The organism is Shigella dysenteriae (assembly GCF_022354085.1).
In the GTDB taxonomy this organism is placed as follows: Bacteria; Pseudomonadota; Gammaproteobacteria; order Enterobacterales; family Enterobacteriaceae; genus Escherichia; species Escherichia coli.
The window spans coordinates 5,006,699-5,064,369 of sequence record NZ_CP055055.1 but is presented as its reverse complement, the minus strand read 5'-3'; the positions used below and the strand labels follow the sequence as shown (position 1 = coordinate 5,064,369).

Annotated in this window: 50 protein-coding genes and 2 pseudogenes (2 of these 52 running past the window's edge); 27 read left to right on the top strand and 25 right to left on the bottom strand. The window is 50.4% G+C overall.

The genetic code is table 11. The features are described 5' to 3' along the window. Nucleotides 1–310, bottom strand: partial view of an HTH-type transcriptional activator RhaR gene (gene rhaR / locus HUZ68_RS24135; RefSeq protein WP_001302243.1) — the 5' end (the start) only. The gene continues 539 nt to the left of window position 1, outside the view; only the first 310 of its 849 coding nucleotides appear in the window; the start codon lies at nucleotides 308–310; its stop codon lies beyond the left edge, outside the window. A 73-nt stretch (nucleotides 311–383) separates the two neighbouring features. Then, on the bottom strand, nucleotides 384–1,220 hold the full coding sequence (gene rhaS / locus HUZ68_RS24130; RefSeq protein WP_239593992.1) for an HTH-type transcriptional activator RhaS: 837 nt from the start codon (nucleotides 1,218–1,220) through the stop codon (nucleotides 384–386). Nucleotides 1,221–1,507: 287 nt separating this feature from the next. Between rhaS and rhaB the strand changes: the two genes are divergently transcribed. The 4 genes from rhaB to rhaM all read left to right on the top strand — a co-directional run bounded on the left by rhaB (nucleotide 1,508) and on the right by rhaM (nucleotide 6,367). Further along, nucleotides 1,508–2,977: a rhamnulokinase gene (gene rhaB, locus HUZ68_RS24125; protein ID WP_239593991.1), complete on the top strand. Its 1,470-nt coding sequence runs from the start codon at nucleotides 1,508–1,510 to the stop codon at nucleotides 2,975–2,977. Further along, nucleotides 2,974–4,233: an L-rhamnose isomerase gene (gene rhaA, locus HUZ68_RS24120; protein ID WP_097480187.1), complete on the top strand. Its 1,260-nt coding sequence runs from the start codon at nucleotides 2,974–2,976 to the stop codon at nucleotides 4,231–4,233. The genes rhaB and rhaA overlap by 4 nt, the downstream gene beginning before the upstream one ends. Nucleotides 4,234–5,218: 985 nt before the next feature. Then, nucleotides 5,219–6,043, top strand: a complete 825-nt coding sequence (gene rhaD, locus HUZ68_RS24115; protein ID WP_058100969.1) for a rhamnulose-1-phosphate aldolase — start codon at nucleotides 5,219–5,221, stop codon at nucleotides 6,041–6,043. 9 nt (nucleotides 6,044–6,052) lie between these two features. Continuing rightward, complete coding sequence (gene rhaM / locus HUZ68_RS24110) at nucleotides 6,053–6,367, top strand: L-rhamnose mutarotase (RefSeq protein WP_000619493.1); 315 nt, start codon at nucleotides 6,053–6,055, stop codon at nucleotides 6,365–6,367. 40 nt (nucleotides 6,368–6,407) lie between these two features. Here rhaM and HUZ68_RS24105 read toward each other — a convergent pair whose 3' ends face one another. Continuing rightward, nucleotides 6,408–7,802, bottom strand: a complete 1,395-nt coding sequence (locus HUZ68_RS24105; RefSeq protein ID WP_239593990.1) for a carbohydrate porin — start codon at nucleotides 7,800–7,802, stop codon at nucleotides 6,408–6,410. 477 nt (nucleotides 7,803–8,279) lie between these two features. Between HUZ68_RS24105 and HUZ68_RS24100 the strand changes: the two genes are divergently transcribed. Genes HUZ68_RS24100 through HUZ68_RS24085 form a run of 4 tightly spaced genes read left to right on the top strand, consistent with a single transcriptional unit; the run spans nucleotide 8,280 to nucleotide 12,996 of the window. After that, nucleotides 8,280–8,726 carry a PTS fructose transporter subunit IIA gene (locus HUZ68_RS24100; protein WP_001612103.1) on the top strand — a complete coding sequence of 149 codons (447 nt, stop codon included), beginning with the start codon at nucleotides 8,280–8,282 and terminating at the stop codon, nucleotides 8,724–8,726. A gap of 10 nt (nucleotides 8,727–8,736) precedes the next feature. Next, nucleotides 8,737–10,188 carry a PTS fructose-like transporter subunit IIBC gene (locus HUZ68_RS24095; RefSeq protein ID WP_000446023.1) on the top strand — a complete coding sequence of 484 codons (1,452 nt, stop codon included), beginning with the start codon at nucleotides 8,737–8,739 and terminating at the stop codon, nucleotides 10,186–10,188. Next, complete coding sequence (locus tag HUZ68_RS24090; RefSeq protein WP_001019466.1) at nucleotides 10,178–11,248, top strand: aminopeptidase; 1,071 nt, start codon at nucleotides 10,178–10,180, stop codon at nucleotides 11,246–11,248. Before HUZ68_RS24095 ends, HUZ68_RS24090 begins: the two co-directional genes overlap by 11 nt. Next, nucleotides 11,248–12,996, top strand: coding sequence for a putative frv operon regulatory protein (locus HUZ68_RS24085; RefSeq protein ID WP_085008011.1), 1,749 nt, complete (start codon nucleotides 11,248–11,250; stop codon nucleotides 12,994–12,996). The genes HUZ68_RS24090 and HUZ68_RS24085 overlap by 1 nt, the downstream gene beginning before the upstream one ends. A gap of 49 nt (nucleotides 12,997–13,045) precedes the next feature. On the opposite strand, the gene HUZ68_RS24080 is transcribed toward HUZ68_RS24085, so the two are convergent. Both HUZ68_RS24080 and fdhD read right to left on the bottom strand, forming a co-directional pair. Then, entirely contained in the window at nucleotides 13,046–14,086 is a 1,041-nt protein-coding gene (locus tag HUZ68_RS24080) for a YiiG family protein (protein WP_001317404.1), read from the bottom strand. Nucleotides 14,087–14,238: 152 nt separating this feature from the next. Further along, the gene (fdhD, locus tag HUZ68_RS24075) at nucleotides 14,239–15,072 is read right to left on the bottom strand and encodes a formate dehydrogenase accessory sulfurtransferase FdhD (RefSeq protein ID WP_000753589.1); all 834 of its coding nucleotides are present in this window, start codon (nucleotides 15,070–15,072) and stop codon (nucleotides 14,239–14,241) included. 193 nt (nucleotides 15,073–15,265) lie between these two features. On the opposite strand from fdhD, the gene fdnG reads away from it, so the two are divergent. From fdnG to fdhE, 4 genes are read left to right on the top strand one after another with little or no spacing between them, the layout of a single operon-like run. Next, nucleotides 15,266–18,316 carry a formate dehydrogenase-N subunit alpha gene (gene fdnG / locus HUZ68_RS24070; RefSeq protein WP_011310337.1) on the top strand — a complete coding sequence of 1,017 codons (3,051 nt, stop codon included), beginning with the start codon at nucleotides 15,266–15,268 and terminating at the stop codon, nucleotides 18,314–18,316. A 12-nt stretch (nucleotides 18,317–18,328) separates the two neighbouring features. Further along, complete coding sequence (gene fdoH, locus HUZ68_RS24065; RefSeq protein WP_000331377.1) at nucleotides 18,329–19,231, top strand: formate dehydrogenase O subunit beta; 903 nt, start codon at nucleotides 18,329–18,331, stop codon at nucleotides 19,229–19,231. Beyond that, a complete protein-coding gene (gene fdoI / locus HUZ68_RS24060) occupies nucleotides 19,228–19,863 on the top strand; it encodes a formate dehydrogenase cytochrome b556 subunit (RefSeq protein WP_000829013.1) in 636 nt (211 codons plus the stop codon). Before fdoH ends, fdoI begins: the two co-directional genes overlap by 4 nt. Further along, nucleotides 19,860–20,789, top strand: coding sequence for a formate dehydrogenase accessory protein FdhE (gene fdhE, locus HUZ68_RS24055; protein ID WP_000027708.1), 930 nt, complete (start codon nucleotides 19,860–19,862; stop codon nucleotides 20,787–20,789). The genes fdoI and fdhE overlap by 4 nt, the downstream gene beginning before the upstream one ends. Before the next feature lie 329 nt (nucleotides 20,790–21,118). Here fdhE and yiiF read toward each other — a convergent pair whose 3' ends face one another. From yiiF to HUZ68_RS24035, 4 genes are all read right to left on the bottom strand, one after another. Then, nucleotides 21,119–21,361: a protein YiiF gene (yiiF, locus tag HUZ68_RS24050; RefSeq protein WP_001086385.1), complete on the bottom strand. Its 243-nt coding sequence runs from the start codon at nucleotides 21,359–21,361 to the stop codon at nucleotides 21,119–21,121. Nucleotides 21,362–21,577: 216 nt separating this feature from the next. Further along, the gene (locus HUZ68_RS24045; RefSeq protein ID WP_001295676.1) at nucleotides 21,578–21,796 is read right to left on the bottom strand and encodes a ribbon-helix-helix domain-containing protein; all 219 of its coding nucleotides are present in this window, start codon (nucleotides 21,794–21,796) and stop codon (nucleotides 21,578–21,580) included. 583 nt (nucleotides 21,797–22,379) lie between these two features. After that, a complete protein-coding gene (nadS, locus tag HUZ68_RS24040; protein ID WP_000356397.1) occupies nucleotides 22,380–22,670 on the bottom strand; it encodes a NadS family protein in 291 nt (96 codons plus the stop codon). Further along, complete coding sequence (locus tag HUZ68_RS24035; RefSeq protein ID WP_000897305.1) at nucleotides 22,671–22,982, bottom strand: hypothetical protein; 312 nt, start codon at nucleotides 22,980–22,982, stop codon at nucleotides 22,671–22,673. It lies immediately after the preceding gene. A 228-nt stretch (nucleotides 22,983–23,210) separates the two neighbouring features. Between HUZ68_RS24035 and HUZ68_RS24030 the strand changes: the two genes are divergently transcribed. Then, nucleotides 23,211–24,119 (top strand): alpha/beta hydrolase, encoded by a 909-nt coding sequence (locus tag HUZ68_RS24030; RefSeq protein WP_023155176.1) that lies wholly within the window; start codon nucleotides 23,211–23,213, stop codon nucleotides 24,117–24,119. Between the two features lie 1,092 nt (nucleotides 24,120–25,211). Here HUZ68_RS24030 and HUZ68_RS24025 read toward each other — a convergent pair. The 7 genes and pseudogenes from HUZ68_RS24025 to yihV form a co-directional block, all read right to left on the bottom strand. Further along, nucleotides 25,212–26,099, bottom strand: a pseudogene (locus HUZ68_RS24025) (hypothetical protein); the annotation flags it as partial. A 410-nt stretch (nucleotides 26,100–26,509) separates the two neighbouring features. Further along, a complete protein-coding gene (gene fabY, locus HUZ68_RS24020; protein ID WP_033814966.1) occupies nucleotides 26,510–27,451 on the bottom strand; it encodes a fatty acid biosynthesis protein FabY in 942 nt (313 codons plus the stop codon). 44 nt (nucleotides 27,452–27,495) lie between these two features. After that, nucleotides 27,496–27,933: a D-aminoacyl-tRNA deacylase gene (dtd, locus tag HUZ68_RS24015; protein WP_000560983.1), complete on the bottom strand. Its 438-nt coding sequence runs from the start codon at nucleotides 27,931–27,933 to the stop codon at nucleotides 27,496–27,498. Continuing rightward, nucleotides 27,930–28,802 (bottom strand): virulence factor BrkB family protein, encoded by an 873-nt coding sequence (locus HUZ68_RS24010; RefSeq protein WP_000920762.1) that lies wholly within the window; start codon nucleotides 28,800–28,802, stop codon nucleotides 27,930–27,932. Before HUZ68_RS24010 ends, dtd begins: the two co-directional genes overlap by 4 nt. Next, a complete protein-coding gene (gene yihX, locus HUZ68_RS24005; RefSeq protein WP_001295269.1) occupies nucleotides 28,796–29,395 on the bottom strand; it encodes a glucose-1-phosphatase in 600 nt (199 codons plus the stop codon). Before yihX ends, HUZ68_RS24010 begins: the two co-directional genes overlap by 7 nt. 98 nt (nucleotides 29,396–29,493) lie before the next feature. Beyond that, a complete protein-coding gene (locus HUZ68_RS24000; protein ID WP_033814967.1) occupies nucleotides 29,494–30,279 on the bottom strand; it encodes a DeoR/GlpR family DNA-binding transcription regulator in 786 nt (261 codons plus the stop codon). 33 nt (nucleotides 30,280–30,312) lie between these two features. Then, nucleotides 30,313–31,209, bottom strand: coding sequence for a sulfofructose kinase (gene yihV / locus HUZ68_RS23995; protein ID WP_033814968.1), 897 nt, complete (start codon nucleotides 31,207–31,209; stop codon nucleotides 30,313–30,315). A gap of 167 nt (nucleotides 31,210–31,376) precedes the next feature. Between yihV and yihU the strand changes: the two genes are divergently transcribed. From yihU to ompL, 9 genes are all read left to right on the top strand, one after another. Then, entirely contained in the window at nucleotides 31,377–32,273 is an 897-nt protein-coding gene (gene yihU, locus HUZ68_RS23990; protein WP_000718901.1) for a sulfolactaldehyde 3-reductase, read from the top strand. A 23-nt stretch (nucleotides 32,274–32,296) separates the two neighbouring features. After that, nucleotides 32,297–33,175 carry a sulfofructosephosphate aldolase gene (yihT, locus tag HUZ68_RS23985; RefSeq protein WP_001046461.1) on the top strand — a complete coding sequence of 293 codons (879 nt, stop codon included), beginning with the start codon at nucleotides 32,297–32,299 and terminating at the stop codon, nucleotides 33,173–33,175. A 15-nt stretch (nucleotides 33,176–33,190) separates the two neighbouring features. Further along, on the top strand, nucleotides 33,191–34,432 hold the full coding sequence (yihS, locus tag HUZ68_RS23980; protein ID WP_000870913.1) for a sulfoquinovose isomerase: 1,242 nt from the start codon (nucleotides 33,191–33,193) through the stop codon (nucleotides 34,430–34,432). A 66-nt stretch (nucleotides 34,433–34,498) separates the two neighbouring features. After that, entirely contained in the window at nucleotides 34,499–35,401 is a 903-nt protein-coding gene (locus tag HUZ68_RS23975) for an aldose-1-epimerase (RefSeq protein WP_001406348.1), read from the top strand. 60 nt (nucleotides 35,402–35,461) lie between these two features. After that, the gene (locus HUZ68_RS23970; RefSeq protein ID WP_000345435.1) at nucleotides 35,462–36,337 is read left to right on the top strand and encodes a sulfite exporter TauE/SafE family protein; all 876 of its coding nucleotides are present in this window, start codon (nucleotides 35,462–35,464) and stop codon (nucleotides 36,335–36,337) included. Nucleotides 36,338–36,445: 108 nt separating this feature from the next. Then, the gene (yihQ, locus tag HUZ68_RS23965) at nucleotides 36,446–38,482 is read left to right on the top strand and encodes a sulfoquinovosidase (protein ID WP_033814970.1); all 2,037 of its coding nucleotides are present in this window, start codon (nucleotides 36,446–36,448) and stop codon (nucleotides 38,480–38,482) included. A gap of 45 nt (nucleotides 38,483–38,527) precedes the next feature. Further along, nucleotides 38,528–39,913: an MFS transporter gene (locus HUZ68_RS23960; RefSeq protein WP_000018363.1), complete on the top strand. Its 1,386-nt coding sequence runs from the start codon at nucleotides 38,528–38,530 to the stop codon at nucleotides 39,911–39,913. Between the two features lie 39 nt (nucleotides 39,914–39,952). Beyond that, the gene (locus HUZ68_RS23955) at nucleotides 39,953–41,356 is read left to right on the top strand and encodes an MFS transporter (protein ID WP_239593989.1); all 1,404 of its coding nucleotides are present in this window, start codon (nucleotides 39,953–39,955) and stop codon (nucleotides 41,354–41,356) included. Nucleotides 41,357–41,422: 66 nt separating this feature from the next. Beyond that, nucleotides 41,423–42,115 carry a porin OmpL gene (gene ompL, locus HUZ68_RS23950; RefSeq protein ID WP_001301275.1) on the top strand — a complete coding sequence of 231 codons (693 nt, stop codon included), beginning with the start codon at nucleotides 41,423–41,425 and terminating at the stop codon, nucleotides 42,113–42,115. Between the two features lie 90 nt (nucleotides 42,116–42,205). Here ompL and HUZ68_RS23945 read toward each other — a convergent pair whose 3' ends face one another. The 4 genes from HUZ68_RS23945 to typA form a co-directional block, all read right to left on the bottom strand. Beyond that, nucleotides 42,206–43,471, bottom strand: coding sequence for an MFS transporter (locus HUZ68_RS23945; RefSeq protein WP_000956320.1), 1,266 nt, complete (start codon nucleotides 43,469–43,471; stop codon nucleotides 42,206–42,208). Between the two features lie 101 nt (nucleotides 43,472–43,572). Next, nucleotides 43,573–44,553 (bottom strand): sugar phosphate isomerase/epimerase family protein, encoded by a 981-nt coding sequence (locus tag HUZ68_RS23940; RefSeq protein ID WP_000256399.1) that lies wholly within the window; start codon nucleotides 44,551–44,553, stop codon nucleotides 43,573–43,575. A 7-nt stretch (nucleotides 44,554–44,560) separates the two neighbouring features. Beyond that, complete coding sequence (locus tag HUZ68_RS23935) at nucleotides 44,561–45,271, bottom strand: GntR family transcriptional regulator (RefSeq protein WP_000829798.1); 711 nt, start codon at nucleotides 45,269–45,271, stop codon at nucleotides 44,561–44,563. 216 nt (nucleotides 45,272–45,487) lie between these two features. Beyond that, nucleotides 45,488–47,311, bottom strand: coding sequence for a ribosome-dependent GTPase TypA (gene typA, locus HUZ68_RS23930; protein ID WP_000570668.1), 1,824 nt, complete (start codon nucleotides 47,309–47,311; stop codon nucleotides 45,488–45,490). Nucleotides 47,312–47,683: 372 nt separating this feature from the next. Here typA and glnA point away from each other — a divergent pair, with 372 nt between their 5' ends. The 4 genes from glnA (at nucleotide 47,684) to HUZ68_RS23910 (ending at nucleotide 51,959) form a co-directional block, all read left to right on the top strand. Further along, entirely contained in the window at nucleotides 47,684–49,093 is a 1,410-nt protein-coding gene (gene glnA, locus HUZ68_RS23925; protein ID WP_001271717.1) for a glutamate--ammonia ligase, read from the top strand. Between the two features lie 173 nt (nucleotides 49,094–49,266). Then, nucleotides 49,267–50,316 carry a nitrogen regulation protein NR(II) gene (gene glnL, locus HUZ68_RS23920; RefSeq protein ID WP_000190577.1) on the top strand — a complete coding sequence of 350 codons (1,050 nt, stop codon included), beginning with the start codon at nucleotides 49,267–49,269 and terminating at the stop codon, nucleotides 50,314–50,316. A gap of 11 nt (nucleotides 50,317–50,327) precedes the next feature. Continuing rightward, complete coding sequence (gene glnG / locus HUZ68_RS23915) at nucleotides 50,328–51,737, top strand: nitrogen regulation protein NR(I) (protein ID WP_001188777.1); 1,410 nt, start codon at nucleotides 50,328–50,330, stop codon at nucleotides 51,735–51,737. A gap of 111 nt (nucleotides 51,738–51,848) precedes the next feature. Next, nucleotides 51,849–51,959 (top strand): YshB family small membrane protein, encoded by a 111-nt coding sequence (locus HUZ68_RS23910; RefSeq protein ID WP_239593988.1) that lies wholly within the window; start codon nucleotides 51,849–51,851, stop codon nucleotides 51,957–51,959. A gap of 189 nt (nucleotides 51,960–52,148) precedes the next feature. On the opposite strand, the gene hemN is transcribed toward HUZ68_RS23910, so the two are convergent. From hemN to HUZ68_RS23895, 3 genes and pseudogenes are all read right to left on the bottom strand, one after another. Beyond that, entirely contained in the window at nucleotides 52,149–53,522 is a 1,374-nt protein-coding gene (hemN, locus tag HUZ68_RS23905) for an oxygen-independent coproporphyrinogen III oxidase (RefSeq protein WP_000116090.1), read from the bottom strand. A 188-nt stretch (nucleotides 53,523–53,710) separates the two neighbouring features. Continuing rightward, nucleotides 53,711–54,220: a Der GTPase-activating protein YihI gene (yihI, locus tag HUZ68_RS23900; protein WP_001295266.1), complete on the bottom strand. Its 510-nt coding sequence runs from the start codon at nucleotides 54,218–54,220 to the stop codon at nucleotides 53,711–53,713. A gap of 118 nt (nucleotides 54,221–54,338) precedes the next feature. Next, a pseudogene (locus HUZ68_RS23895) lies at nucleotides 54,339–54,505 on the bottom strand (hypothetical protein). A 296-nt stretch (nucleotides 54,506–54,801) separates the two neighbouring features. Here HUZ68_RS23895 and yihA point away from each other — a divergent pair. Further along, a complete protein-coding gene (gene yihA, locus HUZ68_RS23890) occupies nucleotides 54,802–55,434 on the top strand; it encodes a ribosome biogenesis GTP-binding protein YihA/YsxC (RefSeq protein WP_000183349.1) in 633 nt (210 codons plus the stop codon). Nucleotides 55,435–55,602: 168 nt separating this feature from the next. Here the strand turns inward: yihA and spfP are convergent, their stop codons facing one another. Together spfP and polA are read right to left on the bottom strand one after the other, a co-directional pair. After that, nucleotides 55,603–55,650 carry a small protein SpfP gene (gene spfP, locus HUZ68_RS25185; RefSeq protein WP_071892919.1) on the bottom strand — a complete coding sequence of 16 codons (48 nt, stop codon included), beginning with the start codon at nucleotides 55,648–55,650 and terminating at the stop codon, nucleotides 55,603–55,605. A gap of 165 nt (nucleotides 55,651–55,815) precedes the next feature. Next, nucleotides 55,816–57,671, bottom strand: partial view of a DNA polymerase I gene (gene polA / locus HUZ68_RS23885; RefSeq protein WP_000250006.1) — the 3' portion only. 931 nt of this gene lie beyond the right edge of the window; 1,856 of the gene's 2,787 nt are visible here — the last part of the coding sequence; its start codon lies beyond the right edge, outside the window; the stop codon is at nucleotides 55,816–55,818.

Here is a 57,671-nt window from a genome sequence, read left to right as displayed (position 1 = left end):
TCGCCCCCTGCCAGTCAAGATTCAGCTTCAGCCGCTCCGGGCAATAAATAATATTCTGCAAAACCAGATCGTTAACGGAAGCGTAGGAGTGTTTATCGTCAGCATGAATGTAAAAGAGATCGCCACGGGTAATGCGATAAGGGCGATCGTTGAGTACATGCAGACCATTACCGCGCCAGACAATCACCAGCTCACAAAAATCATGTGTATGTTCAGCAAAGACATCTTGCGGATAACGGTCAGCCACAGCGACTGCCTGCTGGTCGCTGGCAAAAAAATCATCTTTGAGAAGTTTTAACTGATGCGCCACCGTGGCTACCTCGGCCAGAGAACGAAGTTGATTATTCGCAATATGGCGTACAAATACGTTGAGAAGATTCGCGTTATTGCAGAAAACCATCCCGTCCCTGACGAATATCACGCGGTGACCAGTTAAACTCTCGGCGAAAAAGCGTCGAAAAGTGGTTACTGTCGCTGAATCCACAGCGATAGGCGATGTCAGTAACGCTGGCCTCGCTGTGGCGTAGCAGATGTCGGGCTTTCATCAGTCGCAGGCGGTTCAGGTATCGCTGAGGCGTCAGTCCCGTTTGCTGCTTAAGCTGCCGATGTAGCGTACGCAGTGAAAGAGAAAATTGATCCGCCACGGCATCCCAATTCACCTCATCGGCAAAATGGTCCTCCAGCCAGGCCAGAAGCAAGTTGAGACGTGATGCGCTGTTTTCCAGGTTCTCCTGCAAACTGCTTTTACGCAGCAAGAGCAGTAATTGCATAAACAAGATCTCGCGACTGGCGGTCGAGGGTAAATCATTTTCCCCTTCCTGCTGTTCCATCTGTGCAACCAGCTGTCGCACCTGCTGCAATACGCTGTGGTTAACGCGCCAGTGGGAAGGATACTGTCCGTCCTGCTCTTGTGGCAGCAACTGATTCAGCCCGGCGAGAAACTGAAATCGATCCGGCGAGCGATACAGCACATTAGTCAGACACAGATTATCGGTATGTTCATACAGATGCCGATCATGGTCGCGCACAAAACAGACCGTGCCACCGGTGATGGTATAGGGCTGCCCATTAAACACATGAATACCCGTGCCATGTTCGACAATCATAATTTCATGAAAATCATGATGATGTTCAGGAAAATCCGCCTGCGGGAGCCGGGGTTCTATCGCCACGGACGCGTTACCAGACGGAAAAAAATCCACACTATGTAATACGGTCATACTGGCCTCCTGATGTCGTCAACACGGCGAAATAGTAATCACGAGGTCAGGTTCTTACCTTAAATTTTCGACGGAAAACCACGTAAAAAACGTCGATTTTTCAAGATACAGCGTGAATTTTCAGGAAATGCGGTGAGCATCACACCACCACAATTTAGCAAATTGTGAACATCATCACGTTCATCTTTCCCTGGTTGCCAATGACCCATTTTCCTGTCAGTAACGAGAAGGTCGCGAATTCAGGCGCTTTTTAGACTGGTCGTAATGAAATTCAGCAGGATCACATTATGACCTTTCGCAATTGTGTCGCCGTCGATCTCGGCGCATCCAGTGGGCGCGTGATGCTGGCGCGTTACGAGCGTGAATGCCGCAGCCTGACGCTGCGCGAAATCCATCGTTTTAACAATGGGCTGCATAGTCAGAACGGCTATGTCACCTGGGATGTGGATAGCCTTGAAAGTGCCATTCGCCTTGGATTAAACAAGGTGTGCGAGGAAGGGATTCGTATCGATAGCATTGGGATTGATACCTGGGGCGTGGACTTTGTGCTGCTCGACCAACAGGGTCAGCATGTGGGCCTGCCCGTTGCTTATCGCGATAGCCGCACCAATGGCCTGATGACGCAGGCACAACAGCAACTCGGCAAACGCGATATTTATCAACGTAGCGGCATCCAGTTTCTGCCCTTCAATACGCTTTATCAGTTGCGTGCGCTGACGGAGCAACAACCTGAACTTATTCCACACATTGCTCACGCTCTGCTAATGCCGGATTACTTCAGTTATCGCCTGACCGGCAAGATGAACTGGGAGTACACCAACGCCACGACCACGCAACTGGTCAATATCAATAGCGACGACTGGGACGAGTCGCTACTGGCGTGGAGCGGTGCCAACAAAGCCTGGTTTGGTCGCCCGACGCATCCGGGTAATGTCATAGGTCACTGGATTTGCCCGCAGGGTAATGAGATTCCAGTGGTCGCCGTTGCCAGCCATGATACCGCCAGCGCGGTTATCGCCTCGCCGTTAAACGGTTCACGCGCCGCTTATCTCTCTTCTGGCACCTGGTCATTGATGGGTTTTGAAAGCCAGACGCCATTTACCAATGACACGGCACTGGCAGCCAACATCACCAATGAAGGCGGGGCGGAAGGTCGCTATCGGGTGCTGAAAAATATTATGGGCTTATGGCTGCTTCAGCGAGTGCTTCAGGAGCGGCAAATCAACGATCTCCCGGCGCTTATCGCCGCGACACAGGCACTTCCGGCTTGCCGCTTCATTATCAATCCCAATGACGATCGCTTTATTAATCCTGAGACGATGTGCAGCGAAATTCAGGCTGCGTGTCGGGAAACGGCGCAACCGATCCCGGAAAGTGATGCTGAACTGGCGCGCTGCATTTTCGACAGTCTGGCGCTGCTGTATGCCGATGTGTTGCATGAGCTGGCGCAGCTACGCGGTGAAGATTTCTCGCAACTGCATATTGTCGGCGGAGGCTGCCAGAACACGCTGCTCAACCAGCTATGTGCCGATGCCTGCGGTATTCGGGTGATCGCCGGGCCTGTTGAAGCCTCGACGCTCGGCAATATCGGCATCCAGTTAATGACGCTGGATGAACTCAACAATGTGGATGATTTCCGTCAGGTCGTCAGCACCACCGCGAATCTGACCACCTTTACCCCTAATCCTGACAGTGAAATTGCCCACTATGTGGCGCAGATTCACTCTACACGACAGACAAAGGAGCTTTGCGCATGACCACTCAACTGGAACAGGCCTGGGAGCTGGCGAAACAGCGTTTCGCGGCGGTGGGGATTGATGTCGAGGAGGCGCTGCGCCAACTTGATCGTTTACCCGTTTCAATGCACTGCTGGCAGGGTGATGATGTTTCCGGTTTTGAAAACCCGGAAGGTTCGCTGACCGGTGGGATTCAGGCTACTGGTAATTATCCGGGCAAAGCGCGTAATGCCAGTGAGCTACGTACCGATCTGGAACAGGCTATGCGGCTGATTCCGGGGCCAAAACGGCTTAATTTACATGCCATCTATCTGGAATCAGACACGCCAGTCTCGCGCGACCAGATCAAACCTGAGCACTTCAAAAACTGGGTTGAATGGGCGAAAGCCAATCAGCTCGGTCTGGATTTTAACCCCTCCTGCTTTTCGCATCCGCTAAGCGCCGATGGCTTTACGCTCTCGCATCCCGACGACAGCATTCGCCAGTTCTGGATTGATCACTGCAAAGCCAGCCGTCGCGTTTCGGCCTATTTTGGCGAGCAACTCGGCACACCATCGGTGATGAACATCTGGATCCCGGATGGTATGAAAGATATCACCGTTGACCGTCTCGCACCGCGTCAGCGTCTGCTGGCAGCACTGGATGAGGTGATCAGCGAGAAGCTAAACCCTGCGCACCATATCGACGCCGTTGAGAGCAAATTGTTTGGCATTGGCGCGGAGAGCTACACGGTTGGCTCCAATGAGTTTTACCTGGGTTATGCCACCAGCCGCCAGACGGCGCTGTGCCTGGACGCCGGGCATTTCCACCCGACTGAAGTGATTTCCGACAAGATTTCCGCCGCCATGCTGTATGTGCCGCAGTTGCTGCTGCACGTCAGCCGTCCGGTTCGCTGGGACAGCGATCACGTAGTGCTGCTGGATGATGAAACCCAGGCGATTGCCAGTGAGATTGTTCGTCACGATCTGTTCGACCGGGTGCATATCGGCCTTGACTTCTTCGATGCCTCTATCAACCGCATTGCCGCGTGGGTCATTGGTACACGCAATATGAAAAAAGCCCTGCTACGTGCGTTACTGGAACCTACCGCTGAACTACGCAAGCTGGAAGCGGCGGGCGATTACACTGCGCGTCTGGCGCTACTGGAAGAGCAGAAATCGTTGCCGTGGCAGGCAGTATGGGAAATGTATTGCCAACGTCATGATACGCCAGCAGGTAGCGAATGGCTGGAGAGCGTGCGGGCATATGAGAAAGCGATTTTGAGCCAGCGTGGGTAAACACTGCCGGATGCGGCGCGAGCGCCTTATCCGGCCTACAGGTCGGCAACAGTTGTAGGCCTGATAAGACGCGACAGCGTCGCATCAGGCATTGATTGCCGGATACGGCACGAGTGCCTTATCCGGCCTACAGGTCGGCAATAGTTGTAGGCCTGATAAGACGCGACAGCGTCGCATCAGGCATTGATTGCCGGATGCGGCACGAGCGCCTTATCCGGCCTACAGGTCGGCAATAGTTGTAGGCCTGATAAGACGCGACAGCGTCGCATCAGGCATTGATTGCCGGATGCGGCACAAGTGCCTTATCCGGCCTACAGGTCGGCAATAGTTGTAGGCCTGATAAGACGCGACAGCGTCGCATCAGGCATTGATTGCCGGATGCGGCACGAGCGCCTTATCCGGCCTACAGGTCGGCAATAGTTGTAGGCCTGATAAGACGCGACAGCGTCGCATCAGGCATTGATTGCCGGATGCGGCACGAGTGCCTTATCCGGCCTACAGGTCGGCAATAGTTGTAGGCCTGATAAGACGCGACAGCGTCGCATCAGGCATTGATTGCCGGATGCGGCACGAGTGCCTTATCCGGCCTACAGGTCGGCAATAGTTGTAGGCCTGATAAGACGCGACAGCGTCGCATCAGGCATTGATTGCCGGATGCGGCACGAGCGCCTTATCCGGCCTACAGGTCGGCAATAGTTGTAGGCCTGATAAGACGCGACAGCGTCGCATCAGGCATTGATTGCCGGATGCGGCACGAGCGCCTTATCCGGCCTACAGGTCGGCAATAGTTGTAGGTCTGATAAGACGCGACAGCGTCGCATCAGGCATTGATTGCCGGATGCGGCACAAGTGCCTTATCCGGCCTACAGGTCGGCAATAGTTGTAGGCCTGATAAGACGCGACAGCGTCGCATCAGGCATTGATTGCCGGATGCGGCACTACAGGTCGTGCATCTGACAACACCGAATTTACAGGAACACAGAACATGCAAAACATTACCCAGTCCTGGTTTGTCCAGGGAATGATCAAAGCCACCACCGATGCCTGGCTGAAAGGCTGGGACGAGCGCAACGGCGGCAACCTGACGCTGCGCCTGGATGACGCCGATATCGCGCTTTATCACGACAACTTCCACCCACAACCGCGCTATATTCCGCTCAGCCAACCCATGCCTTTACTGGCAAATACGCCGTTTATTGTCACCGGCTCCGGCAAATTCTTCCGTAACGTCCAGCTTGATCCTGCGGCTAACTTAGGCGTCGTAAAAGTCGACAGCGACGGCGCGGGTTACCACATTCTCTGGGGGTTAACCAACGAAGCCGTCCCGACATCCGAACTTCCGGCTCACTTCCTTTCCCACTGCGAGCGCATTAAAGCCACCAACGGCAAAGATCGGGTGATCATGCACTGCCACGCCACCAACCTGATCGCCCTCACCTATGTACTTGAAAACGACACCGCGGTCTTCACTCGCCAACTGTGGGAAGGCAGCACCGAGTGTCTGGTGGTATTCCCGGATGGCGTTGGCATTTTGCCGTGGATGGTGCCCGGCACGGACGAAATCGGCCAGGCGACCGCACAAGAGATGCAAAAACATTCGCTGGTGTTGTGGCCCTTCCACGGCGTCTTCGGCAGCGGACCGACGCTGGATGAAACCTTCGGTTTAATCGACACCGCAGAAAAATCAGCACAAGTATTAGTGAAGGTTTATTCGATGGGCGGCATGAAACAGACCATCAGCCGTGAAGAGTTGATAGCGCTCGGCAAGCGTTTCGGCGTTACGCCACTCGCCAGTGCGCTGGCGCTGTAAGGAGCAAACATGATCCGCAAAGCCTTTGTCATGCAGGTAAACCCCGACGCCCACGAAGAGTATCAGCGTCGGCATAATCCCATCTGGCCAGAACTGGAAGCAGTGCTGAAATCTCACGGTGCGCATAACTACGCCATCTATCTCGACAAAGCGCGTAATCTGCTGTTTGCCATGGTAGAGATTGAATCTGAAGAACGCTGGAATGCGGTTGCCAGTACTGATGTTTGCCAACGTTGGTGGAAATACATGACCGATGTTATGCCCGCTAACCCGGATAACAGCCCGGTGAGTAGCGAGCTGCAAGAAGTGTTTTACCTGCCTTAATGAGTTGCGGTGCCGGAAAATATCCAGCACCGCGCCTTCATCAGAAGAAGTATTTAAAGCGAACGCGTGCGCCGTAACGGTCATCAGTATCATCACCGTGTTTTTTATCACCGTCGCTATCCAGAATGGAGTAATACGTCCCGAGGTAAATATTAAAGTTCTCCATATCCATCACATTAGCGAACTGATAAGACGCATGAATGGTGTGAATGGAGTACGTCCCTTCATCATCAATCCAGCAGTCGTTATCACAAACTACACCGCTGAATTCATCAATCTTATTGTGCGCGTAGATATAACCGAGCTCGAAACGTTTCCACAGCGCGTTAATCCCGGCAGTGAAATCTTTCTCATTATTAGCATCTAAATAGGCGGTATTAAGATTAACCACAATGCCATTGTCCGGATCCGTTTTCAGGCCGTTCCAGGTCATGCTCATCCCATAGCCGGTACGATCGGACTGATCGACAAAATTACCCTTGCTATCGGTATAACCATAAGCATTATTTACCACGTTCGCTTCCATCGCTGCGGAAACGGTGAATTCTTCCGTCGGCGACCAGGCAATTACTGGGCGCAGATAAGCAACATTTTTCTGCTGCTCCATATCGCGTCCATGATAATTACCGTCATTATATAAAGATGTTCCATCTTCAAGTAACGTATTTAATTCAAAATACCAGTTATCGAGTTGTTTGCTGACGAGGAAATTACCGCCAGCGTTAGAGCGCCCGCGGCCCTCTTTCATCATATAGATATAACCGCTGCCATCGTCATAAAGATCGTTCGCAGTATTACCGGAATGTTCAACAAAGGTATCCTGATTCAGCGGGAACATATCGTAGGCTTCAAAACGGCCTACTTTGACCTTCCAGTCGTTTTCTTTGCCAAAGAAGAATACCGCATCATCGATATTTACTGAACCGTGCATATCACCCAGCGGTTGTGCGGAGAACCCGGCGAAATAACCGTTGTCCATCTTTCGCATACCGTCAAAACCTAACAGAATACGACCATTGAGATTCCACTGTTCATTAGTGGGATCGCTATTCACATCAGCGTTGGTCATTGCCAGCAGGCCATGATTACTTTCCGCATCCATATTAAATTCTACGTCGCCGTAGATTTTTAAATCGCCATAACCTGAAAGCAAAAGATTAGGTGAGGTGGCATTTTTCTTTGCAGATTCCGCCGTTGCCTGTCCATTTACCGGCGTATTGCCCTGAGCGGCCTTAATTTCGCGGTTCTCAGCGGCTTGTTGTGTCTGCAGCTGTTTAACCTGGCTCTCTGCTTTTGCCGCCCGCATTTCTGCCGCTTCCAGGCGTTCTTCCAGCAATGCCATGCGTTGTTCCAGCGTTAAATGCTGTGTTTTTGCCATACCGGTACTACATGCCAATAATAAACCGATGGCTAAAGATAATATCGATTTTTTCATTATTTACGTTCCCTGAAATAAAGGAGGTCCTACGCTTTCCAAAAGGAATACGTATATAGAGAAATATAAAGTGTGCACTTTCGAATTTTTAATCCAACTTCAGCAGGCCGATGGATAGTATCCCGCCGCATAATATGAGTAAATCCGCTGATTTCCTGGAACGTGAGGAATATAACAATAGTGCCGTTTTTAACTAAATATCGTAAAAAATATTAGATATGATTCAAGCTGACTCATAAGCCACAAATATAAATAACGTTTAGACAAATTATCTGAGACATTTAAACATTCACAAAATCATTAAATAATAACTCTTTATTCACAAGATTTATTTTACCTACTAATATGTGCCTTACGCCGCAAAATTTATCCTTCTCTCTGCTTTATATTGTCACGACTTCACGACATATCCGCGCTCATCACAAACCCGCCCCGCTATTACAATTAACTGAAATATTTTTTCATGGAGTCCGATTAATGGCAGCTCTTACTGCAAGCTGTATTGACCTGAATATTCAGGGCAATGGCGCTTATTCCGTTCTGAAGCAGTTGGCGACAATGGCGTTACAAAACGGTTTTATCACCGACTCACACCAGTTCCTGCAAACCCTGCTGCTGCGCGAAAAAATGCACTCCACCGGTTTTGGTTCTGGTGTCGCCGTGCCGCACGGTAAAAGCGCCTGCGTTAAACAACCGTTCGTGTTATTCGCCCGCAAAGCGCAGGCTATTGACTGGAAAGCCAGCGATGGCGAAGACGTCAATTGCTGGATCTGCCTCGGCGTGCCGCAAAGCGGCGAAGAGGATCAGGTCAAAATCATCGGCACACTGTGTCGCAAAATTATCCACCAGGATTTTATTCATCAACTGCAACAGGGCGACGCCGACCAGGTGCTTGCCTTGTTAAATCAAACCCTCAGCTCATAAGGAAGTGGCGATGGAGTCATCCTTACGTATTGTCGCGATCACCAACTGCCCCGCCGGGATCGCTCACACCTACATGGTGGCGGAAGCCCTGGAACAGAAAGCCCGTTCTCTCGGTCATACCATAAAAGTGGAAACTCAAGGGTCCAGTGGCGTTGAAAACCGCTTATCCAGCGAAGAGATTGCCGCTGCCGATTACGTCATTCTCGCTACCGGGCGTGGCCTGAGCGGTGATGATCGCGCGCGGTTTGCCGGGAAGAAAGTTTATGAGATTGCCATCTCCCAGGCGTTGAAAAATATCGACCAGATTTTCAGCGAATTACCGACAAACTCGCAGCTTTTTGCCGCAGATAGCGGCGTGAAGCTTGGCAAACAGGAAGTGCAAAGCGGCAGCGTGATGAGCCACCTGATGGCGGGCGTCTCTGCGGCGCTGCCGTTTGTCATCGGCGGTGGTATCCTGGTGGCGCTTGCCAACATGCTGGTGCAGTTCGGTTTGCCGTATACCGATATGTCGAAAGGCGCGCCGTCGTTTACCTGGGTAGTTGAATCCATCGGTTACCTTGGCTTCACCTTTATGATCCCCATCATGGGCGCTTATATTGCCTCGTCGATTGCCGATAAACCGGCTTTCGCTCCGGCGTTTCTGGTTTGCTATCTGGCGAACGACAAAGCGCTGCTCGGCACCCAGTCGGGTGCGGGATTCCTCGGCGCGGTGGTGCTGGGGCTGGCGATTGGCTATTTCGTCTTCTGGTTCCGCAAAGTGCGCCTTGGCAAAGCATTACAACCGCTGCTCGGTTCAATGCTGATCCCGTTCGTTACTCTGCTGGTTTTCGGCGTGCTCACTTACTACGTTATCGGGCCGGTGATGTCCGACCTCATGGGCGGGCTGCTCCACTTCCTGAATACCATTCCTCCATCAATGAAGTTTGCGGCAGCGTTTCTGGTCGGTGCGATGCTGGCGTTCGATATGGGCGGCCCCATCAATAAAACCGCCTGGTTCTTCTGCTTCTCACTGCTGGAAAAACACATTTATGACTGGTACGCCATCGTCGGCGTTGTCGCGTTGATGCCGCCCGTTGCGGCGGGTCTTGCGACGTTCATTGCGCCCAAACTGTTTACCCGACAGGAAAAAGAGGCTGCCAGTAGTGCCATTGTGGTCGGTGCCACAGTCGCAACCGAACCTGCTATTCCTTACGCTCTGGCAGCTCCGTTACCGATGATTACCGCCAATACGCTGGCGGGCGGTATTACCGGCGTGCTGGTGATCGCTTTCGGAATCAAACGTCTGGCACCTGGTTTGGGTATCTTTGACCCGCTGATCGGCCTGATGTCGCCGGTAGGTTCGTTTTATCTGGTGCTGGCGATTGGCCTCGCGCTAAACATTTCATTCATTATCGTCCTGAAAGGATTGTGGTTACGCCGCAAAGCGAAAGCCGCGCAACAGGAGCTTGTCCATGAACATTGAGTTACTGCAACAGTTGTGCGAAGCCAGCGCCGTCAGCGGCGATGAACAGGAAGTTCGCGACATCCTGATAAACACGCTGGAACCTTGCGTTAATGAAATCACCTTTGATGGTCTGGGCAGCTTTGTTGCCCGTAAGGGGAATAAAGGTCCAAAAGTTGCCGTTGTCGGGCATATGGATGAAGTCGGCTTTATGGTCACCCACATCGACGAGAGCGGTTTTCTGCGCTTCACCACCATTGGCGGCTGGTGGAATCAGTCGATGCTCAACCACCGGGTAACCATACGCACACACAAGGGATTTAAAATCCCTGGTGTGATTGGTTCCGTCGCGCCTCATGCGTTAACGGAAAAGCAAAAGCAACAACCGCTGTCATTTGATGAGATGTTCATTGATATTGGCGCGAACAGTCGCGAAGAAGCGGAAAAGCGCGGCGTTGAAATTGGCGATTTTATTAGCCCGGAAGCCAATTTTGCCTGCTGGGGCGAAGATAAAGTAGTCGGAAAGGCGCTGGATAACCGCATCGGCTGCGCGATGATGGCGGAGCTACTACAGACAGTAAATAACCCAGAAATTACGCTGTACGGCGTTGGCAGTGTGGAAGAAGAAGTTGGGCTACGCGGGGCACAAACCTCGGCGGAACACATTAAACCGGATGTGGTGATTGTGCTGGATACCGCTGTCGCAGGTGATGTTCCGGGCATTGATAACATTAAATACCCGCTGAAACTGGGCCAGGGGCCGGGGCTGATGCTGTTTGACAAGCGCTACTTCCCCAACCAGAAACTGGTAGCAGTGTTAAAAAACTGTGCCGCACATAACGATTTACCGCTGCAATTTTCCACCATGAAAACCGGAGCGACGGATGGCGGGCGCTACAACGTGATGGGCGGCGGGCGTCCGGTTGTCGCGCTGTGTCTGCCAACTCGTTATCTGCACGCTAACAGCGGCATGATTTCAAAAGCCGATTACGATGCTCTGCTCACGCTGATACGGGATTTTCTGACGACCTTAACTGCGGAGAAAGTCAACGCGTTTAGCCAGTTCCGTCAGGTGGATTAATGCTAAACGAACGCCAGTTAAAGATTGTCGATCTGCTGGAGCAACAGCCGCGCACGCCTGGAGAGCTGGCGCAACAGACTGGCGTTTCAGGCAGGACCATCCTGCGTGATATTGACTATCTCAACTTCACCCTTAACGGCAAAGCCCGCATTTTCGCCAGTGGTAGTGCGGGCTATCAGCTGGAAATCTTCGAGCGCCGCAGCTTTTTTCAGTTGCTGCAAAAGCACGATAACGACGATCGGCTGCTGGCGCTATTATTACTAAATACCTTTACTCCCCGTGCGCAACTCGCCTCGGCGCTTAATTTGCCAGAAACGTGGGTAGCAGAACGTCTGCCCCGGTTAAAACAGCGTTATGAACGCACTTGTTGCCTGGCCAGTCGCCCCGGTTTGGGCCATTTCATTGATGAAACAGAAGAGAAGCGCGTTATCTTGCTGGCGAACTTGCTACGCAAAGATCCGTTTTTAATTCCGCTGGCGGGCATAACACGAGACAACCTTCAGCATTTATCCACGGCCTGCGACAACCAACACCGCTGGCCGCTGATGCAGGGTGATTATCTCTCCAGCCTGATTCTGGCGATTTACGCCCTGCGTAATCAGCTTACTGACATATGGCCGCAATATCCCGGTAACGAGATAAAACAAATCGTTGAACAGTGCGGCCTGTTTCTCGGTGATAACGCTGTAAGAACCCTGACGGGTTTGATAGAGAAACAGCATCAGCAAGCGCAGGTAATTTCAGCCGATCATGTGCTGGGGTTGCTGCAAAGGGTGCCAGGTATCGCGTCATTGAATATTATTGATACGCAGTTGGTTGAGAATATTACCGGGCATTTATTACGTTGCCTTGCCGCACCGGTGTGGATTGCTGAGCACCGCCAAAGCAGCATGAATGACCTGAAAGCCGCCTGGCCTGCGGCCTTTGATATGAGTCTGCACTTTATTACGCTACTGCGTGAACAGCTCGATATTCCCCTTTTCGACAGCGATCTGATCGGTTTGTATTTTGCCTGTGCGCTGGAACGGCATCAAAACGAACGCCAGCCGATCATTTTGCTCTCGGACCAGAACGCGATTGCCACTATTAATCAGCTCGCCATTGAGCGCGATGTTTTACATTGTCGGGTGATTATTGCCCGTAGCTTAAGCGAACTTGTTGCCATTCGCGAAGAGATTGAGCCGTTATTGATCATTAACAACAGCCATTATTTACTGGATGACGCGGTAAATAATTACATCACCGTAAAAAATATCATTACGGCTGCCGGTATCGAACAAATAAAACATTTTCTGGCGACGGCATTTATTCGCCAACAGCCGGAGCGTTTTTTCTCTGCCCCCGGAAGTTTTCATTATTCGAATGTACGCGGTGAAAGCTGGCAACATATTACCCGGCAAATTTGTGCGCAATTAGTGGCACAACACCATATTACCGCCGATGAAGCACAACGCATCATCGCCCGCGAAGGCGAAGGTGAAAACCTGATTGTTAATCGCCTCGCCATCCCACATTGCTGGAGCGAACAGGAGCGACGTTTTCGTGGATTTTTTATTACCCTCGCCCAACCAGTTGAGGTGAATAACGAAGTCATTAACCATGTCTTGATCGCCTGCGCCGCCGCCGATGCGCGTCATGAGCTAAAAATATTTAGCTATCTGGCAAGCGTATTGTGTCAGCATCCGGCAGAGGTTATTGCCGGGTTAACAGGATATGAGGCATTTATGGAGTTACTTCACAAGGGGTGAACTGTGTCGGATGCGCCGCATCCGACACTGCATTTATCATCAAAAACGTTTAACGCAGGCTATTATAGTCATCAACCATTTCGTTGTACTCGCGTAATGCTCTCGGGAAAGAGTCGTCGACCATCCAGCTTGAGTTTGCGTCCTGCAGTTGCTCTTTATCCCAGTCAGAGTACGGGACTTTATCTCTGACGCGGCGAACGTATTTTTTAGCCTCGAGTTGATACTGGCCTGCCGAATTAATAAACGAGAAATTCATGCCGCCTTTATCCGCTTCTTTGGCCTGCGCCACCAGCGTTTCCAGTTCAGACACTTTCTTCATTGCCGCTTCTGCATCAAACTTATCTTGCGATATCAGGTTATTAATTTGTTTCGCTGAAATCATGACTGCCAGAGAGTAATAGTGGAATGTTTTCCCTTCTCTTTCTTCAATATTTTTCAGTTCCGCAAGCTGGCGCTTATCGTTAATTTCCTGAATCGCCGCATGATAAGATTCTGCTACAGCTTCAAAGGCTTCCAGATTTTTTAAGAATGTCTGGTGCAGCGTTTTCCCTTTCGCAAACGCATCGTCTTTATAATTTTCCTGGGTGTAATATTTATCCATTTCGTTAATGGTATTACCCAACGCCACGGCAGCATCGATATAACTCACCGCCACGCCATCAATAGGTTGCAGCGCAGGCGTTAACGCCACAGCACTTTTTACGCCTTTTTCACACTCAGCGAGGTTGGATTCACTAATGCCGTAGATGCCATAAACAGTACGCTCTTCACCGGTAGGCCCCTGTTTAAAATCTTTCAGCCAGTCAGCATAACGCGCCAGACTGCTCTGTACAGGGATCTGTAACTTGTTATAGCACTTGATATAGACATCCATTTTTTCGTCGAAAACCGCTTGTTCATCGACCACCGGTTGCGCAGGTGTTTCAGGTTTAGCTTCTGCTTTTGCAACGGGAGCTTCAGGAGCTGGTGCGGCAGGTTGACTATTGGCAGGCGGGGGCGTTTCTGTTTCGGCTTTTTTATCATCACAACCCGTCAGACCGAGGGCCATGATGGCGACTATAATAGCGGAAGATAATAAATTCCTTTTCATTTAATTGCCTTATAAATATATAGATAAGAGAGTGAACATAATAAATGAAAAAAGAAAACGCCACTACACGCGTTTTATTTATAAATAAAATAATAAAATTCACGAAATGAATAAGTCCTGCAATTTAATATATATCGCAGGACTTATTTTAATTAATTGCTCAAACGCTGCGGATGGGTATAAACCGTTGCCCGACCCGGCTTACAAAAACCCACCAGCGTCAGATTACAACGCTCAGCCACTTCTACAGCAAGCGTGGTCGCGGCAGACACCGCAAACAAAATCTCTACGCCGCACATCGCCGACTTTTGCACCATTTCATAACTGGCACGACTGGAAACCAGTACCGCACCTTGCTGCCAGCTTTCCCCTTCTTGTGACCGGCGGCCTAACAGTTTGTCCAGCGCCACATGGCGACCCACGTCTTCATGCCCGCCGACCAGTTCGCCAGATGGCAACATCCAGGCAGCGGCGTGAGTACAACCAGTCAGTTGCCCCACTGGCTGAAAATCGTTGAGATGACGTAATGCATCATCCAGTTTGTTGAGATCAAACGTCTGGGTGAACGGTAGCGGCTGCACCGGTTTTCCGATGTCATTAAGTTGCTCCACGCCGCATACGCCACAGCCCGTACGTCCCGCCAGCGCCCGGCGGCGCTCCTTCAACCCCATAAAGCGGCGGCTGGAAAGCTCAATTTGTACTTCAAGACCATTACAGGAAGGAACGACATCCATGCCGAAGATATCGCGCGGACTTTCTATTATCCCCTCGGAAAGCGAAAAACCGAGCGCAAAGTACTCAAGGTCTTTGGGCGACGCCATCATCACCACATGCGAAATGCCGTTGTAGACCAGCGCAACGGGAACTTCTTCCGCGACCTCATCTAACCGTGGGTGTTGTAAATCATCACGCCGCCATAACTCAATTTGACGAACACCTGTGATATTTGTCACATTTTCGATTTCTTTTTGCTGTGTTTTTTTCACTTTCTCTTAACCAGATAAGAACACACACACCAACATTATGGTATTCTGTTACAAACCCTTCCTGGATGGAGGGAAATTGAGCCAATTCTGGACCTTTGCGGCCCCTTCCGCAAAGAAAAATAACTCCCACTCCCTGCACACTCAGCAAGCGAATGTAAATGGGACGTGACAATGTCGAAACAAGGAGCAATCCATGCAGGTCAGCAGAAGGCAGTTCTTTAAGATCTGCGCTGGCGGTATGGCAGGCACCACGGCAGCGGCACTGGGTTTTGCACCCAGCGTAGCACTCGCGGAAACCCGGCAGTATAAACTGCTGCGCACCCGCGAAACCCGTAATACCTGCACCTATTGTTCCGTAGGCTGTGGGCTGTTGATGTACAGCCTCGGTGACGGAGCAAAAAACGCCAAAGCATCTATCTTCCATATCGAAGGCGATCCGGATCACCCGGTCAACCGCGGTGCACTTTGTCCGAAAGGCGCTGGCCTGGTGGATTTCATCCACTCCGAAAGCCGTCTGAAGTTCCCGGAATACCGTGCCCCTGGTTCTGATAAATGGCAGCAAATCAGTTGGGAAGAGGCGTTTGATCGCATCGCCAAACTGATGAAAGAAGACCGCGATGCTAACTACATTGCGCAAAACGCCGAAGGCGTGACCGTTAACCGCTGGCTCTCCACCGGGATGCTGTGTGCTTCCGCGTCGAGTAACGAAACCGGCTATTTAACGCAAAAATTCTCCCGCGCGCTGGGTATGCTCGCGGTCGACAACCAGGCGCGTGTCTGACACGGACCAACGGTAGCAAGTCTTGCTCCAACATTTGGTCGCGGTGCGATGACCAACCACTGGGTCGACATCAAGAACGCCAACCTCGTCGTGGTGATGGGCGGTAACGCCGCTGAAGCTCACCCGGTCGGATTCCGCTGGGCGATGGAAGCCAAAATTCACAACGGCGCGAAGCTGATTGTGATCGATCCTCGCTTTACGCGTACGGCGGCAGTGGCTGACTACTATGCCCCTATTCGTTCCGGTACTGACATTGCTTTCCTGTCAGGCGTATTGCTGTACCTGCTGAACAATGAAAAATTCAACCGCGAATACACCGAAGCCTATACCAACGCCAGCCTGATCGTGCGTGAGGATTACGGCTTTGAAGATGGCCTGTTCACCGGCTACGACGCAGAAAAACGCAAGTACGATAAATCCTCCTGGACTTACGAACTGGACGAAAACGGCTTCGCCAAACGCGATACCACGCTGCAACATCCGCGCTGCGTGTGGAACTTGCTGAAACAGCACGTTTCCCGCTACACGCCAGATGTGGTTGAAAACATCTGTGGTACGCCAAAAGACGCGTTCCTGAAAGTCTGCGAATACATCGCAGAAACCAGTGCTCACGATAAAACTGCCTCGTTCCTGTATGCCCTCGGCTGGACGCAACACTCCGTTGGTGCGCAAAACATTCGTACGATGGCGATGATCCAGCTGCTGCTCGGCAACATGGGGATGGCAGGCGGCGGCGTTAACGCCCTGCGCGGTCACTCCAATATTCAGGGGCTGACGGACCTGGGCCTTCTGTCGCAGAGCCTGCCAGGTTACATGACGCTGCCAAGCGAGAAGCAGACCGATCTGCAAACCTACCTTACCGCCAACACGCCAAAACCGCTGCTGGAAGGCCAGGTAAACTACTGGGGCAACTACCCGAAATTCTTCGTCTCCATGATGAAGGCTTTCTTTGGTGATAAAGCAACGGCGGAAAATAGCTGGGGCTTTGACTGGTTGCCGAAGTGGGATAAAGGCTACGACGTCCTGCAATACTTCGAGATGATGAAAGAGGGCAAGGTCAATGGCTATATCTGCCAGGGCTTTAACCCTGTTGCCTCATTCCCGAACAAAAACAAAGTGATCGGTTGTCTGTCGAAACTGAAGTTCCTCGTCACCATCGACCCGCTGAACACTGAAACCTCTAACTTCTGGCAGAACCACGGTGAGCTGAACGAAGTTGACTCGTCGAAGATCCAGACCGAAGTGTTCCGTCTGCCATCGACCTGCTTCGCGGAAGAGAACGGTTCTATCGTAAACTCAGGTCGCTGGTTGCAGTGGCACTGGAAAGGTGCGGACGCCCCAGGGATTGCGCTGACTGATGGCGAGATCCTCTCCGGTATCTTCCTGCGCTTGCGCAAGATGTATGCCGAACAGGGTGGCGCGAACCCGGACCAGGTGCTGAACATGACCTGGAACTACGCCATTCCGCATGAGCCGAAGTCGGAAGAAGTAGCGATGGAGAGCAACGGTAAGGCGCTGGCCGATATTACCGATCCGGCAACCGGTGCGGTTATCGTCAAGAAAGGCCAACAACTTAGCTCGTTTGCCCAACTGCGCGATGACGGTACAACTTCCTGTGGTTGCTGGATTTTCGCCGGTAGCTGGACGCCGGAAGGCAACCAGATGGCACGCCGTGATAACGCCGATCCGTCTGGCCTCGGTAACACGCTGGGCTGGGCATGGGCATGGCCGCTTAACCGCCGCATTCTGTATAACCGCGCCTCCGCAGATCCGCAGGGTAACCCGTGGGATCCGAAGCGTCAGTTGCTGAAATGGGACGGCACTAAGTGGACCGGCTGGGATATTCCGGACTACAGCGCAGCGCCTCCGGGCAGCGGCGTCGGGCCGTTTATCATGCAGCAGGAAGGCATGGGGCGTCTGTTTGCCCTCGATAAGATGGCGGAAGGTCCGTTCCCGGAACACTACGAGCCGTTTGAAACGCCGCTGGGAACTAACCCGCTGCATCCAAACGTTATCTCGAACCCGGCTGCACGTATCTTTAAAGACGACGCCGAAGCATTGGGTAAAGCCGATAAGTTCCCGTATGTCGGAACCACCTATCGTCTGACCGAGCACTTCCACTACTGGACCAAACACGCGCTGTTGAACGCGATTTTGCAGCCAGAGCAGTTTGTGGAAATCGGGGAGTCGCTGGCGAATAAACTTGGCATTGCCCAGGGCGATACCGTGAAAGTCTCCTCCAACCGTGGCTATATCAAGGCCAAAGCGGTGGTGACCAAACGTATTCGCACGCTGAAAGCGAACGGCAAAGATATCGATACCATCGGTATTCCGATTCACTGGGGTTATGAAGGCGTAGCTAAAAAAGGCTTTATTGCCAATACGTTAACGCCATTCGTTGGTGATGCGAACACGCAGACGCCGGAGTTTAAGTCCTTCCTTGTGAATGTGGAAAAGGTGTAACGGAGACGACATATGGCTTATCAATCGCAAGATATCATTCGTCGTTCCGCGACTAACGGTCTGACCCCCGCGCCTCAGGCGCGGGACTTCCAGGAAGAAGTGGCGAAACTCATCGACGTCACCACCTGTATCGGCTGTAAAGCCTGTCAGGTGGCGTGTTCAGAGTGGAACGACATTCGCGATACCGTCGGCAATAACATTGGGGTGTACGACAACCCCAATGATTTAAGTGCCAAATCGTGGACGGTGATGCGCTTCTCGGAAGTGGAGCAGAACGACAAACTGGAATGGCTGATCCGCAAAGACGGCTGTATGCACTGTTCCGATCCAGGCTGTCTGAAAGCGTGCCCGGCGGAAGGTGCAATTATTCAGTATGCCAACGGTATCGTCGACTTCCAGTCCGAGCAGTGCATTGGCTGCGGTTATTGCATTGCGGGCTGTCCGTTCGACATTCCGCGCCTCAACCCGGAAGACAACCGCGTCTACAAATGTACGCTGTGCGTTGACCGCGTGGTGGTTGGGCAAGAACCAGCCTGCGTGAAGACCTGCCCAACGGGCGCGATTCACTTCGGTACGAAAGAGTCGATGAAAACGCTGGCGAGCGAGCGCGTGGCGGAGCTGAAAACCCGCGGTTACGACAATGCGGGCCTGTACGATCCGGCAGGCGTCGGTGGTACACACGTTATGTACGTGCTGCACCATGCTGACAAGCCAAATCTGTATCATGGCTTGCCGGAGAACCCGGAAATCAGCGAAACCGTGAAATTCTGGAAAGGCATCTGGAAACCGCTCGCAGCTGTTGGCTTTGCGGCTACCTTCGCAGCCAGTATCTTCCACTACGTGGGTGTCGGTCCGAACCGTGCGGATGAGGAAGAGAATAATCTGCACGAAGAGAAAGACGAGGAGCGCAAATGAAACGACGTGACACCATCGTGCGCTACACCGCGCCGGAACGTATCAACCACTGGATCACCGCCTTCTGCTTCATCCTGGCGGCGGTGAGCGGGCTGGGCTTTTTGTTCCCGTCCTTCAACTGGTTGATGCAAATCATGGGCACACCGCAGCTGGCGCGAATTCTGCACCCGTTTGTCGGCGTGGTTATGTTTGCCTCGTTCATCATCATGTTTTTCCGTTACTGGCATCACAACCTAATCAATCGGGATGATATCTTTTGGGCGAAGAATATTCGTAAGATCGTCGTCAACGAGGAAGTAGGTGACACCGGGCGTTATAACTTCGGTCAGAAATGCGTTTTCTGGGCGGCGATTATTTTCCTGGTTCTGCTGCTGGTGAGCGGCGTGATTATCTGGCGTCCTTATTTTGCGCCTGCTTTCTCAATCCCGGTGATCCGATTCGCGTTAATGCTGCATTCATTTGCCGCAGTGGCGTTAATTGTGGTTATCATGGTGCATATCTACGCCGCCCTTTGGGTGAAAGGCACGATTACCGCCATGGTGGAAGGATGGGTTACCAGCGCCTGGGCGAAGAAACATCACCCGCGCTGGTACCGTGAGGTCCGCAAGACAACGGAAAAGAAAGCTGAATGAGTATTCGCATAATCCCGCAAGATGAGCTGGGTTCGAGCGAGAAACGTACGGCGGATATGATTCCGCCGTTATTGTTCCCTCGGCTCAAGAATTTATACAACCGCCGCGCCGAGCGTCTGCGCGAGCTGGCAGAAAATAATCCGCTGGGTGATTACCTGCGCTTTGCTGCGCTTATCGCCCACGCCCAGGAAGTGGTGCTGTACGACCATCCGCTGGAGATGGATCTGACTGCGCGCATTAAAGAAGCCAGCGCACAAGGCAAGCCCCCGCTGGATATTCACGTTCTGCCGCGTGATAAGCACTGGCAAAAGCTGCTGATGGCGCTAATTGCTGAGCTGAAACCTGAAATGAGCGGCCCGGCGCTGGCAGTGATTGAGAATCTGGAGAAGGCATCGACTCAGGAGCTGGAAGATATGGCCAGCGCACTGTTTGCCTCTGATTTCTCATCCGTCAGTAGCGATAAAGCGCCGTTTATCTGGGCTGCACTGTCGCTCTACTGGGCGCAGATGGCCAATCTGATCCCCGGCAAAGCCCGCGCTGAATACGGCGAACAACGTCAATATTGCCCGGTATGTGGCTCTATGCCGGTGTCCAGCATGGTGCAAATTGGCACCACTCAGGGTCTGCGTTACCTGCACTGCAACCTGTGTGAAACTGAATGGCACGTAGTGCGCGTAAAATGCAGCAACTGTGAGCAGAGCGGCAAACTGCATTACTGGTCGCTGGATGACGAACAGGCCGCGATTAAAGCCGAAAGCTGCGATGACTGCGGCACTTACCTGAAAATTCTCTATCAGGAAAAAGAACCGAAAGTTGAAGCCGTGGCAGATGACCTCGCCTCTCTGGTACTGGACGCACGAATGGAGCAAGAAGGCTATGCCCGCAGTTCCATCAACCCGTTCCTGTTTCCGGGTGAAGGGGAGTAATCTCTGACGTTTTCCGGGTGGCGCTGGTCGCCCGGATTACAGCTCATAGGGTGTGACGACACCATCTCTCGTATTCCGCGTTACCACCTCAAGCTATGCCGCCAGTGCCTGTTTTGCCTCAATTTACCCACCCCCACATCAATAAGGTTATGGGTATGAGACTGATGATAAGCGTAAGATTGCCTGATGCGCCGCGCTTATTAGGCCTACCAATAAACTGCAATACATTGAATTTATAAGACTTTGTAGGCCGGGTAAGGCGTTCACGCCGCATCCGGCATGAACAACGCACACGTTGTCAGCAATCTGATTGATATCATTTTTTCCCATTACCATTCCTCGCGCAGCTTACGCTGGTATTCGACACCATCTTCCTCACGCCCTTGCCATATGCCAAAAGCACTGGTTCTTACTGTTTGCGATTGATTTACCAAGTATTGATCTACCGCTTCCCGTAATAGCTCCGTGCGAGGAAGATTACGCTGCACCTCAAGATCATCAAGTTGCTTAATCACCTCATTCGATAAATCGAGTATAATTCTGCCCATATCAATACCTGCCAGAGAGTTCATAAATATTTGACCAATATCATTTGATATCTATGGAGAGAAAAGTACCCTTGTCGAATCTTTAAAGAAAGCGCATTTACGCATCATTTTTTATTTTTGCGAGGCGTTTTCCAGATATGATGTAACAGTTGCAGTTATTATAAGTTCAAGTAAAACAGTCTTGTATTAATACCAGAATAAGGGCATCTGTTTTTTATATTCAAGAATGAAAAATTTTTGTCATTCCTTATGCTCCTTACACTGATCATCAACACCAACTACCTCCCCCTTTTGCCTGCCTCCCTTTGCTTTACGCACCGGGAATTGCTGACGTTCCAGATATTGCTCTACCGCTTCGCGTAAAATTGCAGATCGTGAAACCTTACGCCAGCCCCGAAGCTTGTTCAGCCGTTTAATTGCCTCTTCTGATAAATGAAGAAAAACCGTATTCATCGCCATTACCACCACCTTACATATATTACTCATTAATGTATGTGCGAAAATTACGCCGGAAAATTAATTAACGAAAGCGGATTTTTGCATGTTGTTTTGTTTTTGCGAGACGTTTTCCAGAAATAATAAGAGCGTTGCAGTTGTTTCATTTGTTACTCAAAAATGGTTTAGTTATCGCCCAGGATGAGTTATGGGTGCTATGAATATATTATATTCAGGGATATTTATTTGCATAATCTGAATGGTGTAGCCGAAAAACGTCAGCATCCTAACAGCACCAGGATTTAAGGTGAAATTAATCTTCCATCACAGACCGGTCAGTACTGCCACCAACCGGTCTTTACTTGCTCATCGTTATAATTTTGTTGGTAACAGTTCGGGAAACAAGGAATTCCTTCCGGAACACCCCCGGCATCATCCGATAGCATTGACGTCAATCATCGGCTCGACGGTGAGTTTTTTTAATCGCATCATAGGGTGGCAACGCTCAGCACGATACGGGTCATAACAAAACTCCTGAGCAGCGGCACTATGCCGCTTTCACAGGAGTTCTGAATGCTAGTGCTTTCTGTATGGCATAACCATGCCTCTAACGGTTAAGTGCTTGCAGCACATGTTGCGGATCATTGGCAATCGCTCGCAGCAAAGCCTTTGCAGGCCCGGTCGGTGAACGTCGCCCCTGCTCCCAGTTACGCAACGTGTCTACGCTTACAGAAATAAGATCGGCAAATTTAGATTGTGACAACCCTGAAGCGCGGCGTATTTCTTTGATTTTCATAGCATCAACTTCAAAAGTCCGCGAAGGCTGTCGCGTTCCTTCAATAATTTCATTCATCTGGGCCATGCTGTGAGTCAACCGCTCAAAAAGTGCCTTATCCATTTACCACCTCGTATTTAACAACCGGAGCATTGCTTTTTCCTGGGGAGACAGATCATCTTTAATACCCTTACGATAAATAAGCAGTAATCTGATCTCATAATGTTTAACCTGATGAAAGTAAATAACCCTGACACCAGCACGTTTCCCCTTTCCTCCTGACACCCATCGAACCTTTCTTAACCCACCAGTTTCAGGTATTACCTCACCATAGTCAGGATTCAAGGCCAGGAAAAACTGAAAACGACTGAATTCATCGTCGGTCAGCAGTTTTTGAACATCTTCAGTAAAAATTTCCGTTTCGATGAAGAGCATAATTATACGCCATTGGCTTAGAGTAACAATCCTTTTTGTACGTCATTGACGTACCCTTGAAACCACTAGCTTACTGATAGTGCTCCAGCAAAACCACGTCTCTGCCGGGTTTGTCTTTACATTTGCGAGGCGCTTTCCAGATTTTTCACGCCCGTGAATTTCCCGGTATCCATCCAGCAAAAACGGGTGTATAAAACTGTACATTCATACAGCAAAATGAGTTCTACTATGGCACTGGAAAAAGGAATTGCAGAGTTAGTCGAAGAGTTTATCGCTGCGGGTCGCCCCTCATCGCGTCAACAAAGTATTGCGCAGCGCAGGGAGGGCTATATCGCCAGCGCTGTCCTTGCGGGTGAGACAGAAACGCGGGTAGATATTCAGACTATCGAACTTGAAGGGATGACCTTACGAATAGTGTCGCCGCTTAATGCCCCGACATTACTCCCGACGATAATTTATTACTACGGTGGCTGTTTTGTTAGCGGCGGGTTCGCAACTCACGACAACCAGCTGCGCCAGTTAGCCTATTACGGGCAATGTCGTGTTATTGCCGTCCAGTATCGGCTGGCACCGGAACATACTTTCCCCGCCGCCCATGATGATGCGCAACGAGGTGCAGAATTAGTCTGGCAACACGCCGAACGACTCGGCGTTGATAAACAACGGATAACTCTTGCCGGTGACAGTGCGGGCGGACATCTGGCGCTGGTAACTGCTTTGCGATTAAAGCGTACTGGCGAGTGGCAACCGGCACAACTCATCTTAATTTATCCCATGCTTGATGCGACTGCGCATTTCGAAAGCTACATACGCAATGGTCACGATTACATCATCACACGCGACACTTTACTGAGCGGCTTTGAGATGTATCTGCCAGGCATTGAACGCAGGCATCCTGAAGCCAGCCCTCTTTGGCGCGATGATTTCAATGGCTTGCCACCTGTACATATCATTACCGCTGAATACGACCCGCTTTGCGATGAAGGTGAAGCGTTGTATCACCGCATGACAGGGCAAGGAGTACAATGCACCTGCCAACGCTACCTTGGCGTTATCCACGGATTTTTTCAGTTAGGTGGTATCAGTGAGGCTGCGCGATCGGCGCTGCGGGATGTGGCCTGGAGAGCGGGAAGGTAACTCCTGAGCAGCGGCACTATGCCGCTTTCACAGGAGTTCTGAATGCTGGTGCTTTCTGTATGGCTTCGCCATGCCCCTCGCGGCTAAGCGCCTGCACACTTCTCTCTGTATTTCATTTTTGCAATGCATTGGCCGAATTCTGATAATCCTAATGAGTTTTACTCGTCAGACTCCCATCCCTACGGTATACGAGTTAGATTCATGAATGAAATCGACATTTTTAAAAAACGAATCTTGTAAAACATCCGTGTTGATATTACCTTGCAACCCAACATTAAATTTGTTAGAGACATGAAGAACTCGAATATCAAAAAGGTCTTTTAACATCATTAATTCTTCGGCTGTTAATGAATCGCAACTAAAATATCCCTGTTGATCAAAAAGATTTTCTATTTTTCTACCATCGGCGAGGCGTTTTTCAAGGAGTGTTTGCAACATCGAGTTGCCAAGGACAATGGATATCGTGCGATCTTTCGCAGATTTACACCCCATCACAACGGCAACATTCGTATCCCCCTCAGGAGTTTCATTTATCGCTGTCGCTAAAATGGTGGTCAAACACGCAAACGGAACTGTATTTCTTTCGTGATTTAATTTACCTACCAGTTCATTCCATTTATCAAAAGCCGGGCGATATTTGTTGCGCACAGAAGTATCCGACTGGTTAAACAATTTAGCCATGCGATTTTTTATCATCTCGATATCCGGCGAACCAGAAAGACTTTGCGCATAATACGGTCCTGATGATGTTGCATACATTAAAGCCGCGCCCACACCTGTCGCCATGATGGGCGCAGCCACGGTTTTGGCAAGGGCGACGCTGCGATGGCTATGTGCTTCACAGGTTAAAGGAACATATTCCACTGACTGCGGTAATTCCTTACATGCCTCCCTCATCATTGCCGTATGCTTTACAAACAACGGTTTTTCACTGCCCAAAAAAACTTTCTGCTTAATTGCACTAAGAAAACGTAAATCAAAAATGATTGTTTTTGGTTTATTATTTTTTGGCACATTTCCTATTATCCCGCTGAGAACCTTTCTTGCTGCATGGAGATTTTTTTGCACAGCACATAACACAATTGACGAAGCCTTCTCTACTGCGTCATTGATTTTAATTTTAAAATCAGCATGATATACGTTGACGGGCAATATAAGTATGTCTGGCGCTACATCTTTGGCTGAGTATTTATTGGTGATCGACGGTCGTGAATCCACGAGAAAACTTAGCTGCAAATTATGCTCTATATTACCAGCTGTTTTTGTGGTGTGATTAAACATAGAGATGCCACCTCTCATTCTTTCACACATATCCTCAACTTTTTCACTTCGTTCTTGTGGCAATTTGGCTTTAACGTTAATTTGATGATTTTTACCCGTGCATTCCTTAACTACAAGGGGAATGTTATCTAAAGTGCCATACAGGCTAATAACGTCACCAGGATTTTTATCATGTAAGTAAGTTTGATTAATACTCGAAGCATTCACAAAGAGGTCAATATTATAACTGTTTATAACTTCACCTACATCAAATGTGTAGTGCTTACTCTGGAGGCTGCCATCCTTATTTAATTGTATATCAATCAATATATCCCCGGACTTTGTCACCATATCTTTGCCATAAACCATTTGCATAGCCATTTCGAGGAGATTTTTATCTAACTGATTGCGGGCGTTGAGTAAGCGACTACCAAATAATTTATATACTGTTCCCGTCATTGCCAGGGCTGCGCTTTCTGGTACTTTGCGTTTCCACAGTGAGGTTTCTCTATTTTTAAACAGGTCACATTCATTATTACTCGACAAACCATATTTCAGTTCGTTAACACAATGGAACAGTTGTTCCTCACCTTCCATTTTAAGGCGATGTGAAAAATCATTTAATAGCGTTTGCTTCGGTGATTCATTACTCATTAGTTGTTTTTCTAAATTAACAACAGAATAACTTTCTTGTTTAATGAGATTAATATTGGCAACCATTACAGCCTCCTTCCCACGGTTTAAGAGCAAACATACAACATAATTATTTATAACATCCAGAGTAGTAAATGAATGATACTGACAATGACACCAATCCATTATCTTTGCATAATGTTTGTTAGCTATAAATTTTAAAAATAGTTATGAGAAAAGTATGGCACCAGAGGGGGTTTTGACTATCAAAAATCGCTCAAACATGAACTAAGATGATGAATTAAGCATTATCTGCGATAATTGCCATACAGCTCTACAAATAATATTTAAATGCTCCTGAACAGTGATGTAGCAAGACACGTATGGAGCCAACGAAGAATAAAAATTTATAGAGTTCTTATTCAATATAACCGAAATAGCCAAGGACTAATATAAATGACCTGAATGAGAGAGGCAGCACCGCCCCTCTCCATCAGCTACTCTTCTTCGTTCCCGCCCTCTTCATACGGGCCAAATGGCTTCGCGGGCAGAACGATATACGTGCCTTCAAACACTGCACCCGGCGTCTCGTAGCCAAAGATTTCGACCTGCATCTGCACCCGTGCTTTTCGTCCGCGCGCCAGACGGTCGAGATCGCCGCTTAAGGCACCGAGGTCGGCTACCGCATGAGGTTTACCGCTAATCGGCTTGCTGTAGCGGATATGCGCATCCGCAAGAATAATCGTTCCGCCGAGGTGGCGTTCACGCAGCATCAGCCAGATAAGTCCCCAACCGGTGAGCGTCGCCAGTGAGAATAAACTCCCGGCAAACAGCGTATGGTGCGGATTCTGATTGCCGGTTTCTGGCATGGTAGTGATAAATTTTTGCCCGGTATATTGCTGAATGCGCACGCCCATTTTTTCACTAAGCGGGATATGTTCGTACCACGCCTGTTGCAGCTGCGCGCACCAGTCGCCGCGATGCAGAATGTCATCCAGAGTGGCGACGGGCTTAATCATCAAAAAATGGCGAATCGGCGTGGTGGTTGGCGTGGTGATTTCTCCCTGATTAACAAACCCCAGCTTGGCGAAAAACTCCACCGCGTCTTCACGGGCGCTACAGGTCACGCGCTTAACGCCTTCCTGACGCGCCACCGACTCCAGGGTCATCGCCATCAGCGTGCCTAACCCTTTGTCCTGCACGTCGGGATGAACGGCCATAAAGCGAATGGACGCTTCATTGTCGGCATTAATATACAGTCGGCCTACCGCCACCAGATTACCCTGCTCGTCGACGACCATCTGGTGATGCGCCATCGCATCCCACGCGTCGCGTTCCGAACCTTTTGGTTGATGCAGGGGCTTACGCAACATTTCCCAGCGAAACTGATAGTAACGCTCTAATTCTTCTTCTGTTTGTGGAACCCGAAGGTGATACATAGCGATACTCTCTCTTGTTTCCCGTGACAACCCTGGAAGCTGGCTCATACCTGCAACCAGAATGTCACGGGGCCATCATTGACCAGCGATACCTGCATATCCGCAGCGAAGCGTCCTGTTTGCGTGTTCATCTCTTGCTGACGGCAGCGTTCGACGAAATAGTCATATAACGCCTCTGCGCGATCCGGTGATGCACCTTTGGAGAAACTTGGACGCATCCCCCGTTCGGTATCTGCGGCGAGGGTAAACTGGGAAACCACCAGCACACTGCCGCCCGCCTGTTGCACGTTGAGGTTCATCTTGCCTTCGGCATCGCTAAAGATGCGATAGCCGAGCACACGCTCGCACAGACGGTTTGCTTTCTGTTCGTCGTCATCCTTTTCGACACCCAATAACACCAAAAGTCCCGCGCCAATTTCGCCCGTCACTTCTCCCTCCACGGTGACGCTGGCACGGGTTACGCGTTGAATTAATGCAATCATGGTTCGTCGTCTTCTTCTTGTTCAGCTGCTTGTTTTAGTTTGCGGTATTCCCCGAGAGTGACAGTAATTTCCGCGCCAAGCAAGACGATACACCATGTCCAGTAGACCCAAACAAAGAGAATGGGGATCACCGCCAGCACGCCGTAAATGAGCTGATATGACGGGAACATGGTGATATAAAGCGCGAAACCTTTCTTTCCTGCTTCGAACAGGAGTGCAGCGACAAACGCGCCGACAATCGCGTCGCGGTTAGGTACGCGGATGGTAGGAACAATGCTGTACAGCAACCAGAAGGAGATCCACGACAACAGCAGCGGAAAAATACGCAGCACGTTGTCGATGACAGTATTGAGATCGCTCGCCCAGCGCAGGGAGAGCAAATAGGAACTGATCGCCAGACTGGCCCCTGCCAGCAGCGGCCCCAGCGTTAAAATCATCCAGTACACGGCAAACGAGTAAATTTTGGGTCGCGCTCGTTTACTGCGCCAGATGGTATTCAACGCGCTATCGATGGAGTACATCAACAATAACGCGGTGACGATCAGCCCGCACGCGCCAACGGCGGTCATCTTGTTGGAATTGGCAACAAATTGTTCGATATACCGCTGAATAACATCGCCAGTAGCAGGCAGAAAGTTGGCAAAAATAAAGTGACGTAACTGAATGCTGACGTCGGAAAACATGGGAAAAGCGGCGAAAAGCGCAAAAACAACGGCAACCAGCGGCACTAATGAGAGTAACGACACATAGGCAAGGTTACCTGCCAGGGTTGTCATGTTGTCCTCATCAATGCGTTGCCAGAGTAGTTTTAGCCAGGCCCATAGTGGACGGGTACGGTGCCTGGCTTTGTCCTGAATGGTTTTTAGCATAACACCTTCGCGAAATAGTCCGGGATGGTGGTTTTATCTTTCACCAGAATACTGGTAATGCCCAGCTGATTAGCTCCTTCTATATTATCGGCGTTATCGTCGAAAAAGACCGTATCGCTGGGTGAAAAACCTTCCGCCTGCAAAACATGCTGGTAAATTCGAGCTTCAGGTTTGCGCATCCCCAGATCTTGCGACAGATAGATATGGTCAGCAGCATCACGAATTTCCGGGTATTCTTCCGGCCAGAAGGTGGTATGCAGGCGGTTGGTATTGGAAAGCACCACCACGCGATGCCCCTGCTCACGCAGTTTATGCATGATGGCGATCACTTCCGGGCGCAGCGCAACAAACACCGCCTGCCAGCCGTGAGAGAACTGCTCGTAGCTTAGCGGTAGAGCCATCTCATGACACAGCGCCTCTGCGAACGCTTCGTCGCTAATTTCCCCACGCTCATGCTGATGAAACGCCTCCCCCATATGAAAACTCTTCTTAAGCGATGCCAGCGGAATACGCGTTAAATCGCTCCAGGCTCCCAGCACACGGTTAAAGTCGATATCGACAATCACATTACCTAAATCAAAGATATAGAGCATTTTTGCCTCCTTTCGCGCCACAAGAAATTAACTGTAGCGGGAAAGGATGGGTTTGGCTATGTGGCAAGGTATGAAGCCAGGTCAACGGTCACAAAAATCTACGCGTCTTCCTGGGGAAGAATAATTTCAATTTGGCTGTCTTGTAAGCGTGATTTTAGCGCAGCGGGCGGCAGCTCGTCGGTAAAGAGCGCGGTGACCTGTGCCACGTTACCAATTTCAACCGCCGCCGAAGCATGATACTTAGTGTGATCGGCGACCAGCAGGATATTTCTCGCGTGCGCCATCATCGTTTTCACCACGTTAGCTTCGTTTACATCAAACTCCATCAACGCGCCATCGCTCTCAATCGCCCCAACGCTTGTTACCAGATAATCAGCACGAAAATCGGCCACAAAGGACGCCGCTGAAGGGCCAATGATCCCGCTATTATGAGAGCGCAACGTACCGCCGGGTACCATCACTTCAAAGCGCGAGTTGTGGTAAAGAATATGCGCCACACGCAGGCTGTTGGTGATTATCCGCAAATGATTATGGTTAAGTAACGCCCGGGCGACATGCTCAACGGTCGTACCAATGGTGATAAATATTGTTGAACCATCAGGAATATAGTCTGCCACTGCTTCGGCAATCGCTTTTTTTTCCTCGGTTTGCGAAACCTCACGCTGCTCGAACGCCGTATTAACGACGCTGGAAGCCCGACCCGCGCCACCGTGATGGCGCGTAATCAGGCCTTGCTCGCTTAATTTACGAATATCCCGGCGCACCGTCTGCGTGGAGACATCCAGCAGATTTGCCAGCTCATCAATATTCATATACCCACGCTCGGCGATCAGCATGAGGAGTTGGTCGTGCCGCGGGTTACCGGTTAGTTCGGTAAGGCTCATGAAAATTCCTCGAAAAACCATCACCCTGGCATTTTATACAAAAAGTGACAAAAAAGATCGGGTTTGATCACAGTCAGGGATCCCGGCTCGTCCACCGGGACGCGTGCATTTCAACGCCGCTACACCGCTGGCGAAGCGGACTGACTCCGCTAAATCCCCACCTGTTGCCAGCGCCACCGCCAATGCGCCGTGAAAAACATCACCCGCACCTGTGGTATCTACCACATCAACTTTGAAGGCCGGTTGATGTTGACGCCCGCCATTTTCCAGCCAGTCACAGCCTGCGCTGCCCTGGGTCACATAGACATGACCATTTGTGAGCGTTTGTGCCTGTTTTAGCGCACTGGCCATCTCTTTCACACCCGTTAAGCGCGCCAGACCCGGTTCTGAAAAGGCCGCATGATCGCTTAATGCCACCAGCTCGCTGATATCCTGCGGCGTAATATCACCGTCCAGAACGGTCATCACGCCCGCCTGCCGGGCCAGAGTGAAGGCTTTTTTAGCACCGTCGTGCCAGCGTACATCTGCCAGCACAACATCCCACTGAGAGAAATCAATTTCCTCCAACCACTCTGCGTCAGGCAGCAGGTCCGGGCTGGGGTAGTTAATGATTATCCGCTCGCCTGTGGCATCCACCATGATGGCGGATTGCGATGATTTCGCCTGGTTATACCGTTTGGTGTAACGGGTGTTAACGCCCCAGGATTCCAGCTCTGCCAGCAGGCTGTTGCCCGTGTAGTCATCACCTACGCGACCAATAAAATCAACCTGCGCCCCCAGCCTTGCCGCCGCAACCGCTGCCGTCGCCGCTGGCCCGCCACCAACTTCCGTATAATTTCTCGCCACGTATTTACCGCTCTCCGTCGGTAACCCTTCCACGTAATAGATGCGATCCATCACGGTTATACCTACACAAGCAACACGAATCATGGTCATTCCTTAAACATTTTGGGATGCGTTCATTTTAATTTCACCAATTGTTTAAAAAGTGATGGCTGTCAATTTTTTGACTATAAATTACAAATACGATCAAAAACAGACAATCAAAGCGTGTCATAAATGACAAAAAGTGACATCACTGTATTCAGGAGAAGGTTATGGCAGCAATCGCGTTTATCGGTTTAGGACAAATGGGTTCGCCAATGGCGAGCAATTTATTGCAGCAAGGGCACCAACTTCGCGTCTTTGATGTGAATGCCGAGGCTGTGCGGCATCTGGTAGACAAAGGCGCGACTCCCGCCGCCAATCCGGCGCAGGCCGCAAAAGATGCCGAATTTATCATTACCATGTTGCCGAATGGCGATCTGGTGCGCAGCGTGTTGTTCGGTGAAAACGGCGTTTGCGAAAGCTTATCTACCGATGCGCTGGTCATTGATATGTCGACCATCCATCCGCTGCAAACCGATAAATTGATTGCCGATATGCAAGCCAAAGGCTTCAGCATGATGGATGTTCCGGTAGGCCGTACTTCTGCAAATGCCATTACCGGTACTCTGTTACTGCTGGCTGGCGGCACCGCTGAACAAGTTGAACGTGCCACGCCGATCCTGATGGCGATGGGCAGTGAGTTGATCAACGCTGGCGGTCCGGGCATGGGGATCCGCGTTAAGCTCATCAACAACTATATGAGCATCGCACTCAATGCGCTTTCGGCAGAAGCTGCCGTTTTGTGCGAAGCCCTGAATCTTCCCTTCGATGTTGCCGTCAAAGTGATGAGCGGTACCGCCGCCGGTAAAGGCCACTTCACCACTTCCTGGCCAAACAAAGTCCTCAGCGGAGATCTTTCTCCCGCCTTCATGATCGATCTTGCCCATAAGGATCTTGGCATCGCCCTTGATGTCGCCAACCAGCTGCATGTGCCAATGCCGCTGGGGGCCGCCTCACGGGAGGTTTATAGCCAGGCGCGCGCAGCGGGTCGCGGTCGCCAGGACTGGTCCGCCATTCTGGAACAGGTCCGTGTCAGTGCCGGGATGACTGCCAAAGTAAAAATGTAACGACTGGATAAAGGAATAAATGAATGAATAAGTACACCATCAACGACATTACGCGCGCCTCGGGCGGTTTTGCCATGCTGGCGGTCGATCAGCGCGAAGCCATGCGCATGATGTTTGCCGCGGCTGGGGCACCCGCTCCGGTAGCCGATAGCGTTTTAACTGATTTCAAAGTTAACGCGGCGAAGACCCTCTCGCCTTATGCCTCGGCGATTCTGGTAGATCAACAATTCTGTTACCGCCAGGTGGTTGAGCAAAACGCGATTGCCAAAAGTTGCGCCATGATTGTCGCCGCCGATGAGTTCATTCCTGGCAACGGTATTCCGGTAGATAGCGTGGTCATTGACCGCAAAATCAATCCGCTACAGATCAAACAAGACGGTGGCAAAGCCTTAAAACTGCTGGTGCTGTGGCGTAGTGATGAAGATGCGCAGCAACGCCTGGATATGGTGAAAGAGTTTAACGAACTGTGCCACTCACACGGCCTGGTAAGCATTATTGAGCCAGTCGTCCGCCCACCACGTCGTGGCGATAAATTCGATCGCGAACAAGCGATCATCGATGCCGCCAAAGAGCTGGGCGACAGTGGCGCTGACCTCTACAAAGTTGAAATGCCGCTTTACGGTAAAGGTCCGCAACAAGAGCTTCTCAGTGCTTCACAACGTCTGAATGACCATATCAATATGCCGTGGGTGATCCTCTCTTCCGGTGTCGACGAAAAACTGTTCCCGCGTGCCGTACGCGTGGCAATGACAGCGGGTGCATCGGGCTTCCTGGCTGGTCGTGCCGTCTGGGCATCGGTCGTCGGTTTACCAGATAACGAGCTGATGCTGCGTGACGTTTGCGCACCGAAATTACAACAACTTGGCGATATCGTCGACGAAATGATGGCTAAACGCCGTTAAAATGGGGATACAAAAATGAAATGGTTTAACACTTTAAGTCACAACCGTTGGCTGGAACAGGAAACCGATCGCATCTTTGATTTTGGTAAAAATTCCGTAGTACCGACCGGATTTGGCTGGTTAGGCAATAAAGGGCAAATCAAAGAAGAGATGGGCACCCATCTGTGGATCACAGCTCGTATGTTGCACGTTTATTCCGTTGCTGCGGCGATGGGTCGACCTGGCGCTTACTCGTTGGTTGATCACGGTATTAAAGCCATGAACGGCGCACTGCGCGATAAAAAATATGGCGGCTGGTATGCCTGTGTGAATGACGAGGGCGTGGTGGATGCCTCCAAACAGGGCTATCAACATTTCTTTGCTCTGCTGGGTGCTGCCAGCGCCGTCACTACCGGTCATCCGGAAGCGCGCAAGCTGCTCGATTACACCATTGAAATTATCGAGAAATACTTCTGGAGCGAAGAAGAGCAGATGTGCCTGGAGTCCTGGGACGAAGCCTTCAGCAAAACCGAAGAGTACCGCGGCGGCAATGCCAATATGCACGCAGTGGAAGCTTTCTTAATTGTTTATGACGTAACGCATGACAAAAAATGGCTGGATCGCGCGATTCGCGTGGCTTCCGTGATTATCCACGACGTCGCAAGAAATAATCATTATCGCGTTAACGAACACTTCGATACCCAGTGGAATCCGCTGCCGGATTACAACAAAGATAACCCGGCGCACCGCTTCCGCGCGTTCGGAGGTACACCAGGCCACTGGATCGAATGGGGCCGTTTAATGCTGCACATCCATGCTGCCCTGGAAGCCCGTTGCGAACAACCGCCAGCATGGCTGCTAGAAGATGCCAAAGGTCTGTTTAACGCCACCGTGCGTGATGCCTGGGCACCCGATGGTGCGGACGGGATTGTTTATACCGTTGACTGGGAAGGAAAACCGGTGGTCCGCGAACGTGTGCGTTGGCCTATCGTCGAAGCGATGGGTACGGCCTACGCGCTCTACACCGTCACCGGCGATCGCCAGTACGAAACCTGGTATCAGACATGGTGGGACTACTGCATCAAATACCTGATGGACTACGAAAATGGTTCATGGTGGCAGGAGCTGGATGCGGACAATAAGGTCACCACCAAAGTCTGGGACGGCAAACAGGATATTTATCACCTGCTGCATTGCCTGGTGATCCCGCGTATCCCGTTAGCACCAGGCCTGGCTCCGGCAGTTGCGGCGGGTCTGCTGGATATTAACGCGAAATAACTGACTAAAAAAACGACATATCAGGCTGCACGCCGGGTATGTCGTTATTCAATAAAGGTACCTCGTATGCAAATCACCAACATGCATTGCAGTGGACAGACCGTTTCACTTGCCGCGGGGGATTATCACGCGACCATTGTGACCGTCGGTGCAGGTCTGGCTGAATTAACCTTTCAGGGCTGTCATTTAGTTATTCCACATAAACCCGAAGAGATGCCGCTGGCACATCTGGGCAAAGTCCTTATTCCGTGGCCGAACCGGATCGCCAACGGCTGTTATCGCTATCAGGGGCAGGAATATCAGTTACCCATTAATGAACATGGTTCAAAAGCCGCTGTTCATGGGCTGCTCGCCTGGCGTGACTGGCAAATCAGCGAATTAACCGCCACCAGCGTTACCCTGACAGCTTTTCTGCCGCCCAGTTACGGCTATCCGTTTATGCTGGCTTCGCAGGTTGTTTATTCGCTCAATGCACGCACGGGTCTTTCCGTTGAGATCGCAAGTCAGAATATTGGTACTGTGACCGCACCCTATGGTGTGGGTATTCATCCTTATTTAACCTGCAACTTAACATCTGTTGATGAATATCTGTTCCAGCTTCCGGCAAACCAGGTTTATGCCGTCGATGAGCACGCTAATCCGACAACGCTTCACCACGTTGATGAGCTGGATTTAAATTTCACGCAGGCGAAAAAAATAGCCGCGACAAAAATCGACCACACCTTTAAAACCGCTAATGATCTGTGGGAAATAACCATTACCCATCCACAACAGGCGCTTTCGGTTAGCCTTTGTTCCGATCAACCCTGGGTACAAATTTATAGCGGCGAAAAATTACAGCGTCAGGGACTGGCAGTTGAACCTATGAGTTGCCCGCCTAACGCCTTTAATTCAGGTCTCGACTTATTATTACTGGAACCAGGGAAAACGCACCGCCTGTTTTTTAATATTTACGGGCAACACAATTAATTTTATTAAGAAAAGAACGAGATCATTGTTTAGAGTTGTATTTACACAACAGGAAATATTATGGACTTTTTTACGTTATTTTCACCGGATGGGGTCATGCTGGAAACAAACGTGGTATGTATCGTTATCGCGTTAATGTTTCTTTATACCTTTGTGGGGATATGCGCGGGATTTGGCGGTGGTTTAACCACTATGCCGCTCGTCACGTTAATGCTCCCCGTAAAAATGGCAACACCACTCTCGGTAATTGTCGGCACCGCGACCGCCTTGTACGCCACCTGGCTGTCACGTAAAGAAACGGATTGGCGATCGGCAATGGTACTGATTATTTTCTCGTTTCTGGGAATACCCGTCGGTTTATATGCGCTGTCATATTTACCCGACCATTTTATGAAAGTGGGCTTAGGCGGATTCCTTATCCTGTACTCCTTTTACAGTATGTTTATTCCACGCCTGCCGATTTATGACCGTAGCTGGATCGCCGCACCTATCGGTGCAGTAGCAGGCGCATTAGGCGCAGCTTTCTCAACCAACGGACCACCGATGGTTATCTACGGTATGCTGCGTAACTTAGGCCCGGCGGCATTTCGTGGCACTCTGAACGCTTTCTTCACCGCAAACAACATCGCGGTGATCGGCGGGCTGGCGACCAGCGGAATTTTGACTGTTTCGATCTTTAAACTGGTGCTGTTTTGTATTCCCACCATGATCCTCGGTTCACTGGTTGGACAATATGTGCATAAACGCATTTCAGTCAAAGTGTTCCGTGTGATGGTCTTTTTGTTGCTGATTGCCTCCGGTTCTATGTTGATAAAAGGCGCGCTGGGAATTCCCGCTGCTGCCGCGCTTCTGCCTCCTTTTACCTTGTTAGTTATACTACAACTGGCATTTGGTAAAAAAGTGGCGGCAATCCGCCGGGCTGAAGAAAGTAAATAATCACTTATGCGGGTTTTAATTTATACCAGCACCACATTCTTTAATTAATGAAACCTGTAACAACAGGATGGCATGAAATATTAGCTTTATACTCTATGGAGATTATTTATGGATACGCCACGCCCACAATTACCAGATTTTGAATTTCATCAGAATAACGACAGTTTTACCCTACATTTTCAACAACGTCTTATTTTAACCCATAGCAAAGATAATCCTTGTTTATGGATTGGCTCAGGTATAGCGGACATCGATATGTTCCGCGGCAATTTCAGCATTAAAGATAAACTACAGGAGAAAATTGCGCTTACCGACGCCATCGTCAGCCAGTCACCGGATGGTTGGTTAATCCATTTCAACCGTGGTTCTGACATTAGCGCCACGCTGAATATCTCTGCCGACGATCAGGGCCGTTTATTGCTGGAACTACAAAACGACAACCTTAACCACAACCGCATCTGGCTGCGCCTTGCCGCTCAACCAGAGGACCATATCTACGGCTGCGGCGAACAGTTTTCCTACTTCGATCTGCGCGGCAAACCGTTCCCGCTATGGACCAGTGAACAAGGCGTTGGTCGCAACAAACAAACCTATGTCACCTGGCAGGCCGACTGCAAAGAAAATGCGGGCGGCGACTATTACTGGACTTTCTTCCCACAGCCTACGTTTGTCAGCACGCAGAAGTATTACTGCCATGTTGATAACAGTTGCTATATGAACTTCGACTTTAGTGCCCCGGAATACCATGAACTGGCGCTGTGGGAAGACAAAGCAACGCTGCGTTTTGAATGTGCTGACACATACATCTCCCTGCTGGAAAAATTAACCGCCCTGCTGGGACGCCAGCCAGAACTGCCCGACTGGATTTATAACGGAGTAACGCTCGGCATTCAGGGCGGGACGGAAGTGTGCCAGAAGAAACTGGACACCATGCGTAACGCGGGCGTGAAGGTCAACGGCATCTGGGCGCAGGACTGGTCCGGTATTCGTATGACCTCTTTTGGCAAACGCGTGATGTGGAACTGGAAGTGGAACAGCGAAAACTACCCGCAACTGGACTCACGTATTAAGCAGTGGAACAAAGAGGGCGTGCAGTTCCTGGCCTATATCAACCCGTATGTAGCCAGCGATAAAGATCTCTGCGAAGAGGCGGCAAAGCGCGGTTATCTGGCAAAAGATGTCGCCGGTGGCGACTATCTGGTGGAGTTTGGCGAGTTCTACGGCGGCGTTGTCGATCTCACTAATCCGGAAGCCTACGCCTGGTTCAAGGACGTGATCAAAAAGAACATGATTGAACTCGGCTGCGGCGGTTGGATGGCTGACTTCGGCGAGTATCTGCCCACCGACACTTACCTGCATAACGGCGTCAGCGCCGAAATTATGCATAACGCCTGGCCTGCGCTGTGGGCGAAATGTAACTACGAAGCCCTTGAAGAAACGGGCAAGCTCGGCGAGATCCTCTTCTTTATGCGCGCCGGTTCTACCGGTAGCCAGAAATACTCCACCATGATGTGGGCGGGTGACCAGAACGTGGACTGGAGTCTGGACGATGGCCTGGCGTCGGTTGTCCCGGCGGCGCTATCTCTGGCAATGACCGGACATGGCCTGCATCACAGCGACATTGGCGGTTATACCACCCTGTTTGAGATGAAGCGCAGCAAAGAGCTGCTGCTGCGCTGGTGCGATTTCAGCGCCTTCACGCCGATGATGCGCACCCACGAAGGTAACCGTCCTGGCGACAACTGGCAGTTTGACGGCGACGCGGAAACCATCGCCCATTTCGCCCGTATGACCACCGTCTTCACCACCCTGAAACCTTACCTGAAAGAGGCCGTCGCGCTGAATGCGAAGTCCGGCCTGCCGGTTATGCGCCCGCTGTTCCTGCATTACGAAGACGACGCGCAGACCTATTCCCTGAAATATCAGTACCTGTTAGGTCGCGACATTCTGGTTGCTCCGGTACACGAAGAAGGTCGCAGCGACTGGACGCTCTATCTGCCAGAGGATAACTGGGTCCACGCCTGGACCGGAGAAACCTTCCACGGTGGAGAAATAACTGTTGAAGCGCCCATCGGCAAGCCGCCGGTCTTTTATCGCGCCGACAGCGAATGGGCTGCACTGTTCGCCTCGTTAAAAAGCATCTAATCACGTCCGCCCGTGGGGAAACTCACGGGCAAATGGAGAATAACGATGAGTCACATCACAACGGAAGATCCGGCAACTTTGCGCCTGCCCTTTAAAGAGAAACTCTCTTACGGTATCGGCGATCTGGCCTCTAACATCCTGCTGGATATTGGTACGCTTTATCTTTTGAAGTTTTATACCGACGTTCTGGGGCTACCTGGCACCTATGGCGGCATTATCTTTTTGATCTCGAAATTCTTTACCGCCTTTACCGATATGGGAACCGGCATCATGTTGGATTCCCGGCGTAAGATTGGCCCGAAAGGTAAGTTCCGCCCTTTCATTTTGTACGCGTCATTCCCGGTCACCTTATTGGCAATCGCTAACTTTATCGGCACACCGTTCGATGTCACTGGTAAAACGGTGATGGCCACTATTCTGTTTATGCTCTACGGGCTGTTTTTCAGCATGATGAACTGCTCCTATGGCGCGATGGTGCCTGCTATTACCAAAAACCCCAACGAGCGCGCATCGCTGGCGGCATGGCGTCAGGGCGGTGCTACGCTGGGCCTGCTGCTGTGCACGGTGGGATTCGTGCCGGTTATGAATCTTATCGAAGGTAATCAGCAACTTGGCTATATCTTCGCCGCCACGCTGTTTTCACTGTTCGGCCTGCTGTTTATGTGGATCTGCTACTCGGGCGTGAAAGAGCGTTATGTCGAAACCCAACCAGCCAATCCGGCGCAAAAGCCAGGCCTGTTGCAATCTTTCCGCGCAATTGCCGGTAACCGCCCGCTGTTCATTTTGTGCATTGCCAACCTCTGCACTTTAGGGGCGTTTAACGTCAAGCTCGCCATTCAGGTCTATTACACCCAGTACGTACTTAACGATCCCATCCTGTTGTCATATATGGGATTTTTCAGCATGGGCTGTATTTTCATCGGCGTGTTCCTGATGCCTGGCGCAGTCAGGCGTTTTGGTAAGAAGAAGGTCTATATCGGCGGCCTACTGATTTGGGTGCTGGGCGATCTGCTCAACTATTTCTTCGGCGGCGGCTCGGTCAGCTTCGTGGCGTTCTCCTGCCTGGCATTCTTCGGCTCAGCGTTTGTTAACAGCCTGAACTGGGCGCTGGTTTCCGACACCGTCGAGTACGGCGAGTGGCGTACCGGCGTTCGTTCGGAAGGAACGGTCTACACCGGCTTCACCTTCTTTCGCAAAGTGTCTCAGGCGCTGGCTGGTTTCTTCCCCGGCTGGATGCTGACGCAAATCGGCTATGTGCCGAACGTGGCGCAGGCTGACCACACCATTGAAGGGTTGCGCCAGCTGATCTTCATCTACCCAAGCGCACTGGCGGTAGTCACCATTGTGGCGATGGGTTGCTTCTACAGTCTGAACGAGAAGATGTACGTCCGCATTGTTGAAGAAATAGAAGCCCGTAAACGCACGGCGTAATAATAAACGACGCCCTGCGGGGCGTTATAAGGAGTGATTATGTCTGACCATAATCCACTGACATTAAAACTGAATCTGTGGGAAAAAATCGCCTATGGTATGGGCGACGTTGGTTCGAATTTAATGCTTAGCATCGGTACTCTGTATCTCCTCAAATTTTATACCGATGAATTAGGGATGCCAGCTTACTATGGCGGGATTATCTTTCTAGTGGCGAAGTTTTTTACCGCGTTTACCGATATGCTCACCGGATTTTTACTCGATTCGCGGAAAAATATTGGGCCTAAAGGCAAATTTCGTCCCTTTATTTTATATGCAGCGGTTCCGGCGGCGTTAATTGCAACGCTCCAGTTTATCGCCACCACTTTTAGTTTGCCGGTTAAAACGACGATTGCCACGGCGCTGTTTATGATGTTTGGGCTTTCATACAGTCTGATGAACTGCTCGTATGGCGCGATGATCCCGGCAATTACCAAAAACCCGAATGAGCGCGCGCAGCTCGCTGCTTACCGCCAGGGTGGTGCAACCATAGGGCTATTGATTTGTACCGTGGCGTTTATTCCGTTGCAGTCGCTTTTTTCTGACTCCACCGTCGGTTATGCCTGCGCGGCACTGATGTTCTCCATTGGTGGCTTTATTTTTATGATGCTGTGCTACAGAGGCGTCAAAGAGCATTATGTGGACACAACGCCAACCGGACATAAAGCCAGTATTCTCAAATCATTTTGCGCGATATTTCGGAATCCGCCATTGCTGGTTTTATGCATTGCTAACTTGTGTACCCTGGCGGCATTTAATATCAAACTGGCTATTCAGGTCTATTACACCCAGTATGTGCTGAATGATATTAATTTATTGTCATGGATGGGATTCTTCAGTATGGGATGCATCCTCATCGGCGTATTACTGGTGCCATTAACTGTAAAATGTTTTGGTAAAAAACAGGTTTATTTAGCTGGCATGGTGCTATGGGCAGTGGGTGATATCCTGAATTATTTCTGGGGAAGTAACTCTTTCACTTTCGTCATGTTCTCTTGTATCGCCTTTTTTGGCACGGCCTTTGTAAACAGCCTGAACTGGGCACTGGTGCCAGATACCGTAGATTACGGTGAATGGAAAACCGGTATTCGTGCCGAAGGTTTTGTTTATACCGGTTATACCTTCTTTCGTAAAATTTCTGCCGCACTTGCTGGCTTCTTGCCAGGCATTATGCTGACGCAAATCGGTTATGTTCCCAACATCGCGCAAAGTGATGCGACATTACAGGGTTTGCGTCAGCTCATTTTTATCTGGCCTTGTGCACTGGCAATTATTGCTGCATTGACGATGGGATTCTTTTACACACTCAATGAAAAACGGTTTGCGTTGATTATTGAGGAAATCAACCAACGCAAAAATAAAGAGATGGCGACAGAAGAAAAAACGGCTTCCGTAACGTTATAAATGTCAATAGCCGCTATTTCCATCCTGGTGGGTGGCGGCCTCCCTACGTTTAAAAATGGACTTATTATGAAAAATATTAATGCAATAATTTTATTATCTTCTCTGACCTCTGCCTCAGTATTCGCTGGCGCATACGTCGAAAACAGGGAGGCATATAATCTCGCCTCCGATCAGGGCGAGGTTATGCTACGTGTGGGTTATAACTTCGATATGGGCGCGGGTATTATGTTAACCAATACCTACACCTTTCAGCGAGAAGATGAACTAAAACATGGATATAACGAAATCGAAGGTTGGTATCCGTTATTTAAACCAACCGATAAATTAACCATCCAGCCCGGTGGCTTAATTAATGATAAGAGTATCGGTTCGGGTGGTGCAGTGTATCTGGACGTCAACTATAAATTTGTACCATGGTTTAATCTGACAGTACGAAATCGCTATAACCATAATAACTATAGTTCAACAGATTTGAGCGGGGAACTGGATAATAATGACACCTATGAAATTGGTACCTACTGGAATTTTAAAATCACCGATAAGTTCTCCTATACATTTGAGCCACATTATTTCATACGCGTAAATGACTTTAATAGCAGCAATGGAAAAGATCATCACTGGGAAATCACTAACACCTTCCGTTATCGCATTAATGAACACTGGCTGCCTTATTTCGAATTACGCTGGTTAGATCGTAATGTCGAACCGTACCACCGCGAGCAAAACCAGATTCGTATCGGGACGAAGTATTTCTTCTGATGTGAAACTGCCGGATGCGGCGTAAACGCCTTATCCGGCCTACGGTTGATACGGTTTTCGTTGGCCGGATTAAGCACATCCGGCCATTAATTAAGCTTCAGCCGCCAGCATCTCTTTCTTACGTTGGCTAATACGCTTAACCAGCATTACGGAAACCACCGCACCACAGAATGCGAAGCAGGCCATAATGCCAAACACGATTTTGTAGCCAATAATCCCCGGATTTAAATCCAGAATGTAGCCATACAGACTGAAGCAGAACATCGCCGGGGCGTAACCAATAAAGCTACCCAACGCCATCGCCGCGCCTGTTTTATTTTCAGCAATTTTTGCTTCGCCGATAGGTGCAAAAAATACGGCTCGCTGTGTAAATACTATCGCGCCAAAGCCCAGCGTACATGCCATCCCTAAATAGACCGGCATACTTTCGTGCGGCAGCATAATCAACAGTACGAGCGCAGCGGTACTGATGATAAAGGTGTAGCATAGATATTTACTCGGCGATTTCAGGATCTTATCTGAAATCATGCCACCAATCGGTCCACCAATCATTTTCAGACAGTATTGGTTAATGATGCCGTAAGCCCCCACCAGCGCAACGGGCAATAGATAGATGTTTTTCAGGAATGGAATGAAGAATGTCAGGCCACAGTAAACCGCGTAAACGAAGAAGACGTTGAAAGCGATAAGCCAGATGGTTTTGTCTCTCAGCACCGAGGTCATACTGGTGTTTTGCGATGCCCCGTCTTCTTTTTTCACCTCAACGGACGGTGCCTCTTCTTTGTCATTCAGGACAAAGAAAATAATAATGCCTACGGCAATCACAATAAGGGAATAGAACCAGATGCCTGCTTTAAAACCCAATAAGCCACTGCCAAACCAGGTAAATACTGCCAACGCAGAAAATGCCACCACGGTATCGACAATGCCACGTCCTGTTTCGAAGAAGCCAAACAACCGACCTTGTTGTTCGCTATTGCCCAATCGACTTACCGACTTGAGCAAGACCGGCCAGTTCATCATGTCGCAAGTAACGCCAAATAGCGCCCAGACAAAGAGGATGCCCCAATACCCCGGCATTGTCGTCAAATAAACACCCAGTAATCCTGTCGCAATGAGTGAGAATGACATGGTGTATCTGCGCGGTAGTTTATCGGCAAAATAAATAGACAGAAAAAAGCCCACTGTGGTGACAAATGAGTTTACCGACATGGCATTACCAATTTGACCATTGGTCAAATGGAAATATTCCTGCATCGGGATATAAAACGCATCTTTCAGCGACGGTAATTTATAAATTGTACCGCCACACAGTGTTAATAGACTAAATAACGCCCATTTCTTTTTCGTGAGCATAACATCCCCTAAGCGATTTTTAAAATCACTGTTTTAAAGGCAATAAGATACCGACCATTCATATGGAATGGTTTTATTAACTGCGTATGAGTTAAAACTTATTAATGGTTCAGAAGATGGTTTGCCTCTTGTTTGATTTGTTGTAGTACGTTACGCACATGATTTATCTGATTAATTGCATCTTCTTTTTCTTTACGTAACCGCGCATCCAGTAAATGATTTTCTGGTAGGGGTGTTTCACTCATCTGGCGATAAGGGATCCACGGATTATCATCTTCGTCTTCAAAGCGGAACGCCGGCGCATAGTAATCAACCTCTTCTTCCAGGCCATATGCCGTCACCTGCGGCTCATCATCACCCAGGCAGATAAGGTGCGTTAATAACGCTTTGAACGGCATATCACCCTGACCTGAAATACAGGCTTTATGACCCAGGCCACCCTGTTCTTTAACGATCAAGGCATCTTTAATATGGACCTGGGTAATATGCGGTGCCATCGTTTTTAAGGCGTCGATGGGATGCTCATTTGCATTGATCATGTTCGCAAAATCAAACAGTAAGGAAAGAGACTCCATCTCACTTTCTTTGACCAGCGACACCAACTCATGACTTTTTAAATCTTCATGCTGCTCGATCGTAAAAGTCAGGCCGCTGTCCTGATACGTTTCCCGTACATAGGCAATGTCGTTAGCGATAATCGATAATACGTCGCGCAAATTACCTTCATAACGTGGATAAAAACGTACGGACGATGCCCCAGTTTTCAACGCGATGGCGACGGCTTCGTCAATAGATGCCTTATCTGAGGCGCTGGTTTCAATATGAATATCAAGGTTCAGACGGCGGGCTTTATCCCCAAAGGCAGAGAGTTCTTTATCGTCCATATTACCAAGAGAAAAACGCTCGCCATCCAGAACATGGATTTTGACGCCACGTAGATTATTTTCACTTGCGATATCAAGTAAATCAGCAGGCAACACTCTTTCCAGCCGCATATTTAAATGAAAGGCATAAGCATGTAAATAAAGAGGAAGAGTGTCGACACGTTGTAGAATCTTTCTTGCGTTATTTATTGTCACCATAAAACACCTACAGATTAATGATGAGGTCTACGGCCTCAAATCGCCAATATTCAATATCTATCTGGACAATATTGCCTTGCTGGTCGGCGCGATGCTTTTCAATTAATATCGCTGGCATACCCGCAGAACCGCCAAGATACTTGCTGATATCGCCCGGCATTCTGACGGGTTTGAAAATCAATTTTTTTACTACCGTCTCTTTTTGGTAGCACTTTTCCCAGACTGCAGAAAATGAGTGGTTTTCAAGTTGTTCAATAAAACCCGGAGCAACTTCAGGATTAATATATGTTTCGTGATAGAAAACTTTATGTCCTTCCAGCGCCCCCCAGCCGGTGATGCGATAGAGTTCAGTTGATGGCGTCACTGCAATCAGTGGCGCGAGCGTCTCGGGAATATCGCTGGTACGGTTTTTCTCGGTAAACCCCCAGGAAGGCTCTCGCCCTTGCTCAATTGCGGCCCGCTGAAAGCTCGCCGACAGCTCCGGACTGTAATTAAATCGCGGCTGGGTCACGAACCACCCCTTACGATCCTTACGGAAGATTTTGGATTCTGCCTCGAGGTTCAACAACGCCTGGCGCAGCGTCATACGTTTAATGCCCAGCAGTTCTCCCAGCTCTCTTTCTGAAGGGAGTTTTCCACCCGGCGTGGTGATGCCATCTTTCAACCACCGATCCAGTTTCTCTTTTGCATTTTCTACGGTGGATTGATTCTCCGCCATTGTTTAATCCTTTTGGTTTAAACCAGATGAAGCATCTTACGCTTACGCCAAAAAAGAAAGCAATTAACGGTGTATGACTTTGCAGATAATTGTGACAAAGCTCTCTATTGACGTAATCACAGACTTATAAGGGAGATACTCGCATTGGTGTGCGCTCACGACAGGTAAAAAAAAACCTGCCATCGCTGGCAGGTTTTTTATGACTAAAAAACGAAATTAATCGTCTTTCGGTGCGCGGTTGGCGCGACGACGATCGTTTTCCGTCAGGTGACGTTTACGAATACGGATAGAGGTCGGAGTCACTTCTACCAGTTCGTCATCATCGATGAACTCCAGAGCTTGTTCCAGAGTCATGCGGATAGGCGGAACCAGAACAACGGCTTCGTCAGTACCGGAAGCACGCATGTTGGTCAGTTTCTTACCGGTCAGGCAGTTTACAGTCAGGTCGTTAGAGCGGCTGTGAATACCGATAATCTGACCTTCGTAAACTTCTGCACCGTGACCGAGGAACAGCTTACCGCGATCCTGCAAACCGAACAGCGCGAACGCGACCGCTTTACCCTGACCGTTAGAGATCAGTACGCCGTTCTGACGCTGACCCACTTCACCCGGACGCACGTCGTCGTAGTGGCTGAAGGTGGAGTACAGCAGACCCGTACCGGAAGTCATGGTCATGAACTCAGAACGGAAGCCAATCAGACCACGGCTTGGGATCACATAGTCGAGACGTACGCGGCCTTTACCGTCTGGATTCATGTTTTTCAGGTCGCCTTTACGTTCGCCCAGCGCCTGCATCACAGAACCCTGATGCTGTTCTTCAACGTCCAGCGTCACGTTTTCGTAAGGCTCTTGTTTACGACCGTCGATTTCACGGAAGATTACTTTCGGACGAGATACCGCCAGTTCGAAACCTTCACGACGCATGTTTTCGATAAGAACAGACAGGTGCAGTTCGCCACGACCAGAAACGCGGAACGCATCGGCGTCTTCGGTTTCTTCTACGCGCAGCGCAACGTTGTGTACCAGTTCTTTGTTCAGACGATCCAGGATCTGACGAGACGTTACGAACTTACCTTCTTTACCGCAGAACGGCGAGGTGTTAACGCAGAAGAACATAGAAACGGTCGGCTCATCAACGGAGAGTGCCGGCAGCGCTTCAACGTTTTGCGTGTCGCAAACGGTGTCAGAAATGTTCAGTTCGCCAAGACCCGTGATCGCCACGATATCGCCAGCTTCCGCCAGATCGGTTTCGATACGTTCCAGACCGAGGTGGCCCAGCACTTTACCGACTTTCGCGTTGCGGGTTTTGCCTTCGCTATCGATGATAGTAACCTGCTGGTTCGGCTTCACTTTACCGCGCTTGATGCGGCCAATGCCGATAACGCCAACATAGCTGTTGTAATCGAGCTGAGAAATCTGCATCTGGAACGGACCGTCAAGGTCAACGTCCGGCGCAGGAACGTGGTCAACAATCGCCTGGTACAGCGGGGTCATGTCTTCCGCCATATCTTCGTGGTCCAGACCCGCGATACCGTTCAGCGCAGAAGCGTAAACGATCGGGAAGTCCAGCTGCTCGTCGGTCGCGTCGAGGTTAACGAACAGATCGAATACCTGATCCACAACCCAATCAGGACGCGCGCCAGGGCGGTCAACTTTGTTGATAACAACAATCGGCTTCAGGCCGTAAGCAAACGCTTTTTTGGTTACGAAGCGCGTTTGCGGCATCGGGCCGTCAAATGCGTCAACCACCAGCAGCACTGAGTCTACCATGGACATTACACGTTCAACTTCACCACCGAAGTCGGCGTGCCCCGGGGTATCAACGATGTTAATACGGTAATCATTCCATTTGATAGCGGTGTTTTTCGCGAGGATGGTAATCCCACGCTCTTTCTCCAAATCGTTGGAGTCCATCACGCGCTCTTGGGTTTCGGCACGAGAGTCGAACGTACCGGATTGTTGGAGCAGCTTGTCTACCAGGGTGGTTTTACCATGGTCTACGTGCGCGATGATGGCGATATTACGCAATTTTTCGATCACAACTTTGCCTCAGGCATTAGAAATAGCGCGTTATTGTACACGGATTAATCGCACTACAAAACAGGATCACAAACATCCTCCGCAAACAAGTATTGCAGAGTCCCTTTGTGATCGCTTTCACGGAGCATAAAAAGGGTTATCCAAAGGTCATTGCACCAATATGGTGCTTAATGTTTCCATTGAAGCACTATATTGGTGCAACATTCACATCATGGTGCAGCCCTTTTGCACGATGTTAAGCATGATAACGCCTTTTAGGGACAATTTAAAAGTTGGCACAGTTTTCGCTTTATCTTTTTTACGGCGACACGGCCAAAATAATTGCAGATTTCGTTACCACGACGACAATGACCAATCCAGGAGAGTTAAAGTATGTCCGCTGAACACGTACTGACGATGCTGAACGAGCACGAAGTGAAGTTTGTTGATTTGCGCTTCACCGATACCAAAGGTAAAGAACAGCACGTCACTATCCCTGCTCATCAGGTGAATGCTGAATTCTTCGAAGAAGGCAAAATGTTTGACGGCTCCTCGATTGGCGGCTGGAAAGGCATTAACGAATCCGACATGGTGCTGATGCCAGACGCATCCACCGCAGTGATTGACCCGTTCTTCGCCGATTCTACCCTGATTATCCGTTGCGACATCCTTGAACCAGGCACCCTGCAAGGCTATGACCGTGACCCGCGCTCCATCGCGAAGCGCGCTGAAGATTACCTGCGTTCCACTGGCATTGCCGACACCGTACTGTTCGGACCAGAACCAGAATTTTTCCTGTTCGATGACATCCGTTTCGGATCATCTATCTCCGGTTCCCACGTTGCTATCGACGATATCGAAGGCGCATGGAACTCCTCCACCCAATATGAAGGTGGTAACAAAGGTCACCGTCCAGCAGTGAAAGGCGGTTACTTCCCGGTTCCGCCGGTAGACTCGGCTCAGGATATTCGTTCTGAAATGTGTCTGGTGATGGAACAGATGGGTCTGGTGGTTGAAGCCCATCACCACGAAGTAGCGACTGCTGGTCAGAACGAAGTGGCTACCCGCTTCAATACCATGACCAAAAAAGCTGACGAAATTCAGATCTACAAATATGTTGTGCACAACGTAGCGCACCGCTTCGGTAAAACCGCGACCTTTATGCCAAAACCGATGTTCGGTGATAACGGCTCCGGTATGCACTGCCACATGTCTCTGTCTAAAAACGGCGTTAACCTGTTCGCGGGCGACAAATACGCTGGTCTGTCTGAGCAGGCGCTGTACTACATTGGCGGCGTAATCAAACACGCGAAAGCGATTAACGCCCTGGCAAACCCGACCACCAACTCTTATAAGCGTCTGGTCCCGGGCTACGAAGCACCGGTAATGCTGGCTTACTCTGCACGTAACCGTTCTGCTTCTATCCGTATTCCAGTGGTTTCTTCTCCGAAAGCGCGTCGTATCGAAGTACGTTTCCCGGACCCGGCGGCTAACCCGTACCTGTGCTTTGCTGCCCTGCTGATGGCCGGTCTTGATGGTATCAAGAACAAGATCCATCCGGGCGAAGCTATGGACAAAAACCTGTATGACCTGCCGCCGGAAGAGGCGAAAGAGATCCCACAGGTTGCAGGCTCTCTGGAAGAAGCACTGAACGAACTGGATCTGGACCGTGAGTTCCTGAAAGCCGGTGGCGTGTTCACTGATGAAGCGATTGATGCGTACATCGCTCTGCGTCGCGAAGAAGATGACCGCGTGCGTATGACTCCGCATCCGGTAGAGTTTGAGCTGTACTACAGCGTCTAATAGTTGAAGTTGTACTACCCGGCGCAACAACGCCGGGATTTAGTTGCCGTGGAAACTTTCAGCCCATCTCTGCATGGGCTTTTTTCTCCGTCAATTCTCTGATGCTTCGCGCTTTTTATCCGTAAAAAGCTATAATGCACTAAAATGGTGCAACCTGTTCAGGAGACTGCTTTATGGCAACAGGCACGCAGCCCGATGCTGGGCAGATCCTCAACTCGCTGATTAACAGTATTTTGTTAATCGATGACAACCTGGCGATCCATTACGCCAACCCCGCCGCGCAACAACTGCTCGCCCAAAGCTCCCGCAAATTGTTTGGTACGCCGTTACCGGAACTGTTGAGCTACTTCTCATTAAATATCGAGCTGATGCAAGAAAGTCTGGAGGCGGGGCAAGGTTTTACCGATAACGAAGTGACGCTGGTCATCGACGGGCGCTCGCATATCCTTTCTGTGACGGCCCAGCGTATGCCGGACGGCATGATCCTGCTGGAGATGGCGCCGATGGATAACCAGCGCCGCTTAAGCCAGGAACAGCTACAACATGCTCAACAAGTTGCTGCCCGTGATTTAGTGCGTGGCCTGGCACATGAGATTAAAAATCCGCTTGGCGGTTTACGTGGCGCGGCGCAGCTACTCAGCAAAGCATTACCTGACCCGTCACTACTGGAATATACCAAAGTGATTATCGAACAGGCGGACCGGCTGCGAAATCTGGTCGACCGTCTGTTGGGGCCGCAGCTGCCCGGTACGCGTGTTACCGAAAGTATTCACAAAGTAGCTGAACGCGTGGTAACGCTGGTGTCGATGGAACTGCCGGACAACGTGCGGTTGATTCGTGATTACGATCCCAGCCTGCCGGAACTGGCGCACGACCCGGATCAAATTGAACAGGTCTTGCTGAATATTGTGCGCAATGCGCTACAGGCGCTGGGGCCGGAAGGCGGTGAAATCATTCTGCGTACCCGCACCGCGTTTCAACTGACCTTACACGGCGAACGCTATCGGCTGGCGGCGCGGATTGATGTGGAAGATAACGGGCCAGGCATTCCGCCTCATTTGCAGGATACGCTGTTTTACCCGATGGTCAGCGGCCGCGAAGGTGGCACCGGGCTTGGCTTATCCATCGCTCGTAATTTGATTGATCAGCATTCAGGCAAAATTGAATTTACCAGTTGGCCAGGGCATACCGAGTTCTCGGTTTACCTGCCTATCAGGAAATAAAGGTGACGTTTATGCAACGAGGGATAGTCTGGGTAGTCGATGACGATAGTTCCATCCGTTGGGTGCTTGAACGTGCGCTCGCTGGAGCGGGTTTAACCTGTACGACATTTGAGAACGGCGCGGAGGTACTGGAGGCGCTGGCGAGCAAAACGCCGGATGTGCTGCTTTCAGATATCCGTATGCCGGGAATGGACGGGCTGGCGCTGCTCAAGCAGATTAAACAGCGCCATCCGATGCTTCCGGTCATCATTATGACCGCACATTCCGATCTGGATGCTGCCGTCAGCGCCTATCAACAAGGGGCGTTCGATTATCTGCCCAAACCGTTTGATATCGACGAAGCCGTGGCGCTGGTTGAGCGCGCCATCAGTCATTACCAGGAACAGCAGCAGCCGCGTAATGTTCAGCTTAACGGCCCAACGACCGATATCATCGGCGAAGCGCCAGCCATGCAGGACGTGTTCCGTATTATCGGTCGGCTTTCGCGTTCTTCTATTAGCGTGCTGATTAACGGCGAATCCGGCACCGGTAAAGAACTGGTCGCTCATGCCCTGCATCGCCACAGTCCGCGCGCCAAAGCGCCGTTTATCGCGCTGAATATGGCAGCTATCCCAAAAGATTTGATCGAATCAGAACTGTTTGGCCACGAGAAAGGCGCGTTTACTGGCGCGAATACCATTCGTCAGGGGCGTTTTGAACAGGCCGATGGCGGTACATTATTCCTCGACGAAATTGGTGATATGCCGCTGGATGTGCAGACGCGTTTGCTGCGCGTGCTGGCAGACGGTCAGTTTTACCGCGTTGGCGGCTATGCGCCGGTGAAAGTGGATGTGCGGATTATCGCTGCCACTCACCAGAATCTCGAACAGCGAGTGCAGGAAGGTAAGTTCCGTGAGGATCTGTTCCACCGCCTGAACGTTATCCGCGTTCATCTGCCGCCGCTGCGCGAACGTCGGGAAGATATTCCCCGTCTGGCGCGCCATTTTTTACAGGTTGCCGCGCGCGAACTGGGCGTAGAAGCGAAGTTACTGCATCCGGAAACCGAAGCTGCTCTGACGCGTCTGGCGTGGCCAGGCAACGTGCGCCAGCTGGAAAACACCTGCCGCTGGCTAACGGTGATGGCCGCCGGGCAGGAAGTGTTGATTCAGGATTTGCCCGGCGAACTGTTTGAATCAACGGTTGCGGAGAGTACTTCGCAAATGCAACCGGACAGCTGGGCGACGCTTCTTGCGCAGTGGGCAGACAGAGCGCTGCGTTCCGGTCATCAAAATCTGCTTTCCGAAGCGCAGCCAGAGCTGGAGCGGACGTTACTGACGACCGCGTTGCGACATACGCAGGGGCATAAACAGGAAGCGGCGCGGCTACTCGGCTGGGGCCGCAACACCCTGACGCGTAAGTTAAAAGAGCTGGGGATGGAGTGATTCACAGCTTGTGTGTAAAGATTGATTATTGAGCGCAAATTGCTGGTATTTTACGCTTTACTGTTCCGATAAGTTCAGTATGATCTTGCCCGGAAAACGGGGAGAGTCATTATGCTGGAATCAATAATTAATCTGGTATCGGGTGGCGCAGTTGACAGCCACACACCGCAAACTGCCGTTGCTGCCGTGCTGTGTGCCGCAATGATTGGGCTGTTTAGTTGAGTTTCAGATTGCTGATGAAGTGCTCTTTGTTCATGCCGGATGCGGCGTGAACGCCTTATCCGGCCTACAAAAGCAATATTTTCAACAGGTTTTGTAGGCCTGATAAGCGTAGCGCATCAGGCAATCTTGTTCTCAGCACATTGATGGCGCTTTCGTTTTCTACTTTGTAAACGAAGCGCCATTCACTATTTAAATCACCCGTGAGAACTGCTGCATCCGCGCTTTCTGGCGCAGATAGGTATCAAAGCACATGCAAATGTTGCGGATCAGCAAGCGACCTTTCGCCGTCACCTGTATTCCCTTCTCATCCACATCCACCAGCCCATCTTTTGCTAACGGGGCGAGCAGCTTGAGATCTTCCGCAAAGTAATCAGCGAAGTGCAAATCCCACTGTTTCTCAATAGGGGCGTAATCCAGACGGAAGTTGCAGATGAGCGACTTAATCACATCGCGGCGAATACAGTCATCACGCGTTAGCGCAATACCACGCCACAGCGCATTGCCTTGTTCATCCACTTGCTGATAGTACTGCTTCAACTCTTTCTGGTTCTGCGCGTAGCAGTCGCCAATCATGCTGATGGCGGAAACGCCCATCCCCAGCAGATCGGTATCGCCCTGAGTGGTGTAGCCCTGGAAGTTACGATGCAGCACGCCTTCACGCTGGGCCACCGCCAGCTCGTCATCCGGACGGGCAAAGTGATCCATACCGATAAACTGATAGCCCGATTGCGTCAGGAAGGCGATGGTTTCCTGCAGGATATCGAGTTTTTGCTGCGGACTCGGCAGGTCAGCATCTTTGATTTTGCGCTGAGCAGCAAAAATGGTCGGCAGATGCGCGTAGTTAAAGACACTCAGACGATCGGGGTTCAGCTCCGCCACACGTTTCAGGGTAAAGGCGAAACTCTCCGGCGTCTGTTTCGGCAGGCCGTAAATCAGGTCGATGTTGGTGGAGGTAAAACCAATCTCACGCGCATGGTTAAGCAGTGCAAAGATGAACTCTTCATCCTGCTCGCGGTTAACCAGACGTTGCACTTCTTTGTTGAAGTCCTGCACGCCCATGCTCAGGCGATTAAAGCCTTCGGCGCGTAAATGATCGAGTACATCCAGTTCGATTTCCCGCGGATCGACTTCGATCGAAATCTCCGCATCGGCATTGAACTGGAAGTTTTCGCGCAGCAGCTTCATCAGGCGGCTGATTTGCGCTTTATTCAGATACGTCGGCGTTCCGCCGCCCCAGTGCAATTGGCTGACGTGACGCCCGGCGAACAGCGGTGCACGATGGACGATTTCTTGCTCCAGCGCGTCCAGATACTGATCGGCCTTGTGCTGCTGGCGAGTAACAATCTTATTGCAACCGCAGAAGTAACAAAGCTTATGGCAGAACGGGATATGTACGTAGAGAGATAATGGACGCTCAGGATAGCGCGCCACGGCTTGTAAAAACGCCTGTTCGCCGAAGTCTTCTGAAAACTCCAGCGCGGTCGGGTACGAGGTGTATCGTGGCCCGGAATAGTTATATTTCTGGATCAGGGCCAGATCCCAGTCGATTTGCTGTACAGACATGCTCACTCCTTCCGATGGCGTCTCTGGCGGCTACGGCGTACCGGCGGATGCCCGTTTCGGGTCATCAGCCGGTTGCGCAGCCACTTTTGTCGCCGCGACAACCGCTGTAGTTTAACGAATAACCACACCAGATAACATATAACCGGAAGGGTTATCAGCAGAACGGGAAGGCCCACGGCGGCAATCCGTTAGTTGCCCCGCAGCAGACGCATCATGTCTTCTTGCTTCTCGTCTTCTTCCTCTTCTTCGTCATCGTCATAAGAGAGGCCGAGTTTCTGCATCAACTCATCAATACGATCCAGTTTAGCATCCACCCAGGATTGCTCTTCGGCACTCAGGGTTTCGCCTGCTTCCAGACGTTCCAGCAGCGCATCCAGACGCTCATCCGTTTCCAGTAATTCCAACTCCGCCTGCGGTGAAAGCATAGGTTTCTCACTCTTCGGTTTGTGCTGTTTGGTGACTTTTTCAGTCACGCCCAATGGAATAGGGGTTTTACTGCCAATACGTGGATCTTTTGGTGCGTTCTGGCCTTTGCTGCCTGACGTGGTGTTTCCGCCCGCTGCGCGGCTGCCCGGCGCATGACCACGACGTTTTTTCTGACGCTTGCGATCACGAGCTTCCTGATCCAGCTCCTCGCGTGTTTTTCGACGCGCTTTTGCATGACCTTTGCTGCGTGAGTTTGAAGATGATGGTTTCATAATGGTTCGTCTTTTAGCCGTTTTATTCAGTATAGATTTGCGGCGGAATCTAACAGAAAGCAAGCAAAGAAAAAAGGCGACAGATTACTCTGTCGCCTTTTTTCCTGACTCATAACCCTTAACGGGTCTTACAATCCTTGCAGGCCGCCAACACACCCTGTTTTTCCTTTAGCCGGAACAATCCGTGTTGATTCCATTTCCGTTTAATTACGTCTCCGGACGTTTGTCTTCCTGACAATCCTCTGTCTTCGCCTCCTGGCGCTCCTGACCCTCATCCTGAGTCATTGTTCCTGTTAGCGTCCTCGCTCTATGGGTGCTACTTTACGCCTTTGCTTTAAACAAACAATCAACCGCCATCAGTATTTGCACATTTTCAGAGTTTTATATAAAAGCAATTCACTGATTTATATAGCTTATTTGACATGCATCGCAGAATTTTCTCTGCTATTTCGCATAAAGACTATCGGCAATGTCTCACAAAGCGTATGGCTTTTACTTACAACGCTCACGCCGAAAAATCCGCCTTTTATTATGGTTCAGGTATAATCGCCACAAAGCTTTGACTGACGGAGACGACCGCTTTGACTAATTTGAATTATCAACAGACGCATTTTGTGATGAGTGCGCCTGATATTCGCCACCTACCTTCCGATACCGGAATTGAAGTGGCTTTTGCAGGCCGTTCCAACGCAGGTAAATCCAGCGCGCTGAACACGCTGACTAACCAGAAAAGCCTGGCTCGTACCTCAAAAACCCCAGGGCGCACCCAGCTTATCAACCTGTTTGAAGTGGCTGACGGCAAGCGTCTGGTTGACTTGCCTGGGTACGGTTATGCGGAAGTCCCGGAAGAGATGAAGCGCAAATGGCAGCGTGCGCTCGGCGAATACCTCGAAAAACGTCAGAGCCTGCAAGGTCTGGTGGTGCTAATGGATATTCGCCATCCGCTGAAAGATTTGGATCAGCAGATGATTGAGTGGGCGGTAGACAGCAATATCGCCGTTCTGGTGCTGCTGACCAAAGCGGACAAACTGGCAAGCGGCGCACGTAAAGCGCAATTGAATATGGTGCGTGAAGCTGTACTGGCGTTTAACGGTGATGTGCAGGTTGAAACGTTTTCTTCGTTGAAGAAACAAGGCGTGGACAAGCTGCGGCAGAAACTGGATACCTGGTTTAGCGAGATGCAGCCTGTAGAAGAAACGCAGGACGGCGAATAATTTTCTTGCCTTAATGCTTGTGCCGGATGTGGCGTATCCGGCCCGTAAATTCAATAGATTACAATTCTACCGTTGGCCTGATAAACATAGCGCATCAGGCATTACGGATCTTTTCTTTCGCCCAATAAAAAACGCCCCAGTCATTACTGACTGGGGCGGCTAAAATATTCAGCCAAATCCGATTACGTGAAGTAAAAGGTCTGAAAGATAGAACATCTTACCTCTGTACCCTACGCGACTAACTTTACTCTTTTTTGTTCAGTTCAGAAAGCACTTTTTGTAATTTTTTTTCAGTTGTTGCATAGGAATTTCTAATAGCCATCACAAAACGTGACAGCTTATGTTGCTTACTTACGAAAAAAGGGCATGTTCAGGCGAATCTTAGTGCGCCTGATCCCAGTTTTCGCCACTCCCCACTTCCACCAGCAACGGCACATCCAGACGGGTACAGTTTTCCATCAGTTGATGAATCTGCTTCGCGACGGCATCAACATCATCTTTATGAACTTCAAATACCAGTTCATCGTGTACCTGCATGATCATACGTACACGCGGTTGCTCAGCCTGTAACCACGCATCAACGGCAATCATCGCCCGTTTGATAATGTCGGCGGCGGTTCCCTGCATTGGCGCGTTAATGGCTGCACGTTCAGCCGCTGCACGACGAGCACCATTGCTGGATTTGATATCCGGCAGATACAGACGGCGTCCGTCCAGCGTTTCAACGTAGCCCTGCTCTTTCGCCTGAGCACGGGTGCGTTCCATATACTCCAGCACGCCAGGGTAGCGTTCGAAGTAAAGGTCCATGTACTTCTGCGCTTCTTTACGTGGAATGTTCAATTGCCGCGCCAGACCGAAAGCACTCATGCCATAAATCAGACCAAAGTTGATCGCTTTCGCGCTACGGCGTTGCTCGCTGGTGACGGTTTCCAGTGGCAAACCAAACACTTCTGCCGCCGTTGCCCGGTGGATATCTTTTCCTTCCGCGAATGCGGTCAGCAAGCCTTTGTCACGCGAGAGATGCGCCATAATGCGCAGTTCAATCTGCGAGTAGTCCGCTGAGACAATCACATAATCCTCTGGCGCAATAAACGCCTGGCGGATACGACGACCTTCTTCATTACGCACCGGAATGTTTTGCAGGTTAGGATCGGTTGACGATAAACGTCCCGTTGCAGTTACTGCCTGGTGATAAGAGGTATGCACACGCCCGGTTTTCGGGTTGATCATCAGCGGCAGCTTGTCGGTGTAAGTCGACTTTAGCTTCGCCAGACCACGATACTCCAGAATCACTTTTGGCAACGGATAGTCCAGCGCCAGTTCTTCCAGTACCTCTTCCGACGTTGACGGCGCGCCACCCGGCGTTTTCTTCAGCGGTTTAATGCCCTGTTTTTCAAACAGAATGGTTTGTAACTGCTTGGTGGAAGAAAGGTTAAATTCCTCACCTGCAATTTCATGCGCTTTCTTTTCCAGCTCAGCCAGACGAAGGGTGAGCTCTTCAGAATGATTGTGCAGCACTTTCGGATCGATCTTCACACCGTTACGTTCAATGCGTGAAAGCACCGGCACCAGCGGCATTTCGATATTCTCGAAGACGTTCAACGGCCCTTTGTGTTTTTGCAGATCTGGCCACATTTTCAGATGCAACTGCAAGGTGACATCTGCATCTTCGGCGGCGTAACGTCCGGCTTCTTCGAGGGCAATCTGGTTAAAGGTCAGTTGATTTTTGCCTTTACCAGCAATCTCTTCAAAAGTGATGGTTTTGTGCTTCAACCAACGTTCCGCGAGGCTGTCCATATCGTGACGCCCGGCAACGCTATTGAGAATGTAGGACTCCAGCATGGTATCAAACGCAATCCCACGCAGTTCAATGCCGTAGTTCGCCAGAATACCGCGATCGTATTTCAGGTTTTGCCCGACCTTCAGCGCCTTTTCATCTTCCAGCAGCGGTTTTAGCAACTCGAGTGCACGCTCGCGAGAGATTTGATCGGGCGCATCAAGATAATCATGAGCAACCGGAATATATGCCGCTACGCCTGGCTCGATAGCAAAAGAAAGCCCGACCAGGTTAGCAGAGATGTTATCAAGGCTGTCGGTTTCGGTATCAAATGCAAATACCGGCGCTTTTTCCAGCTTCGCAATCCACGCTTTCAGTGTTTCTTCATCAAGGATGGTGACGTAGTTGTCATAAGAAATCACCGTTGCCGTCACTTCTGGCGCTTCGTCTGCAACACTGG

What these genes read in the sequence shown, in the direction of transcription:
- rhaS (WP_239593992.1), bottom strand. Translation starts at nt 1,220, where the DNA reads ATGACCGTATTACATAGTGTGGATTTTTTTCCGTCTGGTAACGCGTCC.
- rhaB (WP_239593991.1), top strand. Translation starts at nt 1,508, where the DNA reads ATGACCTTTCGCAATTGTGTCGCCGTCGATCTCGGCGCATCCAGTGGG.
- rhaA (WP_097480187.1), top strand. Translation starts at nt 2,974, where the DNA reads ATGACCACTCAACTGGAACAGGCCTGGGAGCTGGCGAAACAGCGTTTC.
- rhaD (WP_058100969.1), top strand. Translation starts at nt 5,219, where the DNA reads ATGCAAAACATTACCCAGTCCTGGTTTGTCCAGGGAATGATCAAAGCC.
- rhaM (WP_000619493.1), top strand. Translation starts at nt 6,053, where the DNA reads ATGATCCGCAAAGCCTTTGTCATGCAGGTAAACCCCGACGCCCACGAA.
- HUZ68_RS24105 (WP_239593990.1), bottom strand. Translation starts at nt 7,802, where the DNA reads ATGAAAAAATCGATATTATCTTTAGCCATCGGTTTATTATTGGCATGT.
- HUZ68_RS24100 (WP_001612103.1), top strand. Translation starts at nt 8,280, where the DNA reads ATGGCAGCTCTTACTGCAAGCTGTATTGACCTGAATATTCAGGGCAAT.
- HUZ68_RS24095 (WP_000446023.1), top strand. Translation starts at nt 8,737, where the DNA reads ATGGAGTCATCCTTACGTATTGTCGCGATCACCAACTGCCCCGCCGGG.
- HUZ68_RS24090 (WP_001019466.1), top strand. Translation starts at nt 10,178, where the DNA reads ATGAACATTGAGTTACTGCAACAGTTGTGCGAAGCCAGCGCCGTCAGC.
- HUZ68_RS24085 (WP_085008011.1), top strand. Translation starts at nt 11,248, where the DNA reads ATGCTAAACGAACGCCAGTTAAAGATTGTCGATCTGCTGGAGCAACAG.
- HUZ68_RS24080 (WP_001317404.1), bottom strand. Translation starts at nt 14,086, where the DNA reads ATGAAAAGGAATTTATTATCTTCCGCTATTATAGTCGCCATCATGGCC.
- fdoH (WP_000331377.1), top strand. Translation starts at nt 18,329, where the DNA reads ATGGCTTATCAATCGCAAGATATCATTCGTCGTTCCGCGACTAACGGT.
- fdoI (WP_000829013.1), top strand. Translation starts at nt 19,228, where the DNA reads ATGAAACGACGTGACACCATCGTGCGCTACACCGCGCCGGAACGTATC.
- fdhE (WP_000027708.1), top strand. Translation starts at nt 19,860, where the DNA reads ATGAGTATTCGCATAATCCCGCAAGATGAGCTGGGTTCGAGCGAGAAA.
- yiiF (WP_001086385.1), bottom strand. Translation starts at nt 21,361, where the DNA reads ATGAACTCTCTGGCAGGTATTGATATGGGCAGAATTATACTCGATTTA.
- HUZ68_RS24045 (WP_001295676.1), bottom strand. Translation starts at nt 21,796, where the DNA reads ATGGCGATGAATACGGTTTTTCTTCATTTATCAGAAGAGGCAATTAAA.
- nadS (WP_000356397.1), bottom strand. Translation starts at nt 22,670, where the DNA reads ATGGATAAGGCACTTTTTGAGCGGTTGACTCACAGCATGGCCCAGATG.
- HUZ68_RS24035 (WP_000897305.1), bottom strand. Translation starts at nt 22,982, where the DNA reads ATGCTCTTCATCGAAACGGAAATTTTTACTGAAGATGTTCAAAAACTG.
- HUZ68_RS24030 (WP_023155176.1), top strand. Translation starts at nt 23,211, where the DNA reads ATGGCACTGGAAAAAGGAATTGCAGAGTTAGTCGAAGAGTTTATCGCT.
- fabY (WP_033814966.1), bottom strand. Translation starts at nt 27,451, where the DNA reads ATGTATCACCTTCGGGTTCCACAAACAGAAGAAGAATTAGAGCGTTAC.
- dtd (WP_000560983.1), bottom strand. Translation starts at nt 27,933, where the DNA reads ATGATTGCATTAATTCAACGCGTAACCCGTGCCAGCGTCACCGTGGAG.
- HUZ68_RS24010 (WP_000920762.1), bottom strand. Translation starts at nt 28,802, where the DNA reads ATGCTAAAAACCATTCAGGACAAAGCCAGGCACCGTACCCGTCCACTA.
- yihX (WP_001295269.1), bottom strand. Translation starts at nt 29,395, where the DNA reads ATGCTCTATATCTTTGATTTAGGTAATGTGATTGTCGATATCGACTTT.
- HUZ68_RS24000 (WP_033814967.1), bottom strand. Translation starts at nt 30,279, where the DNA reads ATGAGCCTTACCGAACTAACCGGTAACCCGCGGCACGACCAACTCCTC.
- yihV (WP_033814968.1), bottom strand. Translation starts at nt 31,209, where the DNA reads ATGATTCGTGTTGCTTGTGTAGGTATAACCGTGATGGATCGCATCTAT.
- yihU (WP_000718901.1), top strand. Translation starts at nt 31,377, where the DNA reads ATGGCAGCAATCGCGTTTATCGGTTTAGGACAAATGGGTTCGCCAATG.
- yihT (WP_001046461.1), top strand. Translation starts at nt 32,297, where the DNA reads ATGAATAAGTACACCATCAACGACATTACGCGCGCCTCGGGCGGTTTT.
- yihS (WP_000870913.1), top strand. Translation starts at nt 33,191, where the DNA reads ATGAAATGGTTTAACACTTTAAGTCACAACCGTTGGCTGGAACAGGAA.
- HUZ68_RS23975 (WP_001406348.1), top strand. Translation starts at nt 34,499, where the DNA reads ATGCAAATCACCAACATGCATTGCAGTGGACAGACCGTTTCACTTGCC.
- HUZ68_RS23970 (WP_000345435.1), top strand. Translation starts at nt 35,462, where the DNA reads ATGGACTTTTTTACGTTATTTTCACCGGATGGGGTCATGCTGGAAACA.
- yihQ (WP_033814970.1), top strand. Translation starts at nt 36,446, where the DNA reads ATGGATACGCCACGCCCACAATTACCAGATTTTGAATTTCATCAGAAT.
- HUZ68_RS23960 (WP_000018363.1), top strand. Translation starts at nt 38,528, where the DNA reads ATGAGTCACATCACAACGGAAGATCCGGCAACTTTGCGCCTGCCCTTT.
- HUZ68_RS23955 (WP_239593989.1), top strand. Translation starts at nt 39,953, where the DNA reads ATGTCTGACCATAATCCACTGACATTAAAACTGAATCTGTGGGAAAAA.
- ompL (WP_001301275.1), top strand. Translation starts at nt 41,423, where the DNA reads ATGAAAAATATTAATGCAATAATTTTATTATCTTCTCTGACCTCTGCC.
- HUZ68_RS23945 (WP_000956320.1), bottom strand. Translation starts at nt 43,471, where the DNA reads ATGCTCACGAAAAAGAAATGGGCGTTATTTAGTCTATTAACACTGTGT.
- HUZ68_RS23940 (WP_000256399.1), bottom strand. Translation starts at nt 44,553, where the DNA reads ATGGTGACAATAAATAACGCAAGAAAGATTCTACAACGTGTCGACACT.
- HUZ68_RS23935 (WP_000829798.1), bottom strand. Translation starts at nt 45,271, where the DNA reads ATGGCGGAGAATCAATCCACCGTAGAAAATGCAAAAGAGAAACTGGAT.
- glnA (WP_001271717.1), top strand. Translation starts at nt 47,684, where the DNA reads ATGTCCGCTGAACACGTACTGACGATGCTGAACGAGCACGAAGTGAAG.
- glnL (WP_000190577.1), top strand. Translation starts at nt 49,267, where the DNA reads ATGGCAACAGGCACGCAGCCCGATGCTGGGCAGATCCTCAACTCGCTG.
- glnG (WP_001188777.1), top strand. Translation starts at nt 50,328, where the DNA reads ATGCAACGAGGGATAGTCTGGGTAGTCGATGACGATAGTTCCATCCGT.
- HUZ68_RS23910 (WP_239593988.1), top strand. Translation starts at nt 51,849, where the DNA reads ATGCTGGAATCAATAATTAATCTGGTATCGGGTGGCGCAGTTGACAGC.
- hemN (WP_000116090.1), bottom strand. Translation starts at nt 53,522, where the DNA reads ATGTCTGTACAGCAAATCGACTGGGATCTGGCCCTGATCCAGAAATAT.
- yihI (WP_001295266.1), bottom strand. Translation starts at nt 54,220, where the DNA reads ATGAAACCATCATCTTCAAACTCACGCAGCAAAGGTCATGCAAAAGCG.